Source organism: Nocardioides sp. InS609-2 (assembly GCF_023208195.1).
GTDB lineage: Bacteria > Actinomycetota > Actinomycetes > Propionibacteriales > Nocardioidaceae > Nocardioides.
In genome coordinates this window covers 2237552-2291064 of the sequence record NZ_CP060034.1, presented here as the reverse complement: position 1 = coordinate 2291064, position 53513 = coordinate 2237552, and the positions used below count along the sequence as shown (strand labels likewise).

Here is a 53513-nt window from a genome sequence, read left to right as displayed (position 1 = left end):
GACAACCGCGCCGACAACCGGCCGCGGCGCCGCAACGGCAAGCCCGCGACCGCATGGAACACCCTGCCCGACCGGCTGTCGACCGCGGCGTACGTCGACTCGTTGCGCTCGCGGGCGCAGATGGCGCAGTCGGTCGACCGCACCTTGCGCAAGATCATCAAGGCCGTGGGCGACGACACCTACGTCGTGCTCACCTCCGACAACGGCTTCCACCTCGGTCAGCTCGGCCTCGGTCGCGGCAAGGGCACGGCCTACGACACCGACGTGCGCGTGCCGTTGATCATCTCCGGGCCCGGCGTCGACCCCGGCAAGCGCGATGAGCTGACCAACAACATCGACCTGGCGCCGACGTTCGAGGACCTTGCGGGGGTGAAGTCGCCGCGCTACCGCTCCGGCAGCTCGCTGGTGCCGTCGCTGAAGAACTCGGGCTCCGTCGAGCGCAACTTCGTGTTCTTCGAGCACACCTCGGCCACGAACGGCAGCGACCCCGACCAGGCGTTCACAGGCGACGAGCTGAGCCGCATCCCGTCGTACGTCGCGGTGCGCAGCCGCACCGGCCTGCTGATCAGCTATGACCTCGACCCCAGCGCCGGCGGCATCGAGCGCGGCTTCGAGTTCTACTCCTACAAGAAGCGGTCGTGGGAGAAGAAGAACGACTTCGCCACGCCGCGCTTCCAGCCCGAGGTCGACGTGTTGATGGGCAAGCTGAAGGCGTTCGATCGGTGTGCCACAGCGACCCGGGGTGCGGCTGTCAGCTCGTCCTGCCGCGACCTGACCCGCTGACGTCCGCTGGTCGAGGCTCGTCCCTTCGAGGCTCGCAAGCTCGCACCTCAGGACAAGCGCTGGCGCTCCTCGCACCTCAACCAGCGGCTACGTTGAGCCCGTGCCAGAAGTCGTCGTCGTCGACCACCACGACTCCTACACCTGGAACCTGGTGCACTTGGTCGCCGGCGTCACCGGTCGCCTTCCCGACGTGGTGCAGCACGACGAGACGACGGTCCAGGCGCTGAGCGGGTTCACTCACATCGTGCTCTCGCCTGGCCCGGGCCACCCCGGCACCGCGGCCGACTTCTCGGTCGGCGCCGACCTGCTGCGGCAGGCGAACCGGCCGGTGCTCGGCGTGTGCCTCGGCATGCAGGGACTCGTCACGACGTACGGCGGGAAGGTCGAGCGGGTGGAGCCGGCCCACGGTGAGGTGGCGCGGATCCGGCACGACGGGGCGGGCGTGTTCGCGGGGCTGCCGCAGGACTTCGAGGCGGTGCGCTACCACTCGCTGGCCGCGGTCCACCTGCCCAACGACCTGGTCGCGACCGCGTGGTCCGAGGACGGTGTGGTGATGGGCGTGCGGCACCGCGAGCTGCCACTGGAGGGCGTGCAGTTCCACCCCGAGTCGATCCTGTCTACGTACGGCGCCGAGCTGGTCGCCAACTTCCTGGGGCTGCGATGACGGGCCCGGAGGAGTTCTTCACCGGCATCGCGGCCCGGAATCCGCGCTGCTTCTGGCTCGACGGCGGCGGCGCCCGGGAGTGGTCGGGTCGCCGTTCGATCGTCGGCTGGCTCGACGACGACGACGTCTCGCTGACGTACGACGCCGGCCGCGGCACGGTCTCGCGGCACGCTCGTGGGCAGTCGTTGGTCGTCGGCGACGACGTCTTCGAGGTGCTCGAGCACGAGCTGGCGACCGGGGGCGCCGACGACCAGTGGTTCGGCTACCTCGGCTACGCCGCCCGCCCAGACCTGCCCGCAAGCACCGGGCCGGGGCTGCCCGACGCGGTGTGGATGCGGGCCCGGCACGTGCGCCTCTTCGACCACGACCCCAGCCCGGCCGCCGGCAGCCGGCCGCCGCAGGGCGACGAGCCTCCAGTGCCCGACGAGTACGACGCGGCGTACTCGGTGGTGCAGGAGGCGCTGCACGCCGGCAACTCCTACGAGGTCAACCTGACCTACCGCCGCGAGCGCCGATCGACGGCCGAGCCCGTCGACGTCTACCGCAGGCTCCGCCAGGCCAGCCCCGCGCCGTACGCCGGGTTTCTCCAGCACGACCTGCCCGGCCATCGGGCGTGGCTGCTGAGCTCCTCGCCGGAGAGGTACGCGCTGATCGGCGCCGGCCGGACCATCGAGACCAAGCCGATCAAGGGCACCACGCCGCGTGGTCGCACGCCCGTCGAGGACGAGCAGCAGCGGGACCTGTTGGCGGCGGACCCTAAGTTCCGTGCCGAGAACCTGATGATCGTCGACCTGCTGCGCAACGACCTGTCGATGGTGTGCGAACCCGGCAGCGTGGAGGTGCCGGCGCTGATGCAGGTGGAGTCGTACGCGTCGGTGCACCAGCTCGTCTCGACGGTCCGGGGGCAGCTGCGCGACGACGTGTCGAGCATGGGCGCGCTGCGTGCGCTCTTCCCGGCCGGCTCCATGACCGGGGCGCCGAAGCTGCGCACGATGGAGATCATCCGCGACGTCGAGTCGACTCCCCGCGGTGTCTACGCCGGCGCGTTCGGCTGGGTCAGCGCCGACGGCCGCGCCGACCTCGGTGTGGTGATCCGGTCACTCATGACCGCCGGCGACGGTCGCTGGCTGCTCGGCACGGGTGGAGGCATCACCGTGCGCTCCGACGTACGCGAGGAGTGGGCCGAGTCGTGGTGGAAGGCGCACGCCCTCGAGGCCGCGCTGCGTCTGGATCCTGGGAGGTCAGGCTGAGGCGGCCGGCAGCCACATCGAGACCCGGGCACCACCGGTCGGTGAGGCGTCGGCGCGGACGGCCCCGGAGTGCCGTTCGACCACCTGGCGCACGATCGAGAGCCCCAGGCCGGAGCCGGGCATCGAGCGCGACTCCTCGGAGCGGTAGAACCTTTCGAAGACGTGCGGCAGATCGTTGTCGGAGATGCCCGAGCCCTGGTCGTCGACGGTGAGCACACCGTCGTCGAGCCGCACCGTGATGGTGCCGTCGGGCGGGCTCCACTTGGCGGCGTTGTCGAGCAGGTTGGTCACCGCGCGCTCGAGGGCCGCGGACTCGCCGCGCACCGGCCACGGCTCGAGTACGACGTCGAAGGTGGCCGCCGGCGCGCGGCGTCGCACCCGGGCGACCGCCCGCTCGGTGACCTCAGCGAGGTCGATGCGTTCCACGACGTGGTCGATCGGCTCGTCACGGGCGAGCTCGACCAGGTCGCCGACGAGGGTGGTGAGCTCCTCGGTCTGGGCGCGTACGTCGGACATCAGCTCGGTGCGGGCGGCGGCTGGTAGGCCGTCGCCGGCCTGGGTGAGCAGGTCGATGTTGGTGCGCAGGCTGGTGAGCGGCGTGCGCAGCTCGTGTCCGGCGTCGGCGACCAGCTGTCGCTGCCGATCGCGGGAGGCCGACAGCGCCATCAGCATCTGGTTGAAGCTCGTCGCCAGTCGCGCCACCTCGTCGTCTCCCTCGACCGCCAGGGGAGTGAGCTGCTCGGTGCGGGCGATGTCCTCGACGGCGTCGGTCAGGCGGCGTACGGGACGCAGGCCGTTGCGGGCCACGCCCCAGCCCGCGAACCCGGCGGCGACCACGCCGGCGATCCCGAAGAAGGTGAGGACGAGGCCGAGCTTGCGAAGCACGAGGATCTGCGGCTGGAGGGACTGGGCGACGACGATCGCCTGACCGGGCTCGGTGGGCACGGTCACGACCCGCCACCGGTCACCGGCCGCGCTGATGGTGCGGATCGAGTGGGCCGTCTTGCCGGCCGCGACGTCGACCTCCGACCGGCCCAGGGCCAGGGGCGGCAGGTCGTCGGCCGACCGGAAGTTGCCCTGCTCGTTGATGAAGATGATCCGGATGTCCGCTGCGCCGAGAGCCTCGGACGGGATCGGAACCGTCTGGGTGATCCGCGAGAGAGCCCCGCTCGAGGCCACCGCCTCGGCTCGCCCCAGCAGGGACTCGTCGAGGGTCGACTGCATCTGCATGCGGACGGTGAGGTAGCCGACCAGGGCCACCGCGGCGACCGACAGGCCGACTGCGAGCGTCGTCAGGAGCGCGACGCGGCTGGCGAGGGATCGGCGGTAGTGCCAGCGGCCGTCCTGGAGGCTGTGCAAGGTTCACGCGTCCTTGAGGACGTAGCCCACGCCGCGCACGGTGTGCAGCAGCCGGGGCTCGCCCTCGGCCTCGGTCTTGCGGCGCAGGTAGCCGACGTACACCTCGAGCGAGTTGGCGGTCGTCGGGAAGTCGTAGCCCCACACCTCCTCGAGGATGAACGAGCGCTCCAGCACCCGCCGCGGCCGTCGCAGGAACATCTCCAGCAGGGTGAACTCGGTGCGGGTCAGCTCGATCGAGCGCTCCCCGCGGCGTACGACGCGGGTGGCGACGTCCATGCTGAGGTCTCCGAACTTCAGCGCCTCGTCGGGGTCGTCGTCGTGGGGTACGACGCGGCGTAGCAGCGCCCGCAGCCGCGCGAGCAGCTCGTCGAGGGCGAACGGCTTGGTGAGGTAGTCGTCGGCGCCGGCGTCGAGCCCCTCGACCCGGTCGCCCACGGCGTCGCGGGCGGTCAGCACAAGGATCGGCACGTCGTTGCCGGCGGCCCGCAGCGCACGCGTGGCCTCGAGCCCGTCGAGCCGCGGCATCATCACGTCCATGATCACGACGTCGGGCGCGGCGGCGGCGATGCCGGCCAGCGCCTCGGCCCCGTCGGCGGCCAGCGCCACGGCGTACCCGTTGAACTCCAGGCTGCGGCGCAGGGACTCGCGTACCGCCCGGTCGTCGTCGACGACGAGGACGCGCGGGGCTGGGCTCGTGGGGGTGGCAGGGCTGGGCACGACTCCATGCTGCCAGTCGCGCCTGAACCATGCCTGAGAGATAGTCCAGTCGGAGCTTGTCGCCATCCGGCATCCGAGGCGACAAGTTGCGACTGGACTACCCGGAGGGTCAGCCGAAACGACGGGCGAGATCGGCAGCGCGGGAGCCGTAGGACCCACCGAAGTGGCACGCGTGCACGAGGAGCGGGTGCAGCTGGTGGATCGCGAGGCGGTCCTCCCAGCCTGCGACGAGCGGCGTCGCCTCGTCGTACGCCGCCATCACGCGCGGCAGGTGCGGCAGCCCGAAGAGCGCGAGCATGGCCAGGTCGAGCTCGCGGTGGCCGCCGTACGCCGCGGGGTCGATGACGTGGACGCGCCCGTCGAGGCCCCAGAGGCAGTTGCCGTTCCAGAGGTCGCCGTGCACGCGGGCGGGCGCTTCTTCGGGCAGAAGCGCGGCCAGCTTGCCGATGATCGCCTCGACCGCCGCGGCGTCGACGTCGGTGACGGCGCCCCGGTCGCGGGCGATCTTGAGGTAGGGCAGCACCCGCCGGGTGGCATAGAACTCCGGCCACGACGGCGCCGTGCGGTTGGGCAGCGGCAGCTTGCCGATGAACCCGTCACGTTCGCCGCCGTACGACGAGGCGCCGGCCAGGTGTGTCACCGCCAGCCGCTGCCCGAAGTCGGCGGCCGCGTCGAGCGTGGTCTTGCCGGGCTCTACCCAGCGGAGCACCACGCACTCTTGGTCGACCCCCAGCACCTCGGGCACGGGCACGCCGTCGGGCACGGCGCCGAGCCAGCGCAGGCCGGCGGCCTCGGCCTCGAAGAAGCCGTCGGGGGCGTGCGGCAAGGTCTTCATCAGCGCCGTGGTGCCGTCGTTGAGCCGCAGCCGGGTGGCGGTGGCGATGTCGCCGCCGGCCACCGGGGCGGTGCTGACGACCGAGACGCCGATCAGGTCCTCGGCCCGGCGGGCGACGAGCGGCTGTCGGGTCATGAGCCCGCGCCGATGCGGGCAGCCTGGAGGGCGGCGACGAGCGCCGCACTCGTGCGTTCAACCATGGCCAGCACCTCCCTGAAGCGGTCCTCACCACCGTAGTACGGGTCCGGAACTTCGCTCCCCGGGTCGACCGGGTCGAAGTCGCGGAACAGCCGCACCCGGTCGGCCCCACCGCCCAGCGCGAGCACGTCACGCAGGTTGTCCTCGTCCATCACGAGCAGGAGGTCGTGGTCGAACCAGCTCGCGTCGAAGTGCCGCGCGCGGTGCGCCGATCCGTCGTACCCGCCGCCGATCAGGGCGGCCGCGGCTCGGTCGTCCATCGGCTGGCCGACGTGCCAGTCGCCGGTGCCGGAGCTCGTGACCTCGACGTGACCGGCCAGTCCGGCCGACTCCAGCGTCGCATCGAGCACGACGTGCGCCATCGGTGAGCGGCAGATGTTGCCGAGGCAGACCAGGGCGATCCGGTAGGGACCGGACCCGGTCGGCGGGGGTACGTCGGCCATCTCGAGCCTCAGTCGTCCTCGAGGACGGCGATGTCGATGAAGCCGTTGACGACCGTGATGACGATCGACCCCAGCAGGGCGGCCCAGAACCCCTTGACGTGGAAGCCGATGTCGAGCTGGTCGGCGATCCAGGCGGTCAGCATCAGCATCAGCGCGTTGATGACGAGCAGGAACAGGCCGATGGTCAGCACGATGAACGGCAGCGACAGGAACTTCACCACCGGCTCCACGAACACCGTGACGGCGCCGAGGATCAGCGAGACCAGGAGCAGCGGGACGATCTTCCCCCGGACCTCGTCCATGCCCATGGTGGGCCCGTCGAGCCAGATGTCGTCGAGCAGCCAGGACGCCATCGCGACGGCCGCGGCTGTCGACAGCAGCCAGGTCACGAAGCGCATGCGCGCAACCCTAGTGGGGACCGTCGATCCAGCCGCCTCGGCTTCGAGACAGGCGCTAGCGCGCCTTCCTCAACCAGCGGCTTTCGGCCGTGGCCTTGCTGAGGCTGCCGACCAGGGTCTCCAGCGGCCCGCGATGTCGGGCGAGCGCGTACGCCGCCCCGGTGAGGAGTACGACGACCACCTGGGGCAGGTAGCTCGACGGGATCTCCTTCGGCGGGATCTCGGGGGTGAGCAGCACGATGTGGAGCGAGTAGAGCGTCAGCGTCATCGCGCCGGCCCCGAACAGCACCGACCAGGCCCGGGGGGCCACCCGCGCGGCCAGCACGGCGACGCCCAGCACCGCCATCGAGCAACCGATCGTGTGGAGCAGCGTGAACGACGTGCCGGAGTGCGGGCCGATCGGCACCAGCCACCACCACGAGCCGGTGGGCGTGGTGCCGTAGGACCCCTGGTCGAGCTGCATCCGCAGCTGCGACCATGTGGTGGCCCCGCCCTCGTCGGTGGTCAGCAGCGCGCGGCGTACGGCAGCGTCGCGAGTGAGGTCGGCCGACACCAGCCACGTGACGGCGGCCACCGCGACCCCGACGACCGCCAGCCGCGCGGCGATCGCGAGCCGGCGCAGGTCGAGGCGGCCGATCGCGAGCCCGGCCAGCAGGTAGGCGAACCAGCCCATCGCCGGGTAGTAGCCGGTCAGCAGCAGGCTCTGGGCCAGGTCACCCGGCGCAACCAGGTGCTCGAAGGACGGCACGATCCGGGTGGGTGACTCGATGCCGTCCCGCAGCACGAGGCTGACCGCCGGACCGGCGACGGCCCAGACGAGAGCGAGTACGCCGAGCGGCCGCCACCCCAGCCCGAGGAACGGCAGCGCCATCACGAACAGCACCGCGTAATAGACGAGGATGATCGCGATGTTGGTCGGTAGGGCGCCGAGCAGCAGCCCGATGAAGCCGATCAGCAGGGCGCGTACGACGATGCCGGCGCGCTCGCCCATCAGCCGACGCCCGTGGTGCGGCGTCGAACCGCCGGTCACGAGCGCGAGCGACACCCCGGCGAGCAGCGCGAAGAGGCCGGAGGCCCGCCCCGACGCGATGACGTGGCTGGTGCTCGACTCGCCGCCGGCGGTGACCGTGGCGAGGATGTGGGTCGCCATCATGCCGAGCAGTGCGAGGCAGCGGGCGACGTCGACACCGACGATGCGGCTGGCGGGAGCGGTCACCGGGGCGGCGCTGCGCCCAGTGCCGCGATGATCGCGACCTCCGCGGCGGCGAGGTGGTGCGCCAGGTCGTCGGCTGCGGCGTCGACGTCGCCGCGCTCGAGCATCATCACGAGGTGGGTGTGGGTGCCGGCCTGATCGTGGGCGTTGCGGCGGATCCGGTCGATCTGGGCGAGCGCGAGCCTGAGCTCGGCACTGAGGCTCTCGGCCACGGCGACGAGCCGGGTCGAGCCGAGCAGCCCGACGAACGACGCGTGCACGGCCAGGTGTCGCTCGTTGAGCTGCTGGTACGACGCCCCTGCAGCTACCGCTCCGGTGTAGGCGACCAGCGCCGCGCGCACCCGCTCGCGGGCCTCCTCGCCTGCCTCGTGCCAGTGGCGTACGCCGGCCACCTCGAGCACCGCGCGGGCGCGGCACACGTCGTGCACCGACTCCGGGTCGGGCTCGGCGACGGCCACGCCGCGGTTGGGCTCCCGGGTGGCCAGGCCCTCGGCGACCAGCATGCCCAGCGCCTCCCTGACCGTGGGCCGGGAGACCCCGAGCGACTCCGCGATGGCGACCTCGCGCAGCGGCGTACCGCTCTCGAGCTCGCCGTCGAAGACCGCCCGGCGCAGCTCGTCGGCGACCCGGTCGACGGTCGAGCTCTGCTCGATGCCGAGGGACGCGAACTGGTCTGCCATGCGCACATCATTCCCCAGCGGTGCGAGTTTGCTCCTTCGGCTTGCTTCGTCCCGCGGAGTCGGTCACACTTCACGATGTTGTCAGATTGTCTGACAATCCAACGCCACGAGGAGGCGAATTCAATGACCGAGCTGACGTGGGGCAAGCACTACGCGATGGTGCGTCCCGACCACTTCCGGGTCGACTACCGGATCAACCCGTTCATGGATCTCGCCGACCAGCCCGATCCGTTGCTCGCCCGCGACCAGTGGGATCACCTGGTTGCCGCCATCGAGGACAACGGCGGCGCCGTCGAGGTGCTCGAGCAGCGCGACGACGCCCCCGACATGGTCTACGCGATGAACCTCGGCCTGGCCATGGTCCGCCCCGACGGTGGCCCTTCGATGGTGATGTCGCACATGCGGCACGCCGAGCGCCGCATGGAGACCGGCAGCGCCCAGCCGTTCTTCGCCGACCTCGGCTATGCGACGTCGTACGTCGGCCGCGAAGGCGTCGGCGCGCACTTCGAGGCCGGCGACGCGTTCGCCTGGGGCGACGCGCTGGTCGTGGGCTACGGCCCGCGCAGCGACGAGCTCGCGCTCAAGCACCTCGCGACCGACCTCGACGTCCGGGTGCGCGGATTCCGCATCACCCACCCGGGGATGTACCACCTGGATCTCGCGTTCTGCCCCCTCGACGAGCGCCGCGCGATCGTCTGCCCGGCCGCCTTCGACGAGGCCTCCGCTGCTGCGCTGCTCGAGCTGGTGCCCGAGCCGCTGATCCTCTCGGAGACCGACGCCCTGGAGACGTTCGCCGCCAACTCGATCGTTCTCGGCAAGACGATCCTGATGCCGGCCTGCCCCGACTCCACGCGCGCGCAGCTCGAGGAGTGGGGTTTCGAGATCCTGCTCCTCGAGCTCGGTGAGTTCCACAAGGGCGGCGGCTCCATCCGCTGCCTGACCAACCCGCTCGACGTCACCATCGGCCGCGATCTGCCCGTCGTGGTCGGCGGAGAGGTCGTCATCCCGTAGCGGTCGGCGCCCAGTTGCCGTGGAACCCGGCCGGCACCCGGCCGGGCAGCTCGACGCCGGCCACGTCCTCGAGCGTGGCCGCGTCGAGCACGGTGAGGCTGCTGCGCCCGGTCGCGAGGTCGTGCACGTAGCCCATCAGCACGCCGTCGTCCTCGGCCGCGCTGCCCGGCCGAGGGACGAAGCAGAACTCGCTGGCCTGCCTGCCCGACCCCAGGTTCCGCACCTGGTGGGTGCCCGCGGCGAGGTCGTGTCGGATGACGGCATCGCCGGTGACGCCGTCCTCGAAGCCCACGGCGTAGCCGTAGCGGTGCCGCCGCCCGGTCAGCCGCTCGTCGTGCCGCGGGAACTCCTGCGCTCGCTGGTCGAAGCGCTGCTCGGTGGCCCGCCCGGATGTCAGGTCGAGGACGAATCGGGTCAGGGTCGCCGGGCCCTCGTTGGGCCCGTCGAGCACGGTCGCGAACATCTTGGCGTGCCGGATCACGTCGACGACGACGCTGTCGCCGTCGTCGTACGCGTTGAGGGTGTGGAAGATGTAGCAGGGGTCGATCTCGAACCAGCGCACGTCCGAGCCATCGCCGTCGCGCGACAGCAGCCCGATGCGAGCCGGGTAGTCGGGGTTCCACGAGTACGGCAGCGTGGCCGGACCGCTGCCTCCGCGGGCGACCCGCGCGATGACCGGCTCCGGAAGCGGGTTGCGGCCGATGACCCGGTTCAGCGCCGCCCGGACCACGGGCTGCGCCAGCCGCGGGACGTCGGCGGTCGCGCGTCGTACGTCGAAGGTGACGGGCAGGTCGTAGATCACGACGTGTCGCTCGGTCAGCGCGAAGTCGTGCATCATCGGGCTGCCGTGCACCTCGATCTCGACGCTGCGCCGGATCCGCCCGGAGGTGTCGAGCACCGAGTAGTCCACCCGGTTGCCGCGCGTCCAGCGGTAGGAGACCGCGTGCAGCTCGCCGGTCTCGGGGTCCTCGTGCGGGTGCGCGGTGTAGCCCGAGCCGCCCGCAGTCTGCGGCAGGGTGCCGCCGAAGTCGCACGGCCCGACCGTGTCGAGCTCGGCCGTCAGCTCGTACGGCGGGGAGCCGCCCTCGACGAGCGCGAGCGTGCGTCCGGCGTGCTCGAGGACGTTGGTGTTGGCCGCGAAGTCGCTGGCGCCGGGCGTGCCGCGCACCGGCTCGCCGAGCTCGGTGGCGACGTCGTGGGAGCGCACCCAGCGGTTGCGGTACCAGTCGGCGCGGCCGTCGCGCAGCCGCACGCCGTGCACCATGCCGGCCCCGAGGAACCAGTGGTAGTTCTCTCCCGGGTCGTGCACGGGGTTCGGGCCGATCCGCAGGTAGCGGCCGTCGAGGAAGTCTGGCAGCACCCCGGTCACGGCGAGCGCGGTGGTGGTGTGCTCCTCGTGCACCGGGGCGAAGTCGTCCTGGAGGTAGCGGCTGGTGGTTGTCCGGGTGGTGGTGATGGTCATGACGTCTCCCTATAACGCTGTTATCAATGGACGATAACGATGTTATGGCAGGATGTCGAGGGTGACTTCCACGGACCAGCCCGACGTGCGGCAGCGCCTTATCGAGGAGGCCGCGCGAACCCTGGGCGAGGAAGGCCCGTCTGCTCTCTCGACGCGGCGGCTGGCGGCCGATGCCCACACCTCGACGATGGCGGTCTACACGCACTTCGGCGGGATGGCCGGCCTGGTGGCCGAGGTCTCCGCCGAGGGGTTCCGGAGGCTGATCGACCACGTGGCGGCGGTCGAAGCCACCGACGACCCGGTCGACGACCTGCGCCGGATGGCCGCGGCGTACAGGGCGAACGCGATGGAGAACCGGCACCTGTACGGCGTGATGTTCGGCTCCACCAGTGTGGCCGGCTTCCCGCGTGAGGACTCCGATGTCAGCCACCAGGCGTTCGAGCAGCTGGTGGCAGGGGTGGCCAGGGCGATCGATGCCCGCGCGCTGCGCGCCGATGCGCCGGAGGTGGTGGCCGCCCAGTTCTGGAGTGCGCTGCACGGCTTCGTGATGCTCGAGCTGACCGGCTTCGCCGGGGTGGTGGATCGCCCGGAGGAGCAGGTGCTCTGGCCGATGCTCGCGCACCTGCTGGAGGGGCTCGCTCCCTGACGCTCGGTAGCCTCTGCGCCGTGGCGGAGTTCGAGGGCACCAGCAGCATGGTGGTGGGAGCGTTGGTGTCCGCGCTCGTGCTGGCCCTGATCGCCTTGGTCGCCCAGCGCCGCGTCGGCTGGGTCACCGCCTGGTCGGCCGCTGGGTTCGCGTGGTCGGTCGTCGTGATCGGACTGGTCACCCTGCTGCCCACCGAGGCCGCGATCGGCGTCGTGCCCATCGAGTCCCGGCTGCCCGAGTGCTCGATGGACTACGGCGGCCCGGCGCCCGACGGTTTCTGGATCCTCCAGGGCGGCCAGCGCACCCTCAACACCTTGCTCTTCATACCGGCCGGCGCCTTCCTCGTGCTGGCGGTCTCGCGGTGGCGGGCCGGGCTTGTGCTCGCCCCGCTCGGGCTGGTCTGCCTCGGGGGCTACTCCCTGCTGATCGAGAAGACCCAGTTCGAGCTGGCCCGCATCGACCGGGCCTGCGACATCACCGACGTGGTCGACAACGTCTCCGGTTCGGTGATGGGGTTCGCTGTCGGGCTGGCGCTGATGCTGGTCCTGCGTCCGTGGCGGCACCGCGCGCAGCACTAGGGTGACGCGCATGTCGCAGACGCCCACCTCCCCGTCGCCGCGCCGCAACGTGCTCGAGATCCCGACGTACGTCGCGGGCAAGCCGCCCGCCCCGCGGCCGGGTCTCACGTCGTACAAGCTGTCGTCGAACGAGAACCCGTACCCGCCGCTGCCCGGAGTGATCGAGGCAGCGCTGGCCGCGGTCGAGCAGATGAACCGCTACCCCGACATGGGCAACTCCGCCCTGTACGACGCCCTCGCGGCGAAGCTAGGCGTGCCGGTGAGCGACCTCGCGGCTGCCACCGGGTCGGTGGCGCTGATCTACCAGCTGCTGCAGACGTTCTGCGACCCCGGTGACGAGGTCGTCTACGCCTGGCGGTCGTTCGAGGCCTACCCGATCGCGGTGGCCGCTGCTGCGGCCACCTCGGTGCGGGTGCCGCTCCGCGACGACGGTCACCACGACCTGTCCGCGATGTCGGCGGCGGTCACCGAGCGCACGAGGGTCGTCATCGTCTGCACCCCCAACAACCCGACGGGGCCGTCGGTGACGCAGGGCGAGCTCGACGCCTTCATCGCCACGATTCCCTCGCATGTGGTGGTCGTGCTGGACGAGGCCTACCTCGAGTTCGTGCGCATGGACGACGCGGTAGACGGCGTCGCGACGTACCGGGCTCACGAAAATGTCATCGTGACGAGAACCTTCTCGAAGGCCTACGGGCTGGCCGGCTTCCGGGTCGGCTACGCCATCGCGCCGGCTCCGCTGGCCGGGGCACTGCGCGCCGTGTCGCTGCCCTTCGGCGTCTCCGGTGTCGCGCAGGCGGCCGCCATCGCGTCACTCAAGGCCGAGCCCGAGCTGCTCGCCCGCGTCGACAACCTGGTCGCCCGACGGGCCGAGCTCGTCGGGGGCCTGCGCGACGTCGGTTGGCAGGTGCCTGATGCGCAGGGCAACTTCGTGTGGTTCGCCCTGGGGGAGCGCACGGGTGAGTTCGCCGCGGCTGCCGAGGAGATCGGCATCACCGTGCGCCCGTTCGCCGGTGAAGGCGCCCGCGTCACCATCGGCGAGCCCGAGAGCATCGAGCGCGTCATCGAGCTGGCGAGGCGCTTCGGTCATTGACCGGTTCGGGTCTGCGGTCGAACTCCCGGAAGCTCGGTACGACGAGCGGCGTGAGCGTTGCGAGCAGGTAGGCCACGCCGACGACGAGCAGCGCGGCGTTGAGGCCCACACCGGTGACCAGCAGGCCGCCGAGGAGTCCGCCGAACGGCATCAGCGACCAGCACAGGGCGGTGCCGAGCGACGTGACCCTGCCGACGAGGTGGGGTGGGATGCGCTCGTAGTTCACGGCGCCGAGGATCGGGTTGAGGAAGCCGGAGGCGAACCCGCCCACGGCGAAGATCCCGACCAGCAGCCACAGCGGCGCCCCCAGAGCCAACGCCACGAAGCGCGGCAGCCCGGTCACGAGGAACGCCACGACGTACGTCGCGAAGCGCGGGATCCGGTGCCCCCACTTCGCCGCGGCCAGGGCGCTCAACGCGGAGGCTCCCGACCAGACCGCGAACAGCAGTCCGATCGCAGCGACACCTGCCCCGGTCTCCCTGGCCCACACAGGCATCAGCACGGCGCTCCAGGCGAGGTCGAGCAGGTTCGTCGTCGCGACCATCAGGGCCATCCCGAGCAGCACCGCGTCGTGGCGCAGGTAGTCCCAGCCGGCGCGTAGCTGGACGAGGTAGGGCGCTGGGTCGCGCGCTTCGGGCGTGACCCGCGGCAGCGACGCGGTGCTCACCAGCAGCACGAGCGCGGACACGGCGAACGACGCCGCATCGACGTACAGCGCGTTGGCCGCGCTGACCCAGGCCACCAGGCCGCCGGCGGCTGCGACGCCGAGCATGGACGCCGCGCGCTCGACGGCCCCGTGCAGACCGGTCGCGCGTTCGAGCGGGACGTGCGCCTCCGCCACGATCGCCGGGACCAGCGCGCCCTTCGCGCCGTGGCCCGGACCTCTGAGTCCACCGGCAACAGCCACCAGTGCCAGCAGCAGCGGGAACGTCAGCATCCCGAGGTGGTGCAGCAACGGGATGGCGGCCACGACAGGGAACGACAGGGCGTCACAGCCGACCGCCACGCGGCGGGCGCCGAGCCGGTCGACGACCGGCCCGCCGAGTGCCTTGAACAGCACCAGCGGCGCCACCTCGACCGCGGCGACGAGACCGGTCTGGGCGGCCGAACCCGTGGTGGTCAGGACGAACCACGGGATGGCGATCATGGAGATCCGGGTGCCGGTGAGCGAGATCGCGTCGGCCAGCAGCCAGCCGTGGAGCGGGCGGCGGATCATGTTGTACGGCTCCGGAACGTGCCGGGCTGGACGTAGGCGTTGATGTTGACGGTGAAGGCCTCGGCGCCCTCGGTGTCGCGGTCGACCTCCTCGACCTCGGCCATCACGGCGGCGAGCCGCCGCTTGAGAGCACGCGCCCCCGCCGCCGTGAGGCGCACGTTCCAGTCGCTCATCGTGGAGGCCTCGTCCCACTCCTTGGGCAGCAGCGGGCGCTCCTCGAGTGACTGCTGGAGCTGGTTGGTGTAGATGATCGCGACGGCCTGGAGGAAGCCGTCGACGGTGTCCTGCTCCTCCGGCGTCGTGGCCTCCGCCGGGTTGGTCTGCGTGGACTGGTGCGAAGCACGCCACCAGCGGTCGCGGGCGTTGCCGCGTGTCTCGTCCTCCTCGATGAAGCCGTGCTGCGCGAGCTGCCGCAGGTGGTACGACGTCGCGCCGGTGTTCAGCCCCAGGCGTCCGGCCAGCGTCGTGGCGGTGGCCGGCCCGTCGATGCGGAGCAGCGCGAGCATCCGCAACCGGGTGGGGTGGCTGAGGGCGCGCAGTCCGGCCGGCCCGGGGGTGATCGAGGAGAGGTCCACCCGGCCACGGTACGACGACAAAGGAGTCTTTGCAAACAGTTCTTTGGAAACGTCAGGGGAGAGGCGGGAGCAGGCAGGGTCCCGAACATCATCGGCGGGCTGCTGTCGATCTACGGCGTCATCCTGCTCGCCGTCGGTCTCTTCGGCGATGACGAGACCGACAAGACCGGCGGCGTGAACGCCAACCTGTGGGCCGGGCTCGCCCTGCTGGCCGTCGGCATCGGCTTCCTCGCCTGGGCGCGATTTCGACCGATCGTGGTGCGCTAGACAGGCGCTACCGCATTTGGGGGACGTCGCGCCCGGCGCGGTGACGCCTGCCGATCGCTGGCGCACGCTCGTGGCGTCCGCTGGTTCGGGGCCGGACGTCCGGGGGCACAAGGGGCGCCCCGTGCCATCGTTGTGGGGGTCATCATGCGGAACATCAAGCTACTGCTCATCGGGCGCTCCAAGCGCACCACGTCGCGCCACAGGGCCAGCCGGCAGGCGATCCGGGCCGCGCGGGCAGCGCAGGCCGAGCGTCGCGCCGCCGCACCTTCGCGTCCGCAGCTGCACCGCGCCTGAGTCGCGGCTCCCCGCTGCGCGGCGGATGGTTGAAGCTTCGACCGTCGCCGTTTCGTCTGGGACAGTGGGTGCATGGGCGCCCGCGACGATGACCTGACTCAGACGTACGTCGAGACCGGCGGGTTCGACCGAGACATGAGCTACCTCCCGGACCGGATCACCCGCGACGGCGCCGGCGGCTGGCCCGTCGAGCCCGGCCGCTACCGGCTGGTGGCTGCCCGCGCCTGTCCGTGGGCGAGCCGCGCGATCGTCGTACGCGAGCTGCTCGGCCTCGAGGACGTCATCTCGCTCGGCACACCCGGGCCGACGCACGACAAGAACAGCTGGACCTTCGACCTCGACCCCGGCGGACGCGACCCGGTGCTCGGCATCGAGCGGCTGCAGGAGGCGTACTTCGCCCGGGTGCCCGACTATCCGCGCGGCATCACGGTCCCGGCGATGGTCGACGTACCGACCGGCAAGGTCGTCACCAACGACTTCCCGCAGATCACCGAGGACCTCTTCTTCGAGTGGCGCGAGCACCACAGGCCCGACGCCCCCGACCTCTGGCCCGCCGACCAGCGCGACGAGATGGAGCGGGTGATGCGGCGGATCTTCGACGACGTCAACAACGGCGTCTACCGCTGCGGCTTCGCCGGCTCCCAGGACTCGTACGACGCGGCGTACTCCACCCTCTTCGACGCACTCGACTGGCTCGAGGAGCGCCTGGCCGACCGCCGCTACCTGATGGGTGAGGCGATCACCGAGGCCGACGTGCGGCTGTTCACCACGCTGGTGCGCTTCGACCCCGTCTACCACGGGCACTTCAAGTGCAACCGCAACAAACTCACCGAGATGCCGGTGCTGTGGGCCTACGCGCGCGACCTCTTCCAGACGCCCGGCTTCGGGAGCACCGTCGACTTCGAGCAGATCAAGCAGCACTACTACGTCGTGCACAAGGACGTGAACCCCACCGGCATCGTGCCCGGGGGCCCGGACCTCTCCGGGTGGGAGACCCCGCACGGCCGAGGCTGACTACCGGCGCTCAACTCGGCTTGAGCCAGCCCCTGATCCGGGGGAGGCCGTCGTCCCAGCGCAACCGGGCGGCGTACATCGATCGGACGGCCTTCTGCTTCTCGCGCTTGGACCAGTCGAGGCCGTCCCGGCACGGACGGGGGTTGTTGTGGCAGGTCCAGCCGTGCAGGAATATCCGCTGGTGGCCGCCGGGTCCGTCGGCGACATCGGCACCGCCAGGACCGCAGAGGCGGGTGCCTGCGGTGTCGAGGAGGGTGCCGTACTCGACGACAGTCCAGTCGAGCAGCGAGGGCGATCGATACCACAGCGTGCGGTAGCTGCACCGGGTGTAGTCACCCTCCGACAGCAGCATCACCCAGCCCTGCGGCCGGTGGACGAGCGCCGGGTTCTCGATGACACCTGGCGAGCGCATCAGCTCCTGGCTGACCGCGCCGGTGCGCACGCGGCGCCCGTTGGCGCTGAGCTCGACCATCCGGATCGTCGAGGGGATCCGGTCGGTCTTGTAGACGAGGTACCGCGAGCCCGACGGGTCGGCGTACACCGAAGGGTCGATGGTGCCGGCGCGCGGCAGGGTGGGGTCGCGGGGGAGCAGCTGGTCCTGGGCGGCGGGCACCTTGGCGTACGCCGGACACACCAGCGGGGTGCTGCCCACCGGCACGAAGCCGCGCTGCGGGGAGCGCGACCGGGCCACGCCGGTGCAGCGGCCGTACTCGCCGAGACCGTCCACCGGCGCGGAGAAGTAGAGCAACCACCAGCCGCCCACGCGCTGGATGTCGGCGGCCCAGATGTCACCCGAGCGCGCCCAGCCGGGCAGCCGGCGCAGAGCCGGGCCGGTGCGGGTCCAGGTGCCTTGCGCGGAACGCGTCCAGGCACGCGGTGCGCGTACGCCGGTGGCGATGCCGACGTAGCCCTTGCCGTAGGCCTCGACGGCCGGGTCGGCGAAGTTGCCGCGCAGGATCGGGCGCGGAGCGCCGCGGCCGGCGGCCGACGACGCTGCGGTGGGCAGGACGACGAGGAGAGCCATCAGGACGAGTACGCCGAGTGCGCCGGCCACGAGTCGCTTCGGCGGGTGGTCTCGGTGCTCGGGCATGGCGGTCACCCTAAGGGGACTGGACAGGCGCACCCGGATTGGCGGCACAGGGAGGCTCGCCGGTAGGTTTGTCGCCGGACATGTGGTGGCGGTCACACCCCGACTGGCACCCTGTCCGATGCAGGTGCAAGGTGGCGGAGCGGCGACCCCGCGACGCCCCGGTGACACGAAGGAGCCCCACGTTGAGCCACCACGGATTCGGCCCCGACCTTGCGGAGGTCTTCGGACCTTCCCAGCAAGACGGCGGTCCAGAGCTCGTCCAGCTGCTGACCCCAGAGGGTGAGCGCGTCCACCACCCGGAGTTCGACCGGGACTTCAGCGCCGAGGAGCTGCGCGGCTTCTACCGCGACATGGTCCTCACCCGCCGCATCGACACCGAGGCCACCGCGCTCCAGCGCCACGGCGAGCTCGGCATCTGGGCCCAGCTGCTCGGCCAGGAGGCCGCCCAGATCGGCGCCGGCCGCGCGCTGCGCCCGCAGGACTACGTCTTCCCGACCTACCGCGAGCACGGCGTCGCCTACTGCCGCGGCGTCGACCCGCTCAACCTGCTCGGCCTCTTCCGCGGGGTCGACCACGGTGCGTGGAACCCCAACGACAACAACTTCGGGCTCTACACGATCGTCATCGGCGCGCAGGCCCTGCACGCCACCGGCTACGCGATGGGCATCCAGCGCGACGGCGACGTCGGCACCGGTGACCCCGACCGCGACGCCGCAGTGATCGCGCACTTCGGTGACGGAGCCAGCAGTCAGGGCGACGTCAACGAGGCCTTCATCTTCGCCGCGTCGTACAACGCTCCGGTCGTGTTCTTCTGCCAGAACAACCAGTGGGCCATCTCCGAGCCGATCGAGCGCCAGAGCCGGATCCCGCTCTACCAGCGCGCGCTGGGCTTCGGCTTCCCGGGCGTGCGCGTCGACGGCAACGACGTGCTCGCGACGTACGCCGTCACGCAGGCCGCGCTTCAGCGTGCCCGCGACGGCCAGGGCCCGACGTTCGTGGAGGCCTACACCTACCGGATGGGCGCCCACACCACGACCGACGACCCGACCCGCTACCGGCTCTCCGACGACGTCGAGAACTGGAAGCTCAAGGACCCGATCGCCCGGCTCGCGGCCTACCTGCGGCGCAACGGGCTGGCCGAGGACGCGTTCATCGACGCGCTGAAGGTCGAGGCCGACGAGCTCGGCCACTACCTACGCGAGGGCTGCAAGGCGCTCAAGGACCCGGAGGCGCTGAGCATGTTCGACCACGTGTACGCCGAGGAGACCGACGAGATCGCGGCCCAGCGCGAGGGCTACGCGAAGTACCTCGCCTCGTTCGAGGGGAGCCACGCATGAGCACCACCAAGATCACCCTCGCCAAGGGTCTCAACATGGGCCTGCGCAAGGCGATGGAGGACGACCCGAAGGTCCTCATCATGGGTGAGGACGTCGGCAAGCTCGGCGGCGTCTTCCGCATCACCGACGGCCTCCAGAAGGACTTCGGCGAGGACCGCGTCATCGACTCCCCGCTGGCCGAGTCCGGCATCGTCGGCACCGCGGTCGGCATGGCGCTGCGTGGCTACCGCCCGGTGGTCGAGATCCAGTTCGACGGCTTCGTCTACCCGGCCTACGACCAGATCGTCTGCCAGGTCGCCAAGATGAGCTACCGCTCCAAGGGTCGCTCGAAGATGCCGATGGTCATCCGCATCCCGTTCGGCGGCGGCATCGGCGCGGTCGAGCACCACTCCGAGTCGCCCGAGGCGCAGTTCGCGCACACCCCCGGCCTCAAGGTCGTGGCGTGCTCCAACCCCGTCGACGGCTACTGGATGATCCAGCAGGCCATCGCGAGCGACGACCCCGTGATCTTCCTCGAGCCCAAGCGGCAGTACCACGCCGACAAGGCCGAGCTCGACGAGTCGGCCACCCCCGACCCGCTGTTCACCAGCCGCGTCGTCCGCGCCGGCACCGACGCGACCGTGCTGGCCTACGGCCCGACGGTCAAGACGGCGCTCAAGGCCGCCGAGGCTGCCGCGACCGAGGGCAAGTCGCTCGAGGTCATCGACCTGCGCACGCTCTCGCCGCTCGACATGGGCCCGGTCTTCGAGTCCGTACGCCGCACCGGCCACGCGATCATCACCCACGAGGCGCACGTCAACCTCGGCATGGGCGCCGAGGTCTCGGCCCGGATCGCCGAGGAGTGCTTCTACTCCCTGGAGGCCCCGGTGCTGCGTGTCGGTGGCTTCGACATCCCTTACCCGGCGTCACGGATCGAGGAGGACTACCTCCCCGACCTCGACCGGGTGCTCGACGCCGTCGACCGCTCGCTCGACTTCTGAGGCTTGGGTTGAGGTGCGAAGGCGCCCCGCGCCTGAGCCTCGAAACCCGGTGACCTGAAAGGAAACCGTACGAATGTCTGAGTTCAAGCTCCCCGACGTCGGCGAAGGCCTCACCGAGGCCGAGATCGTCACCTGGAAGATCAAGGTGGGCGACGTGATCGAGATCAACGACGTCATCGTCGAGATCGAGACCGCGAAGTCCCTGGTCGAGCTGCCGTCGCCGTACGCCGGCACGGTGCTCGCGCTGATGGTCGCCGAGGGCGAGATGGTGCCCGTGGGCACCCCGATCATCTCGATCGGCGACCCGTCCGAGGCCACCGCTCCGGTAGCTGCCACCCCGGCGCCGGACATGGTGATCGACCTGTCCAACCCCGCTGCGAGTGGCAGTGGGGAGGGCGAGTCGCTCGTCGGCCGGATGAAGGCCGACCGTGGCCCGCTGCGCCGGCCCCGCAAGGGCTCGGCCTCGCCATCCAGCGAGTCGGCTGCCGCGACTCAGATGCAGGTGCAGGGTGCCTTCGCGCCCGGCGGCGCCCAGAGCGAGCCGGTCATCGAGTCCGACGAGCCGGCGGTCCCCGCGACCTCCGCGCGCCATGCGGCCGCGGAGCCCGCTCCGGCTCTGGTCCCCTCGCGCGTCCAGTCGCCCTCCGAGGTGCGCGCACTGGCCAAGCCGCCCGTGCGCAAGCTCGCCAAGGACCTCGGCATCGACCTCGCCACCCTCGCCGGCTCCGGTGCGGATGGGGTGATCACGCGGGCCGATGTCGAAGGTGCCCAGAGTGGTGGCTCCGCGGATATCGAGGCTCAGGCACCAGAGCGCCTTCGCACCCCAACCAGCGGAGAGCGCGAGACGCGCGAACCGATCAAGGGCGTGCGCAAGATGATGGCGAGCGCGATGGTGGGCTCGGCCTTCACCGCACCCCACGTCACCGAGTGGATCACGGTCGACGTCACGCGCACCATGGAGTTCGTCGACCGGCTGAAGAAGCGCCGCGAGTTCAAGGACGTCAAGGTCAGCCCGCTACTGGTGCTGAGCCGGGCCGTCATGCTCGCCATGCGTCGTACTCCGGAGATCAACTCCTTCTGGGACGAGCAGGCGCAGGAAGTCGTCCTCAAGCGCTACGTCAACCTCGGCATCGCCGCCGCGACGCCGCGTGGCCTCGTCGTACCCAACGTCAAGGACGCCGACACGCTCGACCTGCACGGCCTGGCCAGTGCGCTCAACCAGCTCACCGCGACGGCTCGCGACGGCAAGACGCAGCCGGCCGAGATGAGCGGCGGCACGTTCACGATCACCAATGTCGGCGTCTTCGGCGTCGACGCGGGCACCCCGATCATCAACCCGGGTGAGTCCGCGATCATGTGCTTCGGCGCGGTGCGCAAGCAGCCGTGGGTCGTGGGTGACGACATCGTGGCGCGCCAGATCACCACTCTGGCCCTGTCGTTCGACCACCGGCACATCGACGGCGAGAAGGGCTCGCGCTTCCTCTCCGACGTGGCCGGAATCCTCGAGGACCCCGCCTCGGCCCTACTGTTCTGAGGCAGCTCTTCGGACGCCGTACGGCACCGGGCTCAGGTCGAGCCCGGGCGTCGGCGGCTGCCGTAGGCCGGGTGCGCCTCGGGGTTGAGCCCCTGCTCGGCCGCCACCTTGCCGAGGAGGGTGAGCAGGGTCTTCCGCTCCGCCGCGGTCAGACCCTGCGTGATCTCCGCGTCGTGCTCGCCGACCGCGGCCATGACAGCACCGAGCCGCTCCCGAGCCGAGGTGGCCATGTGCAGCTCGTAGTTGCGACGGTCGGTCGTGCTGCGCCGTCGCTCGACCAGACCTCGGTCCTCGAGCTCGTCGACGAGGCGGACCACGCGCGAGGGCAGTGCGCCGAGCCGCTCGGACAGCGCCTGCTGGCTCAGCCCGGGATTCTGGCCGACGATCCGCAGCACCCCCACATGGGCGGGCATGAGGTCCAGCTCGGCGAGCCGGGCCCCGAAACGGTCGGCGGTGTGCGCGCCGAGCTGAGCGAGCAGGAAGGCGATTCCGGAGGGTCGGGCCACGGTCGGATTGTGCCAGACGTCATGAATGTTTGCTATAACAAATCGTTCGTGCATAGAATCATTGGCATGACGATCAATCGGTCGAGTCTCGCCAGTGAACTGCTGATCGGTGCCACGGCGCCGCCGTGGCCGTGGGCCAGGTCGAGCTCGTGGGGTGTCGCGGTGGTCGCGGTGGTCGGCACCGCACTGCTGGTGTCGCCGTGACTGGCCGCACCGCCCGCGCCTGTCTCGCGGTCAGTGTCGCGCTTGTCGTCGCCGGTCTCTTCCACCTGGGAGTGTTCGCGGTCGACGACCGGCCCTGGGGCGGGCCGGTCTCCTGGCGGAAGCCCTTCACGTTCGGCATCTCGTTCGGGCTGACGCTGGCCACAGTGGTCTGGGTGACGTCGTACCTCCGGTTGGCGCCACGCACGCGAAACATCCTCCTCGGCGTCTTCGCGGCAGACTGCGTCGTCGAGGTCGCGGGGATCAGCCTCCAGGCCTGGCGCGGCGTGCCCTCGCATCTCAACCGGTCCACGCCGTTCGACTCCGTGGTGGCTGTGGTGCTCGCCCTGGGTGGAGCGGTGCTGATCGTGGTGCTCGGGGCGTTTGCGGTCACCGCGACCCGCGGCCGGATCGACGCGCCGCCGAGCATGCGGCTGGCCCTGCGCGCGGGCTTCGCCCTCCTGGTCGCCGGGCTGCTGTCGGGCGCGGCGATGATCGCCGTCGGCACGGTGGCGATGAGAACCGGCACGGCCGCACACGCCTACGAGGTGACCGGGTTCCTCAAGCACTTCCACGGCGTCACCCTGCATGCGGTGCTGGTGCTGCCGGCGCTCTCAAGGTGATTTCGCCGTACCTGGCAGACAACCGCGACTTCCGGGTCCGGTTCGCGCGGGAGGCCCGGGCGATGACGGCTCTCGAGTCGGGCAACGTCGTGCACGTCTACACGTTCGGCGAGGATCGCGGTCGCCTCTACATCGCCAGCCAGCTGATCCCCGACGGCGACCTCGACAGCGTGCTACGCGCCCAGGGCGGTGCGCCGCTCGGCCTGGCCCTCGATCTGATGGCGCAGGTGGCCGCCGGTCTGGCCGACGCGCACCTGTCGGGTCTCGTGCACCGTGACATCAAGCCGGCCAACGTGCTGCTGCGCCAGCGGCCCGACGGTTTCGACGCCTATCTGGGCGGCTTCGGCACCCCGCCGGCTGGCACGGCACTCGGCGCCGCGTCCGACATCTCGACCATGGGCTGGTTGCTGTGGACCACTGCCACCGGCTGGCCGCCGTACGCCGGAGCGTTGCCGCAGCTGGCCGGCGACTCTCCGCAGGTGCAGAACGTCAACCGGATCCTGCGGACGGCCCTGGCTGCGGACCCCATGGCTCGCTACCCCTCGGCTGAGGCGCTGCGCGACGACCTTCGCTTCGCGGTGTCGCTGCCCGGGCCGTCATGGCTCGTGGCGGCCCCGGCCCCCCTTTCGCGGCGTCGCCGTGGTGCCGCGTTGGGCCTCGGTGCCGGCCTGGTGGCCGCGCTCGTGCTGGGGGCAGGCGGGGCTGTGTGGGCGGGCGTCGCCATGCGCAACCACCAGCCCGTCGAGGTGGCACGCGTGTCACTCACCGAACCCCGACCGTCGGCGGCCGACGAGCGCCGGGCCGTCTCCAACATCGCCAACGCGTTCGGCACCCAGCTGTTCGTCGGCCCGGCGAAGGCGCAGTGCATCGCCGAGAGCTGGGTCGACGCTGTCGGCATCGACTCCCTGGCCGCGGCGGGCTTCCTCGACGACGACATGTTCTTCTACGACCAGGACCTCGAGACCGTCGACCCGGAGCTCAAGGCCGCTCTCGGGGATGCCACGGCGAAGTGCCTGGCCGGCTAGCGCGCGTGCCAGGCGGCGAGGACCCTGGCCTCGGCCTCGGGGGAGAGGCCGGTGCGTACGGCGTCGGGGGTCTCCCGCAGCCAGGCCAGCGTGTCGCGGGTGGTGTCGGCGATCGGGCGCACCCTCAGCCCGGCGTCGAACGAGGGCGTGGGGTCGTGCGCCAGCATGCCGTCGTACTCCGGGCGGGGAAGCCACAGCGGCAGCCCGCTGTCGCCGGCCCAGGGCTCGACCTCCTGTGCGGCGAGGAACTCCTGGTCGACCCAGGTGAACGTGCAGTCGGTCCCGGCGCCAATGGCTGCCTGCGCGAGGAGGTCGCCGAGGCGGTGGATGTCGCCGACGCCGTCGTAGGTGCCGGTACGACGCGACTCGGCGCTGTCGACGATCCACCCAGTGAGGTCGCGCACGTCGATGATCTGCACGGTGTCGTCGGGTGACCCCGGCGCCAACACCTCACCACCGAGGTCGAGCCGCCACGGCCAGTAGGTGAACCGGCCGGTGCCGTCGTCCGGACCGGCGATGAGCCCGGGGCGAATCGACATGCTCGACGCCGCACCCACGGCCACGATCTGCTCGCAGGCGACCTTCATGGCGCCGTACGCCTCGGGGCTCGTCTTCGGGTCGATGTCGTCGGTGATCGGCTCGTGCAGCCGCAACGTCGCGGGCGTGCCTGCGATGTCGTTGTCGGGATAGACGTTGATCGTGGAGACGAACACCCAGTGCGCATCGGGCACGGCGGCCACGGCGCGCCGCACGTGGGAGGGCAGCCGGCTGACGTCGACCACGGCATCCCAGGCGGCCTCGGTGATCGCGGCGGGCGGCTCGTCGTCGCGGTCCCACACGAGCAGCTCGGCGCCGTCGGGCACCGTCCCGGAGACGCCGCGACAGGCGCAGGTCACGTCGTGTCCGCGCGCCACCGCCTCGGCTGCCACGGCGCGGGAAAGGAACTGGGTGCCACCGAGCACGAGGAGTCGCATGCCCGCAACCTTCGCCGCCGATGCCTGGAGCAGCAAGGGATTTCGCTACGGGCGGACGGCACTCAGGGGTCGATGATCTCGGGCATCTTCTCGCGCATGATCCAGCTGTCGAAGAACGACGAGAGCTCGAGGCCGGTCGCCTTCTCCCAGTGGTCGTAGAGCTGCTCGCGGCTGGCGGAGGTGCCGGCGTTGTCGTCGAGCCAGCTGCGGGCGATCTTCCAGAACTCGTCGTCGCCGACGCGCTTGCGCAGCTCGTCCCACATCAAGGCCGGGCAGTAGTAGATGTTGCCCGCACCGAAGCTAGCCGCGTCGTAGGCGCCCGCCGGCCCGTCCTCGGCGAGCGAGGAACGGCAGGACTCGGCGTACTGCGCCAGCTGCTCGGCCACCGGGATGCCGTTGGTGTCGGCCTCGTAGCGACCCTGGAGGTACATCGTCATGCCTTCGTTGAGCCAGACGTCGCGCCAGTCGGACGGGCTGACGAGGTCGCCGTACCACTGGTGGGCGATCTCGTGCATGATCACCGGCTCGGACAGCACGTAGTCGCTGGTGCCGAGGGTGACCATCGTCTGGGTCTCCATGGCGCTCTGCGAAGGGGTGACGACCAAGCCGAGCGTCGAGAACGGGTAGGGCCCGAGCTTCTGCTCGAGCCAGTCGATGGCGCGCGGGGCCCTCCGCAGCGACTTCAGGATCTTCGGGGCGCCGCGGGAGTACCAGTAGTCGACGGTCAGTCCGCCGCTGGTGCGCCCGTTCGAGTGCTGGTAGTCGCCGATCGCCAGCGTGGTGAGGTACGACGACGCGGGGGAGTCCAGGTGCCACTGCGTGGTGGTGCGGCCGTCCTTTGTATCGGTGCTGACGAGCTCGCCGTTGGCCACCCCGGTGTACGGCGCGTCGGTGGTGATCGTGAAGTCGTAGAGCGCCTTGTCGGCGGGCTGGTCGTTGACGGGGTACCACGAGAAGGCGCCGTACGGCTCCTGCATCGTCCACAGCCCGCCGCTGTTGGTGACGGTGAGCCCGACGGTCGTGAAGTCGCCGCGACGCGTGGGCGCGGGCACGGGTCCGGGCCGGCCGCGGTAGGTCACGACCAGCTCGTACTCCTGGTCGGCGGTGACCGAGGCGCCGACCACGAGGTTCTTGCCGGGATGCTCGAACGGGACCTCCGCGCCGTCGAGCGTGACGCTGCGCGGCTTCAGGCGCGGGCCCAGGTCGAGTTGGAGATGGTCGGCATCGCCGGTGGCGCGCAGGCTGATGGTGGCGGTGCCGTCGAGGCGGCGCTTCGTGGGCTGCCAGGCCAGGTCGAGGCCGTAGTGCAGGGCGTCGACGCCGGGGTCGCCGATGTCGGGGTAGACGCTGTCCTCGACGGGGGTGCTGACGGGGGAGAGCTCGGCCTTCTCCTCTTCTGACGGTCGAGCGGAGTCGAGACCACCATCGGTTGGTCGAGCGGACGCGACCCCTTCGTCACCGTTACCCGAGCACCCCGTCGCCAGCAGCAGTACGACGGCCAGCGCCGCGGTCCCAGTCTTCATGTCGGCCTTCATGTCGGCTCCCCCGCCAGCTGCGTTGCATGCCCCTCGAACGTAGCCACCAGCCGGTCACCGGCGCGCACCTCGACGTCGTACACGCCGCGGCGGCCCTCGCGCGACCGCTCGACCGCCACCGAGGTCAGCACGTCGCCGAGCCGCACCGGCGCATGGAAGCGGACCGACGCGCTGTGCGCCACCGTGGCCGGGCCGTGGGAGTTGCAGGCGAAGGCGAACGTCGAGTCGGCCAGGGTGAAGGTGAGCCCGCCGTGGCCGATGCCGTGGCCGTTGACCATGTCGTCGCGCACCGGCATCGACATCTCGGCGCGACCGGGGGAGACCGACGTGAGCTTCATGCCGAGAGCCTGGGAGGCGCGGTCCTCGTCCCACATCCGGCGGATGTGGTCAGGTAACGCTCGGTCGTTCAAAGTCATGCGTCGCCCCGCAGCAGCGCCCGCGCGAGCTTGCGGCCGGTGTGGATCTGCGCCTTGACGGTGCCCAGCGGCAGGTCGAGCAACGTCGCGATCTCGTCGTACGCGAGTCCGTAGACGTCGCGCAGCAGCAGCGGCTCGACCAGCTGGGGGCTGGTCCCCTCGATGGTCTCCATCGCGTCGAGCAGGTCGAGGCGGGTGCCGGCGATGACGCTGGTGGTGCGCGGGTCGGGACGCTCGAGCGGCAGCACGTCGGACGGTGTGGCCTGGTTCTTGAGCTTGCGGTACGTCGTCCGGGCGCTGTTGACCGCCACGACGTGCAGCCACGTGGTGAACCGGCCGCGCCGGTGCCACGAGCCGATCTTCGTCGCGACGCTCAGCAGCGCCTCCTGGCAGGCGTCCTCGGCGTCGGAGGAGTAGGGCAGAACACCCCGACAGACGTTGAGCGTGCGGGGCCGGATCGCGCCCAGCAGGGCGTCGAGCGCGTCGCGGTCACCGCCCTGCGCCCGGTGCGCGAGGTCGTCGATCTCGTCAGGCGTTGCCGCCGTTGCCTGCATGCCGCACCACATCCCGTCGTCCCGTGCAAGATAATGCAGAGGTGTCCACTCCCTCGCGTCTCGGTCGCTACCCGGTGCGTCGCCGCATCGGCGCCGGCGGTTTCGCCACGGTGTGGCTCGCCCACGACGAGCAGCTCGACAGCGACGTCGCGATCAAGGTGCTGGCCGACAACTGGGCCGCCGACCACCACGTGCGGCAGCGGTTCATCGACGAGGGGCGCTTCCTGCGCAAGGTCGAGTCGCCGCACGTCGTGTCGGTCTACGACGCCGGCGAGCTCGACGACGGCCGGCCCTACCTGGTGATGACCTACGCCGACCAGGGCACGCTCGCCGACCGGCTCGAGATCGCCCCCCAGAGTCCGGTCGCCGCGCTGGGCGTGGTCCGCCAGGTGGGCGACGGGCTGCACGCGCTGCACGTGCGCGGCATCCTCCACCGCGACGTGAAGCCGGCCAACGTGCTCTTCCGAACCGGCTCCGACGGCGAGGTGCGGGCGATGGTGGCCGACCTGGGCCTCGGCAAGACCCTCGACATGTCGTCGCGACTGACGATGATCGCCGGCACCCCGTCGTACGTCGCGCCCGAACAGGCCCGCGGCGAGGGACTCGATGCCCGCGCCGACCTCTACTCCCTGGCCTCCCTGACCTACCTCCTGCTCACCGGCCGGGCGCCGTACTCCCACGCGACGATCGCCGCCGCCGCCGAGCCCGGGCCGCCGGCGCCGATGGGCGAGGTCGTACCGGCCGACGTCGATGCCGTCGTGCGACGCGCCTTGGCGCCGCAGCGGGACGACCGCTACCCCGACGTGCCGTCGTACACGCGGGCGCTGCGGGAGGCCTACGGCGACGAGCTGTCGACGACGCCGCCCGTCTGGCTGGCCAGCGACCGCGAGCGGACCCAGGTGGTGCCCGTCTCGCTCGAACCCGACTCGCCTCGCCGTCGCCGGGTGCCGGCGTGGGCGGTGGGCGTGCTGGCCGTGGTCATCGGCCTGGGTGGTGGCTACGTGGTGCACCGCGCTGTGAACCGGACCGTGGAGATCACCGACGACGAGGGCACGTTGTCGGTGAGCGTGCCGGGGTCGTGGACCACCGTCGAGGCACGCGACGGCTGGATCCCGCCAGGCACGACGGACGACCAGCCGGCGGTGGCGGCCGGCAGCCGCTCGGCCTGGCGCAGCTCGGGGGAAGGTGTGTTCGTTGGCCTGCTCGAGGGACGCGCCCTGCCCACGACAATGCCTCAGCACCCCGAGTGCGACAAGGCGGGGCAGCCGTACAACGACAGGCAGGGCGGCGACGATCTGCGCACCGTGGTCTACACCGACTGCCCGGGCGTCATCGTCGAACGCGTGGTGCAGGTGAACACCGACCGGCTGCTGTGGGTGCAGGTGCGCAGCGACGACCGGGCCACGGCCAACCGGGTGCTCGACTCGGTCAGCACCAGCGGCCTGTAGACAGGTCCCATGGACCCACGTGTCGCCGGCCGCACCGCGCGCCTGCTCGAGCCCCTCCACTCCCTCGGCTACTTCGCCGACGAGGTCGCATCGGAGCTGACGGCCGTCGGGCTGCGGCCGGGCCGGATGACGTACTTCGCCTCCCGGTCGGCGCCGATGGGCCGGGTCGGGGCGGGCCCGGTCGCGGCGACGTTCTACGTGTTCAACCCCAGCCTGGTCGCCCACTTCGTCCCTGCCTGCTGGGCGGCGGCCAGCCCGGAGCAGGTCACCGAGGCGAGGTACCGGGGCATCAGCGCCGTCTACGAGCGACTCCTCGGCGCCGACACGCTCGGCTCTGCCGAGTTGGCGGAGGCCGCCGACCTGGCGCGTACGGCGGCGGAGGGCTGCACGGTGCCGGGGCGAACGTTGTACGCCGCTCATGCCGACCTTGAGTGGCCCACGGAGCCGCACCTGGTGCTCTTCCACGCCCTCACGCTGTTGCGCGAGCACCGGGGCGACGGGCACGTGGCCACCCTGCTGTCGGAAGGGTTGAGCGGTCTCGAGGCTCAGATCACCCACTGCGCTACGGGTCACGGCTTCACCGTGCCCTCCGCCCAGGCCACCCGCGGCTGGTCACCCGAGCAGTGGGACGACGGCGTGCGCGGCCTCGCGGCCCGAGGGCTGATGACCGAGGGCGGCGAGCTCAGCGACGAGGGTCGTGCGCTGCGTTCGTCGGTGGAACGGGCCACCGAGGCGCTCGCCGTCGGGCCGTGGGACGTGCTGGGCGAGAGCGGCACCGAACGGCTCCGCGAGCTGTGCCAGCCGCTGGTCGAGCGCGCGCTGGCCGCCGGCGCCTTTCCGGCAGGCGTCTTCGCCGACCGTTAGAGCCGGGCCTCGACGCTGTTGCCGACCCGGGTGATCAGGTCGAGGAGACCGGGCTGGTCGCGTTCGCGGCCGTTGGCAGCGATCTCGACGACGGCCTGGTCTGAGTCGGGATCGGGGTCGTCGATCCAGCGCACGTTGCCGTATTTGGTCAGTCCGTTGTCGTCGACGTAGATGATCTGGATGCTCGTTTCGGTCTCCTGCACCAACCGGAAGTTTTTGGTGAGTCGACGCAGGTCTTCGATGCGCTCGGACTTGATGCGCTCGACCGACTGGCGCTGGCTCTCCACCGACTCGACTCGCAGCAAGAAGGTGTTGAGGCGGTTGCCCTGCACCACCCACTTGGCCTCCGCGGCCCCGATGATGACCTTGGTCCAGCCCTCCGGCGAGCGGAGCTTCACCTCGAACCCGTTGGCGCCGATCATGTCGTCGACGTAGGTGAGGCCGGGCTGGAGGGCGGGCGTGTCGGCGTCGGGCCTTGCCAGCGGCGCTGGATCGACCGGCAACGACGGCGACATCGCCGGCACCGGCGCGGCCACGTCGTCCGCGGGCTCGGCCTGCGCCATCGAGAGGAGTACGCCGGCCACTGCCCCGCATGCGAGCGCGGCAACGCTCACGACCCCGACAACCGCACCCCGCATGCGCACACCCTAATTGGCCGCTCGATCTGTGACGGAGTTCAGCCCGTGTTGCGCGCCGCTGTCACACGCGGGAGGCTGGGGGCATGACGTCTGCTGCCGACCTGTTCGCCACCCACCGCCCCCGCCTCGACGAGGCGGTCGAGGCTTGCGCCACGCGGGGCTACTACTCCGCGTTCGACGAGTCCCCGTCACCCCGCGTCTACGGCGACGACGCGGCGGCGCAGGGCAAGGCGGCGTACGACGCGTTGCTCGGCAGCGACTTCCCGATCGAGACGCCGGGCAGTGCTGGCACCGTGGCGACCGAGCGGTCGCCGTACGGCATCGATCTCGACGTGCGCTACCCGCACGCCGCCGACCTCGACGCGCTGATGGCTGCGGCGCAGTCCGGCATGAGGGACTGGCGCGACGCCGGCCCCGACGGCCGCACCGGCGTCTGCCTCGAGATCCTGCATCGGCTGCACGGACGCATCTTCGAACTCGCCAACGCGGTGCAGCACACCAGCGGCCAGGCGTTCGTGATGGCGTTCCAGGCCGGTGGCGCGCACGCGCTCGACCGCGCCCTCGAGGCGGTCGCCTACGCGTGGACCGAGATGACCCGGACCCCCGCCACCGCGCGCTGGGAGAAGCCGGGCAAGCACCCCATCACCATGGAGAAGACGTTCACCGTGGTGCCCCGCGGAGTTGCGCTGGTCATCGGCTGCAACACCTTCCCGACGTGGAACTCCTGGCCCGGCCTCTTCGCCAGCCTGGTCACCGGCAACCCGGTCGTCATCAAGCCGCACCCGGGCGCCGTGCTGCCGCTCGCGATCACCGCACAGGTGTGCCGCGAGGTGCTGGCCGAGGCCGGCTTCGACGCCGACCTCGTCACGCTCGCCGTCGAGGACCCTGCCGACAAGCTGGCCGCCGCGCTCGCCACCCGGCCCGAGGTGCGCCTGGTCGACTTCACCGGTGGCAACACCTTCGGTGACTGGCTCGAGGCCAACGCCCGCCAGGCCGTCGTCTTCGCCGAGAAGGCGGGTGTCAACACCGTCGTCGTCGACTCCACCGACAGCTTCAAGGCGATGTGCCAGAACCTCGCGTTCTCGTTCGCCCTCTACTCCGGTCAGATGTGCACCGCGCCGCAGAACGTCTACCTGCCGGCTGACGGCATCGAGACCGACGAGGGCCGCAAGACGGTCGCCGAGGTCGGCGCCGGGATCGACGCGGCGTTCGGCAAGCTGCTTGGCGACGACGCCCGCGCCGTCGAGCTGCTCGGTGGCATCGTCAACACCGGCGTCCTCGACCGCCTCGCCGACGCGCCCAGCAAGGGCGAGGTGCTGGTGGCGTCCCGCGAGGTCACCCACCCGGCGTACGCCGACGCGACGGTGCGCACGCCCACCTTGATCGCCCTCGACGCGACCAAGGACAGCGACGTCTACGAGGCTGAGTGCTTCGGACCGGTCGCCTACCTCATCGGCACCGACGGCACCGACGCGTCGATCGCGCTCTTCCGCGACACCGTGCAGCGGCACGGCGCGATGACGTCGGCCGTCTACTCCACCGATGCGGGTGTCATCGACCAGATGCGTGAGGCCGCGCTCGACGCCGGCGTGGCGCTGAGCGAGAACCTGCTCGGTGCGGTGTTCGTCAACCAGTCCGCGGCCTTCTCCGACTTCCACGGCACCGGCGCCAACCCGGCCGCCAACGCGTCGTACACGGATGGCGCCTACGTCGCCTCGCGCTTCCGCATCATCCAGTCGCGCCGCCACGTCTGAGCTGACCCTCGGGTCGCGTGCTGCGGTCGACGTACGGCGCGCGGAGGTGCGCACGCGACTGGACAGCAGACGTCCCCGTAACGGTTGATTGTGCATTGGGTGTCATGCATTATGAATGCATGGGTGTCCTGGTGCAGATCCGTGACGTGGACGAGGCCGTGCGCGACGAGCTGAAAGCACGGGCGGCGACCCAGGGACAGTCCCTCAACGCCTACTTGCGTTCGTTGCTCACCGAGTCGGTGCGACGACCTTCTCGTGGCCAGGTGCTTTCGCGCATCGACCGTCGGCTGGAGACCTCCGAGGTCTCCTCGGTCGAGGCGATCAGGGCAGTCCGAGAGTCTCGATGAGGGACGTCGTCCTGGATGCATCAGTGGTCACGGACATGCTGGTCGCGGCCGACGGCGCTCGGCTCCGCTCGACCCTGGCCCAAGACGCCTGGCATGCTCCCGCCCACCTTGAGATCGAAGTCGTCTCGGCCCTGCGGGGTCTGGTGCTGGGCGGTCATCTCGGCCGCACCCGCGCCCAGGAGGCGCTGCTCGACCTGTGCGACCTCGACGTGTCCGTGACGTTTCCGCACGACGACGCGCTTCTCCAGGCGTTCGAGCTGATGGACCGGATGACTGCGTACGACGCGGCCTACGTCGTCCTCGCCGTGGAACTCTCTGCAGTGCTCGTCACCAGGGACGCACGTCTTGCCCGGGCGTGCCTGGGAGTGGTTGACGTCGAGGAGCTGTGAGGTATCGCCCCGCGACTCATGCCGCTGGCCGTGGCGCGTTACATGCTCGGTGCTGGAAGGCGGCGCGGTCAGGCAGTCAGCAGGCCGATCCCAAGGCTCGACAGGCCGACGGCCAGCAGGGCGGCGCCCGCGAACACCATCACGATCAGCCGGTTCGGCGACGTGCGCCCAGCGCCCATGGATGCGAAGAAGAACCCGGCGGGCATGAGCAGCGCGGCGACCGCGACGGCGCTGCGCGAGAGCCAGTCGACGACACCGGTCTGCGTGGTCGCGTCGGCGAACAGCTGGCAGATCAGCGCGAGGAGGAGGAGAACGCCTGCGTGGGCGTGGCCGGCACGGGCGAACTTCTCCTGGAACGGTGTGACCTCGGCCCTGCCGCGCACGATCTTCAGTAGGTAGAGGCCGCCGGTCTCGACGGTCACCAGCGCCAGCATCAAGATGCCGGCCAGGATCCGGCTCTCGTCGGACAACATGTGAACTCCTTTGGATAGTGGGCTTTCCAATATTGGATAGTGAACTGTCCAATATGTCAAGATGGCTCCATGTGGATGTCGGAGCTGTCGCGGCGCAGCGGCGTACCCGTCGCGACAGTCAAGTTCTACCTGCGCGAGGGACTGCTGGCCCCCGGGGAGGCGGCCGGCGCGACCCGGGCGCACTACAACGTCGGGCACGTCGATCGGCTGCGGCTCGTCCGCGCGCTGGTCGAGGTGGCCGGCATGTCGCTCGAGCGGGTCCGGGCCGTCCTCGTGGCGGTCGACGACGACCGGCTGCCCCTAGGTGAGGCGGTCGGAGGGGCACATGTGGCGTTGTCCCCCGAGCCCGCCAATGCGCCCAGTGAGCACTCGACCCGGCGCGTCGCCGATCTCGCGGAGCGCGTCGGCTGGTCGGCAGAAGCACGCCACGCCACTGCGCTCGCGGCGGCACTCGACGCCATGGATGCCGCTGGGCAGCCACTCTCCGACGACCGGCTCGACACCTACGCCCGCGCCGCCGCCACGGTGGCTGGGGCGGACCTCGAGGGCATGGACGTCATGGGCCGCGACAACGCGACGACGTACGCCGTGCTGGGCACGCTGCTGTCCGAGCCGGTGCTGGTCTACCTGCGCCGGATGGCGCAGGCCGACCTGGCGCAGCGGCGCCTCGGTGGATGACCGCTCTCACCAGGGCGGCCGGCGGAGCCCGCGCCGGAGTCAGACGGCCAGCGCGACCGTCAGCGCGAGCACGGTGTCGGGATCGTCGAGCGCGTCGCCGTACGCCTCGCGCAGCTGACCCATGCGATAGCGCACGGTCTGCGGGTGCACGAACAGCACGGCCGCGATCTCCTCGCGCCGACCGTGGTGGAGCAGCCAGGCGCGCAAGGTCTCGGTCAGCTTCTCCCGGGTCGACGGGCGTAGGTCGTCGAGCGGCGCGAGCGCCCGGCGACGCAGGTCGGCCAGCGCGTCGGCGTCGGCGCTGACGACCAGGTCGACCAGCCTGGCCTCGGTGTCGATGGCCTCCAGGCCGGTCGAGCTCAGCTCGAGTGCCCGGACCGCCCGGAGGTACGACGTACGCACGTCCTGCCACGGCCGCTCCGGCCCGGCGACGGCGTGCCGGCCGTTGAGGATCTCGAGCAACCGGGTGCGCGAGGGGCCGCCCAGCTCGGCCACCAGTAGCGCGGCCAGGCCGTCGGGCAGGCCCGGGGCCTCGGAGGGATGCAGGGTGCGGCTGTCGACCAGACCGAGCACCTGGCGCACCTGGGCCTGCGGCAGGAGTACGGCGGTCAGCGTGCGCGGCGGCTTCCAGTCGGCGCGGTCGGCGGACTGGTCGAGGGCTTCGGGCTTGTCGCCGCGCAGCAGCGCCTGGCCGAGCTGGTCGAGCCGCTGGTGCAGCACCCGGCCGGTGGTCTCGAGCTCGTCGGCGTGGCCCGCGACGCTGGCCGCCGAGAGCTCGTCGATGTAGGCGAAGACGAGCTCGGCGAACGACGCCACCACATCGGCCTCGACACCCGACTCCACCGCGATCGCCGACAGCTCGCGCCACGCGACCCGGGCGCCGACCCGATAGGCGGCGAGCAACGCGTCGGCCGAGCGGCCGCTGCGGGCCTCGCCGCGGCCGAGTGCGTAGGCGCCGTCGAGTGCGGGGGTGAGCGGGGTGCCGGGATCGCTGGTCGCGCCCCGGCCGGCCAGCCGGAGGAAGCCGGCCAGCGCCATCTGCACGGCGTTCTCGATGTTGGCGGCGAGCGGGCCGCCGAAGTCGCGCGTGTAGGCCGGCACCTCGTCGCGTACGGCGTCGATGGTGTGAGTGGCCACCTCGGGCAGCTGGGTGCGCAAAACCTCGATCAGGCGGACGTCGAGGCGAGGGGCAGCGTCCATTCTTTGTCCTTTGCGAACAATAATCGGCGACAGGTTCACGCCGGGAGGTCAGGGATTCATCTTAGGAGTCAGACACGATGGATGTCATGAGTCCGAAGCTGCGCGATCGCGTGACCCGCGTCGTCGAGGCTGCCACCACCCCGCTGGTGCCGGCCGACTTCCTCGACCTCTTCGCCCCCCTCCGAGCCGGTGCCGACCTGCGCGGACGCATCGTCTCCGTCGAGCCCGAGACCCCCGATGCGGCCACCATCGTCATCCGTCCGGGTGCCGACTGGGCCGGTCACCTGCCCGGTCAGTACGTCCGGATCGGCATCGACGTCGACGGCGTGCGCCTCTGGCGCGCCTACTCCCTGACCCACGGCCCCCGCGCCGACGGCCTGATCTCGATCACGGTCAAGGCCGTGCCCGACGGCCTGGTCAGCAACCACCTCGTGCACCGCTCCGAGAAGGGCACCCTGGTGCACCTCGAGCAGGCGGCCGGTGAGTTCGTGCTCCCGACCGACGGCGGCAAGCTGCTCTTCGTTACCGCCGGGTCCGGCATCACGCCGGTCATCGGCATGCTGCGCAACCTGTTCCCGTCCACCGACGACGGCGTGCTGCGCCTCCCGCGCAGCGCCGACTACGACATCGTCGTGGTGCACGTAGCGCCGAGCCGCCCCGACTCGATCTTCATCCGCGACCTCGAGGCCCTCGACGCGGCCGGGGCGATCTCGCTCGTCGCGCGCTACGACGACGTGCACGGTGTGCTCGACGTCGAGCGGCTGACCGACCTGTTCCCCGACCTCGGCGCCCGTACGACGTTCGCGTGCGGACCCGGCGGCCTGCTCGACGCACTCGCCGAGCACCACGACCGGGCCGGCCTGGCGCTCTTCACCGAGCAGTTCCGCACGGCCCGCGTCGCCGCCGGCCAGGGCGGCACCGTCTCGTTCCTGCGCGGCGAACAGCAGGTCGAGGCCGACGGCGCGACCCCGATACTCGACGCGGCCGAGGCCGCCGGCGTACTCATGCCGAGCGGTTGCCGGATGGGCATCTGCTTCGGCTGCGTGTTGCCGCTGCGCGAGGGCAGCGTGCGCGATCTGCGCAACGGCGAGATCACCACCGCTGTCCCGGGCGAGAGCAACGACATCAAGATCCAGCCCTGCATCAGCGCCGCCGCCGGCGCCTGCCACATCGACCACTGACCGGTATGGATACACGGCCTCGTTCCTCGGCCGCACTCGACCAACGATCAAGGAGACGCACATGACTGTCATCCAGAAGAAGGCCGACAACCCCATCGCGCACCTGACGCGTGCCGACATCGAGCAGATCGGCGTCGAGCTCGACGCCATCCGCCAGGACGTCATCGACTCGCGCGGCGCTGGCGACGCGGCGTACATCCGCCGGATGATCACGACCCAGCGCTCGCTCGAGCTCGGCTCGCGCGCGGTCCTGCTCTTCAGCATCTTCCCGCCCGCGTGGGTCGTGGGCACCGCCGGCCTCAGTGCGGCCAAGATCCTCGACAACATGGAGATCGGCCACAACATCCTCCACGGCCAGTGGGACTGGATGCGCGACCCGAAGATCCACTCGACCACCTGGGAGTGGGACTCCGCGACCCCGGCCGCGCAGTGGAAGCACAGCCACAACGAGATCCACCACACCTACACGAACGTCGTCGGCAAGGACAACGACCTCGGCTACGGCATCATGCGCGTCGACGAGGACCAGCCGTGGGTGCCGTTCCACCTGGCGCAGCCGCTGTGGAACTTCATCAACGCCATGTTCTTCGAGTACGGCATCGCGGCCTACGACCTCGAGCTCGGCGCGGCCACCAAGAAGGGCACGACCAAGACCCCCGAGTTCAAGAAGAACCTCAAGGGTGTGCTCGCCAAGATCCGCCGCCAGGTCACCAAGGACTACGTCGTCCACCCGGCCCTGTCGGTGGCGACCGGCTCGTTCCTCTCGACGATCGCGGCAAACTTCACGGCCAACACGATCCGCAACCTGTGGAGCCACTCCATCATCATGTGCGGCCACTTCCCCGAGGGTGTCGAGACGTTCGAGCGCCGCTCGATCGAAGGCGAGACCAAGGGTGACTGGTACGTCCGCCAGATGCTCGGCTCGGCCAACATCTCCGGCTCGAAGTTCATGCACATCATGTCGGGCAACCTCTCGCACCAGATCGAGCACCACCTGTTCCCGGACCTGCCGTCCAACCGGTACGGCGAGATCGCGCCCAGGGTGCAGGCGCTCTTCGAGAAGTACGGCCTCAACTACTGCTCGCGCCCGCTGGTGCCGCAGGTCTACTCCGCGTGGCACAAGGTCGTGCGCCTCTCGCTGCCCAACGGCTGGCTGGCCACCACGAAGGTGTCGAACGCCCCGGAGCAGCTGACCAAGCTATACAAGATGTCGACCGGCACCCCGAAGGTACGTCGCGCCATCCAGGCCCGGCTCACCCAGGAGGCCCGCCGCGCCCAGGAATCTGCCGCTGCCTGAGCCCCGTCCGTACCACCCGAGACGCCGCCCCTTCGCTCGAAGGGGCGGCGTTCTCGCGTTCCGCGCGGCGGACTCATGACGTTGTGGGACCGCGCTGCTCGTGCTGCTGGCGCCGACGCCTGATCTCGGGCCGGGCCACCGCGTAGGCCACGATCACCGGGACGACGTACTTCGCGTGGTCGAGCACCCATCGCACCCACCCGGGCAGCTGCCAGCCGGGCAGGTCGACGTCGGGCCAGAGGATCGACGGTAGGTCGAGCCGGGGGATCAGGCCGAGCAGCGGGATCAGGATGGCTGCCCCGACCAGGGGTAACGACGACCACCGCCACACCGCCCAGCGTGGCGAGCAGCGTGTGCCGTCGAGGGTGGTCGTCGTACAGGCTGGCGCGGCGCGGTGACCCCAGCCCCGAGTGGCGGACGGTGACCAGTCCTCCATGGACTTCTTCTCGACGGCCAGGTCGTCGTCGACGTACCAGCGCAGCGTGCGGCCGACGTCACTCGTCACCTCGACGCGGTGGTGCACTCCCGCGTCGGTGAGCTCCCAGATCTGCCGCTTCATGGCCCGACCGTAGGTCGCGCGGCGCGCGGCGCATCGAGCAAAGGTCGACGCCGGTGCGACTTTGGTAGGGCCGCGGGCTTGACCTACTCGCCTCACGCTGCGCAATATATTGCATGCCCATTCCGCAGGACGCTCCCTCTATCAGCCGTTCGCTGCTGCGCGATGACGTCCACCGCCGCCTTCAGGACGCCATCGTCGAGGGCACGCTCGCGCCCGGTGAGCAGCTGCGCGACCTCGAGCTCGCCGACTGGCTCGGTGTCAGCCGGACCCCGGTGCGCGAGGCGCTCCAGCGTCTCGGCGAGGCCGGGCTCGTCGTCGCAAGCCCCGGCCGGTCGACCGTCGTGACCACCCTCGACGTGCGCGCCGTGCGCGAGGCCCGCGACGTCGTGGCCGCCATGCACGAGGTGGCGGTGCGCGAGTCCGTCGCCGCCCTGACCGCGAAGGACATCAAGGCGATGCGTGCCGCCAATCGCAGGTTCCGCGCTGCCCTGCGCAGTGGCGACATCGCCGCGGCGCTGGAGGCCGACGACGAGCTCCACGGTGTGCCGGTCGGGGTGGCCGACAACCGCGCCATCGTCGCCGTACTCGCGCAGTTCACTCCCGTCGTACGACGCGCGGAGCTGCTGCGCTTCGCGGGCCTGACCGGCCGCGACTCGGTCGCGCTGCATGAGCAGCTCATCTCCCACTGCGAGGCCGGCGACGCCGAGGCAGCCGCACGGGTCGCCTTCGACACCTGGCACTCCCTCGAGACCGAAGACTGACGAAAGAAGGCACGACATGTCCATCCACGACTTCCCCCGCCAGCCGCTGACCTTCGGGCCGAGTCCGGTGCACCGGCTCGAACGGCTGACCGCGCACCTCGGCGGCCCGCAGGTCTGGGCCAAGCGCGAGGACTGCAATTCCGGTCTCGCGTACGGCGGCAACAAGACGCGCAAACTGGAGTACCTCGTGCCCGACGCGATCGCGCAGGGCGCCGACACGCTGGTGAGCATCGGCGGCTACCAGTCCAACCACACGCGGCAGGTGGCCGCGGTCGCTGCCAGGACCGGCATGAAGGCCGTGCTGGTGCAGGAGAACTGGGTCGACTGGCCCGACTGCGTCAACGACCGCGTCGGCAACATCATGCTGAGCCGGATCATGGGCGCGGAGGTGCGCCTTGACCCAGCCGGCTTCGGCATCGGCTTCAAGGACTCGTGGAGCCAGGCGATCGAGGACGTCCAGCGCCGCGGCGGGACGCCGTACGCGATCCCGGCCGGCGCGTCCGACCACCGGCTCGGCGGGCTCGGCTTCGTCAACTGGGCCTACGAGGTCGAGGAGCAGGAGCGGGAGCTGGGCGTCTTCTTCGACACCATCGTGGTCTGCTCGGTCACCGGCTCGACGCATGCCGGGATGATCGCCGGGTTCGCTGCGCTCGAGGAGGCCGGCGGCCGGCCGCGCCGCGTCATCGGCATCGACGCCAGCGCCAAGCTGAGGGAGACCCATGACCAGGTCGAGCGGATCGCCCGCAACACGGCCGAGCTGATCGGGCTCGGCCGCGACCTGCGTGACGACGAGATCACCGTGCTGGGCGGCTGGGCAGGCGACCTGTACGGCATCCCCGTGCAGTCGACCCTCGATGCGATCCGGCTGACCGGCCAGCTCGAGGGCATGATCATCGACCCGGTTTACGAGGGGAAGTCGATGGCCGGCCTGATCGACCTCGTCGGCCGCGGCGACATCGACCAGGACTCGCACGTCCTCTACGCGCACCTCGGCGGCCAGCCGGCGCTCAACGCCTACAGCGGGCTGTTCACCCACACCCAGGCTCTGGAAGTCTGACCCCATGCCTCACGCACCCGATCACGCCCTTCTCGACGAGATCGCCCAGCGGGTGCTGTGGCTGTCGACCCGCATCGTCGACGCCGCCAACCGCGAACGCGACACCGGCGACGGCGTGAAGGTCGGCGGACACCAGGCATCCAGCGCCTCGCTGGTGACCACGATGACGGCGCTCTACTTCGCCCACCTCGAGGCGCCGGACCGGGTCAGCGTGAAGCCGCACGCGAGCCCGGTCTTCCATGCGATCCAGTACCTGCTGGGCAACCTCGACCGGTCCTACCTCACGCGCCTGCGCGAGTACGGCGGCCTGCAGTCGTACCCCAGCCGCACCAAGGACCCCGACCCCGTGGACTTCTCCACCGGCTCGGTGGGTCTCGGGCCGGCCGCGCCGCTGTTCGCCGCCGCCGCCCGCCGCTACGTCGACGCGCACTTCGGACCGCGTCCGGCCAGCCGTTTCGTCGCGATGCTCGGCGACGCCGAGCTCGACGAGGGCAACATCTGGGAGGCGCTCGCCGACGACGCCACCACCGGCCTCGGCAACGTGATGTGGATCGTGGACTTCAACCGTCAGTCGCTCGACCGCGTGATCCCGGGCATCCGCATCGAGCAGTGGCGCTCCCAGTTCCAGGCAGCCGGCTGGCACGTCGTCGAGGTGAAGTACGGCCCGCGCCTCCAGAAGGCGTACGTCGCGTGCCCGGAGCTCGAGACCTGGATCGACGTGATGCCCAACGAGCGCTACCAGGCGCTCTTCGGCCTCCCGCCCGCCGAGATCCGCACCCGTTTCGTCAACGGTGCGCCCGCGGCCGTGGCCGACTTCCTCGCCGACGTGCCCGACGACGAGCTCGCCCTGCTGGTCACCGACCTCGGCGGCCACGACATGGGCGCGATGCTCGAGGCGTTCGCCCAGTGCGACGCCGAGACCTCCCGGCCGAGCGTCGTCTTCGCCTACACGGTGAAGGGCTGGGGCCTTCCGATCGCGGGCAACCCGCGCAACCACAGCGCCCTGCTCTCCGGCGACCAGATCGACGCGCTGCGCGCCGAGACCGGGCTCACCACGCCTGACGAGTGGGACCGGCTCGACCCGACCACACCCGCGGGTCAGTGGGCCGGGGTGCGTGCCGAGGCCCTGCAGAAGCCGGTGCGCACGTCGCGCCCGGCGGTCGTCGTACCGTCCTCGACGGACTTCCGCTCCGGAAAGCCGATCTCGACGCAGGAGGCGTTCGGCCGGATCTTGGTCGGGCTCTCGCGCGACGAGTCGGTCGGCAAGCACCTAGTGACGACCGCGCCCGACGTCGCGACGAGCACCAACCTGGCGGGATTCATCAACCGTGCCGGGGTGTTCGCGCCGACCGACCGGCCGCGCTGGTCCGAGGATCCGATGGTCAAGTGGCACGAAGGCCCCACCGGGCAGCACATCGAGCTCGGCATCTCAGAGATGAACCTGTTCCTCCTGCTCGGCCAGCTCGGCCTCACGTGGGACCTCTCCGACCAGGTGCTGCTGCCGGTCGGCACGCTCTACGACCCGTTCGTGCTCCGCGGGCTCGATGCGTTCATCTACTCGGTCTACTCCGGCGCGCGGTTCGTCGTCGCCGGCACGCCGAGCGGCGTCACGCTCGCGCCCGAGGGTGGCGCGCACCAGTCGACGATCACCGCCAGCGTCGGCATGGAGCTGCCCAACGTCACCCTGCTCGAGCCGGCGTACGGCGTCGCGCTCGACTGGCTGCTCTGCGCGGCCCTCGGCGACATTGCCGCCGCCGCGGCGCCGGGTGGCGCGAAGGCCGACGCGGTCGGCAAGGTCGAGGACGGCTCCTACTACTTCCGGCTGACCACGCGCCCGCTCGACCAGGCGCCGTTCGAGGCGGCCCGGTCGCGGATCGGCGACGCGACCCTGCGCCGTCAGGTGCTGTCGGGCGCCTACCGCCTCGTCGAGTCCCCGCGCGGCGACAGCGACGGGCCCGTCGTACAGATTGCTGCTTGCGGCGCGACCGTGCCCGAAGCCCTGCTCGCCGCCGCCGAGCTCGAAAGTGAAGGCGTGCGTGCCCACGTCGTCGACGTCACCTCCGTCGACCGCCTGTACGCCGCGTGGCAGCGCACCCTGCGACAGGGCATCCGCACCGCCACCACGCCCTCGATTGCGGGCGCCGTGCGGCAGGCGTTCGACATGAACGCACCCGTGGTGACCGTGCACGACGCCTCGTCCCACACCATGTCGTGGCTCGGCAGTGCGCTTGCTGCCCCGTGCGTCTCGCTGGGTGTCGACAGCTTCGGGCAGTCGGGCACGGTGGCTGATCTGTATCGCGCCCACGACCTGGACTCTGGGTCGGTCGTCAACGCCGCGCTGGCGGCGCTGGCGCTGCGCTGATGTGTGAAGGAATCCCCGGTCGACCGGGTATTCCTGAACTTGGCGGGGTTTGCACGGCCTGACAAGTTCAGCTGTCCCCGGTCGACCGGGGATCCCGAACGCGACAAGTTACCGACGAGTCACATACGATGAGCCAATGTCTTCCGTGACCTGCACCATCAACGACGGCGTCGCCGATGTGCTGCTCGACCGTCCCGACAAGCTCAACGCGCTGACCCTCCAGACCCTGCGCGACCTGGTCTCGACGGCGCACATGCTGCGCCGCGACAAGCACCTGCGTGCGGTGGTGATCTCCGGCGCGGGCGACTCGTTCTGCACCGGGCTCGATTTCGGCACAGTCATGAAGGACCCGAAGGGCATCGCGGCGGCGTTCGTGCCGCGGCCGTGGCGGGGCACCAACACCTTCCAGGAGGCCTGCTGGGCGTGGCGCCGGTTGCCGGTGCCGGTGATCGCTGCGGTGCACGGGCACTGCCTCGGCGGCGGTCTGCAGATCGCGCTCGCGGCCGACTTCCGCTTCGCCACCCCCGACTCGACGTGGTCGGTGCTCGAGGGCAAGTGGGGGATCATCCCCGACATGTCGGGCGTTCGGAGCCTCGGCGAGCTCGTCGGCATCGACACCGCCAAGCGGCTCACCATGACCGCCGAGACGATCGACGGCGCCGAGGCGTTCGAGCTCGGCCTGGTCACCGGCGTCTCCGACGATCCGTACGCCGCGGCGTACGACCTCGTCACACGACTGCGCACCCGGTCACCCGACCAGCTGTCCGCCACCAAGCGGCTCTTCGAGGACACCTGGCACAGCAGCAAGCGCCACACCTTCAGCCGCGAGCGGATCGAGCAGCTGCGTCTATTGGCCGCGCGCAACACGAAGATCGCCCGCGAGGCGGCGTACAAGAAGGTCGTCCCGCAGTTCGGTCCCCGACAGAAGTAGGTTCAGGGCCAGCGCAGCCCGACCGCTTCCTCGCTGATCTCCCACAGCCGCCGCTGCTGCTCGACGTCGCGCGCCAGCGAGCTGCAGCCGACCAGCTGCGGCCGGCCGCGGGTCTCGCGGATGCCACCGGGACCGCAGTACGTCGAGCCGGGAAGGTCCGCGGTCGCCGCCATCAGCGACGGCCACGCTCCGGCGGCCGCCGACTGCGAGACGGCCTTCACGCCGGCGTCGAGGATCGTCGCGACGCCGCCACGCGACCGGCCGAACTGGCCGTTGGCCGCGAGGTGCGTGCCCGCCAGGCCGGGGTGCGCCGCCAACGCCTTGACCGGGAGCCCAGCCGCGGCCAGCCGCCGGTCTGCCTCGAACGTGAAGAGCAGGTTGGCCAGCTTCGTCTGGCCGTACGCCGGCCAGCGCCGGTAGCGACCCTGCGAGCTGCGCGGGTCCTCGACCGGCGCCGTCCGCGCCATCCGGTGCGCCATCGACGACACCGTCACGATCCGGGCGTCGCCGGAGTCGACGAGCTGCGGCAGCAGCAGCCCGGTGAAGAGGAACGGCCCGAAGTGGTTGGTCGCCATCTGCGACTCGAAGCCGTCGAGAGTGCGGTGATAGGGCGGCGCCATCACGCCGACGTTGTTGACGAGTACGTCGATCGCACCGATCGCCGAGGCGCGACCCGCCGCCGAACGGACCGAGTCGAGGCTGGACAGGTCGACGACGAGCTGCTCGAGCTGCGCGTCGGGTACCTCCTCGCGGATGGTCGCCACGGTCTCGTCGAGCTTCCCCTGGCCGCGCCCGGCAAGCACGACGCGAGCGCCACGCCGGGCGAGCTCGAGGGCCGTGTGGTGGCCGAGCCCGCCGCGCGTCGTACCGGTCACGAGCACCGTGCGCCCATCCTGGTCAGGGATCTGCGCCGGCGACCACGAGCCACTCACGGCGTCACCGCCATCATGTCGAGCACGCGCCGGCCGAGGTCGGCGTCGCCGGTGACAGTGACCCGCCCCGCCTCAGGTGTACGACGACCGCCTGCGAGCACGATGAACGACTCGCGGTCGGTGCTGATCGACACGGTCGGGTCGCTGGGCGCCTCGGCGAGCTGCTCCCCACGGCCCGCGTCGTTGACCGTCACCGCCGTCGTCGGTTGGCCCGTGACGTCGAGGACGACCGTGGTGCCCGGCTCGGCGCCGACCCGCTTGGCGACGACGATGCCGAGGCTCTCGGCCAGGTAGACGGCGGTGTGCTCAGCCGGCCTGGAGTCGAGGTTGCCGGGCTGGCCGACGGCGCGACGGATGTCCTGCTCGTGCATCCAGATATCGAGCGGGCGGTTGCGGAGCAGGGTCGCCCAGCTCCAGCCCAGCGCGCCGAAGACGTTGTCGGGCTTGCCGGTGCCGTCGCTCGGCGGGCTCTCGAGCAGGGCAGTGTGCCGTTTGGTGGCCGACTCGCGGATCTCGTTGATGAGGTCGTCGGGCGCCGCGTCGGCCCGGGCCACCACGCCCTGCTCGGTGTAGGCGCCGATGAGGCCATTGACGTGGTCGCGCTCGCCGACGTCGACGGTCTCGTCGGGAGCGCCGGCCAGGATCGCCTCGAGGTGCGCCGTGTGGGCGGCGATGGCCCGCACATCCCAACCGGGCAGGTCGGTCTCGCGATCCCAGTCGTCGGGCGCGAGTCCTTCGAGCAGGTGGGTGAAGTCGTCGACGGCCTGCCACCACACGTCGACGTAGCCACGCAGAGTGTCCTCATCGGTCATGGGGCGAAGCCTATGCACCCCGCGCGAGCGTGGCCGCGATGGCCAGCATGGTGATCGCGATGAGCACGTCGAGCACCTGCCAGGCGCGCGGCCGCGCAAACAGCCGTGAGGCCGCCCGGGCGCCGTACCCCAGCCCGGTGAACCACGTCACGCTCGCCACCGACGCCCCGAGGGCGAACCACCAGCGCCCGGTGCTGCCCTGGTGGGCGGCGATGGAGCCGAGCAGCAGCACGGTGTCGAGATAGACGTGCGGGTTGAGCAGGGTCAGCGCCAGGGTGCGTACGGCGATGCGTGAGCGCGACGTCGTGGCGGCCGTGGCAGCGTGCAGCGACTCGGTCCGGCGGGCCCGCAGCAGCGCGCTCACGCCGTACCAGATCAGGAACGCGACGCCGACCCAGCGCACCACGGTCACCGCCCAGCCGGCGTTCTCGATGATCGCGCCGATGCCGGCGACCCCGCCGGCGATCAGGACGATGTCGGCGACCGCGCAGATCGCGACGACCAGGCCGACGTGCTCGCGGGCCAGGCCCTGGCGCAGCACGAAAGCGTTCTGCACGCCGATCGCGATGATCAGAGTGAGCCCGGTGAGCAGGCCGGCGGTGGTGGAGGAGAGCACGGTACGAACCTAGGCATGCAGGATGGATCAGACCAGCGAATGTTTCTGCGCAGTCATTAGCATTGCTTCATGCGTCCCAACCCGCAGCATCTGGAAGCACTTGTCGCTGTGGTCGAACACGGCACCTTCGACGCCGCGGCCGCCAGCCTCCACGTCACGCCGAGTGCGGTGAGCCAGCGGATCCGGGCGCTCGAGTCCGAGGTCGGTCAGGTGCTGGTGCGCCGTGCCAGCCCGTGCACGGCCACCGCCGTGGCCGAGCCGCTGCTGCGGCTGGCCCGCCAGACCAGGCTGCTGCAGGACGAGGCGACGAGTGCTCTCGGGGCCGTCACCGGCACCACGCTTGCCGTCGCGGTCAACGCGGACTCGCTGGCCACCTGGTTTCGCGACGTCCTCGACACCGTGGCCGGCTGGGACGGTGTCGCGCTCCGCCTGTACGTCGAGGACCAGGCGTGGTCGGCCGACCTGCTGCGCCGCGGCGAGGCGCTGGCCGCGGTGACCTCCGACCCGGCGCCGGTGCAGGGCTGCTCGGTGACCCGGCTGGGCACGCTGCGCTACATCGCGGCCGCCACCCCTGCACTGGTCGAGCGACACCGGCGCGGCGGCCGCATCGACTGGGCGACGTTGCCGATGGTCGACTTCAACGAGAAGGACAGCCTTCAACTGGCCACGCTGCGCCGTCGCGGCCGCGCGCTTCCGAGGGTGGTGCACCGGGTGCCGACCTCGGCTGACTTCCTTGAGGCAGTACGTCGCGGGCTGGGCTGGGGGATGCTGCCTGAGCCGCAGTACGCCGACGTCGCGCGCGACGTCGTACCCCTGACCTCGCTCGGCACGCTCGACGTACACCTGCACTGGCAGCGGTGGCGACTGGAGTCAGCGCTGCTCGACGAGCTCAGCGACGCGGTGCGCGCCGCCGCTGACGTGCTGCGGCCCTGAGCGGGCCGCTCAGAGGCCGTCGGTGCGGCGTTCCTCGACGTGCGTGGTGCGGGAGCGCTGCTGGTTCATGACCAGCGCCAGCACGATGGCCAGCCCGCCCACGATCACGAGGATCCAGCCGAGAGTGGTGGAGGCGACGACGTCGTCGACGCTGGCCGGCAGGTCGACGGCGCCCGTCACGAGCACGAGGCCGAGGACGAGGAGGATGATGCCGAGACCGATACCCATGATGACTCCCGGGGGGTGAGTGATGGATGTTGCTCGAACGCTGCAACGATACGTGTCCCTCGCCCGAAAACCGGACAACAGCGCCCGATCTGCGGGGTAGGGGTTTCATGGCAGGCTGGGCGGCACGACACCGGTTTCGACGCAGGGGGACTGCACCATGAATCGACTAGCCACCACCACGGTTGCCGCGCTCGCGGTCTTCGCGCTCGCCGCTCCGGCCCGCGCCGACACCAGCGTCATCGTCGACGGCCCCGACGAGGGGCTGACGCCGAACCTCGACATCAGGCTGCTCAAGATCAACAACGGCGAGAGCAGCGTCAGCCTGCGCCTCGAGTTCGAGGAGCTCGACCCCGAGAAGCGCGCCCGCGCGAAGATCCTGATCGACCCTGCGCCGAAGGACGCCACCCAGTACATCGTCGAGTCGGTCAAGCGGCCCGGCGCGGCAGGGGACACTTGGTTGCTGCTGGCCCTCGGCATGGAGTTCGACGGCACGCCCATCGAGTGCGATGGCATCCATGGAGCTTGGGACTACGACCGCGCGCTGGTCAAGGTGCGCGTCCCGCAGTCGTGCATGCCCGAGAACGGCCGGTTCGCCAAGTTCAAGGCGACCACCACCTACGGCAACCGTCTCGGCGACTGGACCGACTTCGCCCGGATCCGCAAGGGATCGTCCCTTCCCGCCTGATGTGTCGATTGCCGGCTGGTCCATCCGTCACTGAGATGGGGCCGCGTCCGTGAACCCCGACGACACCGAGGAGAAGTCGATGAGCCGCTACCTGGTCCTGCTGCCCGCACCTGAGGCCGAGTGGGCGAAGCTGCCCGCGTCCGAGCACGAGAAGGGCATGGCGTCGCACGGGCAGTTCCACGAGGACCTCGCGCGGGCCAGCCACCGGATGGTGGTCGGCAGCCCGCTCGAGCCCTCGGCCGACGCGACGTCCATGCGCCCGGACGGCTCCGGCGGGTCGCTGGTCACCGCCGGGCCGTTCTCCGAGTCCGTCGAGCAGATCGTCGGCTTCTACCTGATCGAGACAGAGGACGAGGCCGACCTGCGCGCCGCCTGTGAGCGGTTCGCTGCGCGCGGCGAGCACATCGAGCTTCGCAAGCTGGCCGAGTAGGTATGACGAAGGGCCGCCCCATCGGGAGCGGCCCTTCGGCGTGGTCAGCGGATCAGAAGGACGCCTCGTCGAGGTCCATCAGGGCCAGGTCGGTCGACTCGGCGATGGCGCGCTCGGCGGTGAGGCGGGGCAGATTGGTCTGCGCGAAGAACTGCGCGGCCGCGATCTTGCCCTCGTAGAACGCCTTGTCCTTGGTGCTCACATCGCCCGACAGCTTGTCCAGTGCGACCTCGGCCTGACGCAGCAGCAGCCACGCGCAGACCACGTCGCCGAGTCCCATCAGCAGGCGGGTGGTGTTGAGGCCCACCTTGTAGATGTTGCGCAGGTCGCCTCCCTCTGCCGACGCGTCGGCCGACATCAGGTCGTTGATCATGTGGCCGACGATTGCGTTGGCGTCCTCCAGGCCGGTGGCGAGGAGGCCGCGCTCGACCTTGAGGCGACCGTTGCCGGCCTCGGAGGCGATGAAGCCCTCGATCTCCTTCGCCAGGTGACCCAGCGCGCGGCCCTGGTCCTTGACGATCTTGCGGAAGAAGAAGTCCTGGCCCTGGATCGCGGTCGTGCCCTCATAGAGGGTGTCGATCTTGGCGTCACGGACGTACTGCTCGAGCGGGTACTCCTGGAGGAAGCCCGATCCGCCGAACGTCTGCAGCGACTCGGTGCCGAGCAGCACCCACGAGCGCTCCGAGCCGTAGCCCTTCACGATCGGCAGCAGCAGGTCGTTGACTGCAGCAGCGAGGTCGTCCTTGTCGCCCCCCTGGTTGTCAGAGTGCTCGGCCATTTGAATCTGGTCCTGCCACGTGGCGGTGTAGAGCACCAGCGCCCGCATGGCTTCCGCGAACGACTTCTGCGTCATCAGCGAACGGCGTACGTCGGGGTGGTGGGTGATCGTGACGCGCGGCGCCGTCTTGTCGGCGGCCTGGGTCAGGTCGGCACCCTGGACGCGCTCCTTGGCGTAGTCGAGCGCGTTGAGGTAGCCCGTCGAGAGGGTGGCGATGGCCTTCGTGCCCACCATCATCCGGGCGTTCTCGATGACCTGGAACATCTGCGCGATGCCCTCGTGGACCTCGCCCAGCAGCCAGCCCCTGGCGGGCTCGCCGCCACCGACGGAGGTGTCGCCGAAGGTGAGCTCGCAGGTGTTGGACACCTTGATGCCCATCTTGTGCTCGACATTGGTGACGTAGACGCCGTTGCGCTCACCAGTCAGCTCGCCTGTCTCCTGGTCGAAGTGATACTTCGGCACGAGGAAGAGGCTCAGACCCTTGGTGCCCGGGCCGCCGACGCCGTCGACGCCCTCGGGGCGAGCCAGCACCATGTGCAGGACGTTGTCGGAGATGTCGGCCTCGGCCGAGGTGATGAAGCGCTTGACGCCGGTGATGTTCCACGAGCCGTCTTCGTTGGCGACGGCTTTGGTGCGGCCGGCCCCGACGTCGGAGCCCGCGTCGGGCTCGGTGAGCACCATCGAGGTGAGCCACCGGTGGTCGACGACGTGCTGCGCGATCCGCTTGTCGCGGTCGTTGCCGTTGCGGTGGATGACGGCGGCGAACGCCGGTCCGGCGCCGTACATCCAGATCGGCGCGTTGGCGCCGAGCACCAGCTCACCGATGGCCCAGTTGAGGCTGGAGGGAGCGGGGGTGCCACCGAGCTCGGTGGGCATCGAGAGGCGCCAGTATTCGGAGTCCATCCAGGCCTGGTAGCTCTTCTTGAACGACTCCGGCAGCGGAGCGGTGTTGGTCTTCGGGTCGAAGACCGGCGGGTTGCGGTCGCTGTCGACGTACGACTCGGCGAGGTCCTCACGCGCGAGCCGGTCGACCTCCGCGAGGATCTCGCGGGCGGTCTCTCCGTCCACCTCGGCGAAGGGGCCCTGGCCCAGGACGCCGTCCAGGCCGAGCACCTCGAAGAGGTTGAACTCGATGTCGCGAAGGTTGCTCTTGTAGTGGCTCACTGACCCACCCATTCCGTCTCGGTTTCACGTGTTGGCGCGGTCGACAGCAGGTGCGCTACTGACCGGTAACAAAATCATGCCTCGGGATCCGCGACGACGCAACACGAACGCGGGAACTGTGACTGACGAGACGTCGAATGGGCGAGATTTCGTCGTAGGGCAAAGAATGGTTACTTAGTAAAGTTAAGAAGATAATGCAGCTCGCACGGGAATCTCGAGTTATCTGACAAACTGGCTGCATGCGAGTCTCCGCCAAGTCCGATTACGCGCTGCGAGCCCTCATCGAGATGGCCGGGCGCACCGACGGGCACCCCGTGAGCGCCGAGGAGCTCGGTCGCCAGCAGAACATCCCGCACGGCTTTCTGCAGTCGATCCTGGCCGATCTGCGTCGCGCCAGCGTCGTGGTCTCCCAGCGCGGGCAGTCGGGTGGCTGGCGGATGGCCCGCCCGGCCTCCGACGTTTCGGTGGCCGACGTGATCCGCGCCGTGGACGGGCCCTTGGTCTCGGTCTACGGCGTACGTCCCGAGGCGGTCGAGTACAACGACTCCGCCGAGGTGCTCCAGCACGTCTGGATCGCCGCGCGGCGCTCGCTGCGCGACGTCTTCGAGAACGTGTCCATCCAGCAGCTGGCCGATGGCAAGCTGCCCGCGGCCGTCACGTCGCGGACTGCTGATGAGGATGCCTGGCAGCCGCACTGACCCTCAGCTGGTCTCGTCCGGGTAGGGCTGCAGGAACGCCGTGTAGAGATACGTACGACGCGCGTCGTCGCGCCCTCGGGTGCGCTGCTGCCACGCCTGCATGACCTTCTCGAGGTCGGCGGAGAGCTCGACCGCCTCGGCCCGGGTCAGCCGCATCGCCTGGTGGGTGATCGAGCGCAGGGTCTCGGGGTCCTTCTCCGCGGAGTAGGCCACGTCAACGACGTGGTGCGCCCACGCGCTCGCGCTCTTGCGGAACACTGCGACGGCCGCCTTGCCGCCCGGTGCCTTCTCTAGCTCCCCGGTGTCGATGGTGAGCCCGTCCTCGTTGACCAGCCGCCACACCCGGTCGCGCCGGTCACGAGCCTCGCCGGGCGCCTCCTCGATCAGGCCGTACTTCGCGAGCTGGCGTAGGTGGAAGCTCGCAGTGTTGGCCGGGATGCCGAGGTCGCGGGCCAGGTCGGCCGCCCTGCTGGGCCCAACCGCGGCGATCTCGCTGAGAATCCGGTTGCGGATCGGGTGCGCGATCGCGCGCAGCGCGGTGGCGTCGTGGACGGCGCGGGACTCGTCGGTCATGGGGGCAGCATATCCGCACGAACCATTGCGCAACACTTATTGCGCAAGTTATGGTGCGCATGTGACCGGCTATCGCACCCTTGTCCGCAACCGCGACTTCACGATCCTCTGGACCGGCGAGGTCGTCAGCCAGCTCGGCACTGCCACGAGCATGTTCGTCTTCCCGCTGATCGCCTTCGCGCTCACCGGGTCGGCGGTCCAGGCCGGCCTTCCCGACGCCGCACTGATGCTCGGCATGACCGCGGCGCTGCTCGGCGGCGGCGTACTCGCCGATCGCTGCGACCGCCGCCGGGTGATGCGCGCCGCCAGTGCGTGCGGCGCCCTGCTCTACGGATCGCTCGCCGCCGCGGCGGTGCTCGACTCACTCACGCTGACCCATCTGATCGCGGTCGCGTTCGGCACCGGCGTGGCCACGGGGGTCTTCGGGCCGGCCGAGGCCTCGGCAGTGCGCAGCGTTGTCACTCGTGAGGAGCTGCCCACCGCGATCAGCCAGAACCAGGCTCGCCACCACATCGCGTCACTGCTCGGGGGCCCGCTCGGTGGCCTCCTGTACGGCGCCTCCAGGGCGCTGCCATTCGTCTTCGACACCGTCACCTTCGCCGTGTCGTACGTGATGCTCGGTCGGCTCCGCACCGACCTCTCGCCCGTCGTACGCACCGATCGCGTCGGGTGGACGGGGCTCGGGCGTGAGCTCCGCAGCGACCTGACCGAAGGCATGCGCTACGTGTTCGCCCGGCCCTACTTCCGGACCATGGTCGCCTTCAGCGCCTGCTCGAACCTCGTGGTCAACGCGGTCTTCTTCGTAGCGATCCTGCGGCTCGTGCAACAGGGCGTTCATCCCGCCGCGATCGGCGTCATCAGCGCGCTGGCCGGAGTGGGCGGGATCCTCGGCGCTCTCTCCGCGCCGTACATCATCGACCGGATGCGCACCGGCCACCTGACCGTGCTCGTCGCCTGGAGCTGGGTGCCGCTGATCGTGCCGCTGGTCTTCTGGGGCTCGCCCGTGCTGATCGGCGCGATGCTCTTCGTCGGCGTCTTCTTCAACCCGGCCGGCAACGCCGGCGCGCAGTCCTACCGGGTTGCCATCACGCCCGCGCGGCTACAGGGCCGCATCTCGTCGGCCACCCAGTTCGTCGGCCTGACCACGATGCCGCTGGCGCCGATCCTGGGCGGCTTCCTGCTGGAACAGTACGGCGCCCGCACGGGCACTGCCGTCCTGCTCGTCGCCACCGTACTCGCCGCTCTCATCCCGACGCTGAGCCGCACTGTCCGCAGGGTTCCTCGCCCGCGGGACTGGCCGGTGCTCGACGAGGAGCTGGTGAATCAGCGGGTGGCCGTCTGAGTCGAATCAGGCGCTGATGGGGGATCGGACGTCGACGAGCGGGAGTGGGTCGGCGCCGAGGCCGACCGCCGCGACGTACTCCTGCCAGGCTTGCCGCCAGTCACCCGGTGCGACGGGGACGGTCGTCACCCGGCCCCTGGCCAGTTGGGACCGCCAGTGGGCAAGCGTGTGGTCGACCGTCTCGGCCGCCTCGGGGCTGGCCACGCTGGGCACCGTCGCGACGAGGTGCACGCGCAGTCCGGCCAGGCTGTCGAGGAGCAGGTCGACCTGGGTCGGCGTGCAGGTGCCGAAGCCGGGCACGCTCACCAACGGCGTCTTGCGACCTTGGTGCGCGCGCCGGCAGATCTCGGCCCAGGCGCCCTCGACCTGGCTGCGTTTGAGGTCGTGTGTCTTGTGGTCGCGCCGCATCTCGATCGCCGCCAGGAAGGGCTGATCGCTCTCCTTTACCGGCACCTTGAAGCCGCATCCCTTGAGGTGTTCTCGATGGGCCATCAGTGAGTCGGTGATGACGTCACCGTCGAGGCTGGAGAAGTCGACGTGGAGGTGGATCGTTCGTCGTGCCATGCCTCCACCGTGTCGTGCCCAGGCATCCGAACCGTGAATCCGGTGCGACCATCCTGTGACGGGACGGGTGGCGGATGCGTCGTACGGGTGAGACCGTTCCGCACCGACAAGGGGTGTCATGTCAACCGAAGCCGAATTCGAGGAGTTCGCCCGGGCGAGGGCCCGGCACCTCCATCGATCCGCGTGGCTGATGTGTGGCGACGTCCACCAGTCCGAGGACCTCATGCAGGAGAACTGGCGCGCGTCTACGTGCGGTGGACGCGCCGGTTCGGTGCGCGCATCGAGAACCCCGCGGCATACGCCCAGACCACTTTGACGCGGGTGTTCATCGACAGCCGGCGCCGGCGC

General features: G+C 70.6%; 60 protein-coding genes (2 of these 60 running past the window's edge). 33 read left to right on the top strand and 27 right to left on the bottom strand.

Annotated elements, in window-relative coordinates; genetic code table 11:
* From H4Q84_RS11965 to H4Q84_RS11955, 3 genes are all read left to right on the top strand, one after another.
* Positions 1-783: the 3' end of a sulfatase-like hydrolase/transferase gene (locus H4Q84_RS11965; RefSeq protein WP_248579323.1), read on the top strand. 960 nt of this gene lie to the left of the window's left edge; only the last 783 of its 1743 coding nucleotides appear in the window; its start codon lies off the left edge, out of view; it ends in the stop codon at positions 781-783.
* 100 nt (positions 784-883) lie between these two features.
* Positions 884-1447 (top strand): aminodeoxychorismate/anthranilate synthase component II, encoded by a 564-nt coding sequence (locus H4Q84_RS11960; protein WP_248579322.1) that lies wholly within the window; start codon positions 884-886, stop codon positions 1445-1447.
* On the top strand, positions 1444-2697 hold the full coding sequence (locus tag H4Q84_RS11955; RefSeq protein WP_248579321.1) for an anthranilate synthase component I family protein: 1254 nt from the start codon (positions 1444-1446) through the stop codon (positions 2695-2697). Before H4Q84_RS11960 ends, H4Q84_RS11955 begins: the two co-directional genes overlap by 4 nt.
* Here the strand turns inward: H4Q84_RS11955 and H4Q84_RS11950 are convergent.
* From H4Q84_RS11950 to H4Q84_RS11920, 7 genes are all read right to left on the bottom strand, one after another.
* Positions 2689-4056 carry a sensor histidine kinase gene (locus H4Q84_RS11950; RefSeq protein WP_248579320.1) on the bottom strand — a complete coding sequence of 456 codons (1368 nt, stop codon included), beginning with the start codon at positions 4054-4056 and terminating at the stop codon, positions 2689-2691. The genes H4Q84_RS11955 and H4Q84_RS11950 overlap by 9 nt on opposite strands.
* A 3-nt stretch (positions 4057-4059) precedes the next feature.
* Positions 4060-4773 carry a response regulator transcription factor gene (locus tag H4Q84_RS11945; RefSeq protein WP_248579319.1) on the bottom strand — a complete coding sequence of 238 codons (714 nt, stop codon included), beginning with the start codon at positions 4771-4773 and terminating at the stop codon, positions 4060-4062.
* Between the two features lie 109 nt (positions 4774-4882).
* Entirely contained in the window at positions 4883-5743 is an 861-nt protein-coding gene (locus H4Q84_RS11940; RefSeq protein WP_248579318.1) for a fructosamine kinase family protein, read from the bottom strand.
* On the bottom strand, positions 5740-6249 hold the full coding sequence (locus H4Q84_RS11935) for a low molecular weight protein-tyrosine-phosphatase (RefSeq protein ID WP_248579317.1): 510 nt from the start codon (positions 6247-6249) through the stop codon (positions 5740-5742). The genes H4Q84_RS11940 and H4Q84_RS11935 overlap by 4 nt, the downstream gene beginning before the upstream one ends.
* An 8-nt stretch (positions 6250-6257) precedes the next feature.
* A complete protein-coding gene (locus H4Q84_RS11930; RefSeq protein ID WP_248579316.1) occupies positions 6258-6647 on the bottom strand; it encodes a phage holin family protein in 390 nt (129 codons plus the stop codon).
* A 55-nt stretch (positions 6648-6702) separates the two neighbouring features.
* The gene (locus tag H4Q84_RS11925; RefSeq protein ID WP_248579315.1) at positions 6703-7863 is read right to left on the bottom strand and encodes a heparan-alpha-glucosaminide N-acetyltransferase domain-containing protein; all 1161 of its coding nucleotides are present in this window, start codon (positions 7861-7863) and stop codon (positions 6703-6705) included.
* Entirely contained in the window at positions 7860-8540 is a 681-nt protein-coding gene (locus H4Q84_RS11920; protein WP_248579314.1) for a GntR family transcriptional regulator, read from the bottom strand. The genes H4Q84_RS11925 and H4Q84_RS11920 overlap by 4 nt, the downstream gene beginning before the upstream one ends.
* Before the next feature lie 123 nt (positions 8541-8663).
* Between H4Q84_RS11920 and H4Q84_RS11915 the strand changes: the two genes are divergently transcribed.
* Complete coding sequence (locus H4Q84_RS11915; RefSeq protein WP_248579313.1) at positions 8664-9551, top strand: arginine deiminase-related protein; 888 nt, start codon at positions 8664-8666, stop codon at positions 9549-9551.
* Here the strand turns inward: H4Q84_RS11915 and H4Q84_RS11910 are convergent.
* The gene (locus tag H4Q84_RS11910; protein WP_248579312.1) at positions 9541-11013 is read right to left on the bottom strand and encodes a carotenoid oxygenase family protein; all 1473 of its coding nucleotides are present in this window, start codon (positions 11011-11013) and stop codon (positions 9541-9543) included. The two genes, H4Q84_RS11915 and H4Q84_RS11910, sit on opposite strands and share 11 nt — an antisense overlap.
* A 61-nt stretch (positions 11014-11074) precedes the next feature.
* On the opposite strand from H4Q84_RS11910, the gene H4Q84_RS11905 reads away from it, so the two are divergent.
* From H4Q84_RS11905 to hisC, 3 genes are read left to right on the top strand one after another with little or no spacing between them, the layout of a single operon-like run.
* Positions 11075-11659, top strand: coding sequence for a TetR/AcrR family transcriptional regulator (locus H4Q84_RS11905; RefSeq protein ID WP_248579311.1), 585 nt, complete (start codon positions 11075-11077; stop codon positions 11657-11659).
* Between the two features lie 20 nt (positions 11660-11679).
* Positions 11680-12237, top strand: coding sequence for a VanZ family protein (locus H4Q84_RS11900; protein ID WP_248579310.1), 558 nt, complete (start codon positions 11680-11682; stop codon positions 12235-12237).
* 10 nt (positions 12238-12247) lie between these two features.
* Positions 12248-13330, top strand: coding sequence for a histidinol-phosphate transaminase (gene hisC, locus H4Q84_RS11895; protein WP_248579309.1), 1083 nt, complete (start codon positions 12248-12250; stop codon positions 13328-13330).
* Here hisC and H4Q84_RS11890 read toward each other — a convergent pair.
* Together H4Q84_RS11890 and H4Q84_RS11885 are read right to left on the bottom strand one after the other, a co-directional pair.
* On the bottom strand, positions 13299-14546 hold the full coding sequence (locus tag H4Q84_RS11890) for an MFS transporter (protein WP_248579308.1): 1248 nt from the start codon (positions 14544-14546) through the stop codon (positions 13299-13301). The genes hisC and H4Q84_RS11890 overlap by 32 nt on opposite strands.
* Positions 14543-15121, bottom strand: coding sequence for a helix-turn-helix domain-containing protein (locus tag H4Q84_RS11885; RefSeq protein WP_248579307.1), 579 nt, complete (start codon positions 15119-15121; stop codon positions 14543-14545). The genes H4Q84_RS11890 and H4Q84_RS11885 overlap by 4 nt, the downstream gene beginning before the upstream one ends.
* Positions 15122-15532: 411 nt before the next feature.
* Here H4Q84_RS11885 and H4Q84_RS11875 point away from each other — a divergent pair, with 411 nt between their 5' ends.
* Positions 15533-15682, top strand: a complete 150-nt coding sequence (locus tag H4Q84_RS11875) for a hypothetical protein (RefSeq protein ID WP_248579305.1) — start codon at positions 15533-15535, stop codon at positions 15680-15682.
* Positions 15683-15754: 72 nt separating this feature from the next.
* Positions 15755-16696, top strand: coding sequence for a glutathione S-transferase C-terminal domain-containing protein (locus H4Q84_RS11870; protein ID WP_248579304.1), 942 nt, complete (start codon positions 15755-15757; stop codon positions 16694-16696).
* A 10-nt stretch (positions 16697-16706) separates the two neighbouring features.
* Here H4Q84_RS11870 and H4Q84_RS11865 read toward each other — a convergent pair whose 3' ends face one another.
* Positions 16707-17786: a family 43 glycosylhydrolase gene (locus tag H4Q84_RS11865; protein WP_248579303.1), complete on the bottom strand. Its 1080-nt coding sequence runs from the start codon at positions 17784-17786 to the stop codon at positions 16707-16709.
* Between the two features lie 182 nt (positions 17787-17968).
* Between H4Q84_RS11865 and pdhA the strand changes: the two genes are divergently transcribed.
* The 3 genes from pdhA to H4Q84_RS11850 all read left to right on the top strand — a co-directional run bounded on the left by pdhA (position 17969) and on the right by H4Q84_RS11850 (position 21637).
* The gene (gene pdhA / locus H4Q84_RS11860; RefSeq protein WP_349238355.1) at positions 17969-19123 is read left to right on the top strand and encodes a pyruvate dehydrogenase (acetyl-transferring) E1 component subunit alpha; all 1155 of its coding nucleotides are present in this window, start codon (positions 17969-17971) and stop codon (positions 19121-19123) included.
* Entirely contained in the window at positions 19120-20103 is a 984-nt protein-coding gene (locus H4Q84_RS11855) for an alpha-ketoacid dehydrogenase subunit beta (RefSeq protein WP_248579302.1), read from the top strand. The genes pdhA and H4Q84_RS11855 overlap by 4 nt, the downstream gene beginning before the upstream one ends.
* Before the next feature lie 73 nt (positions 20104-20176).
* On the top strand, positions 20177-21637 hold the full coding sequence (locus H4Q84_RS11850) for a dihydrolipoamide acetyltransferase family protein (protein WP_248579301.1): 1461 nt from the start codon (positions 20177-20179) through the stop codon (positions 21635-21637).
* A 32-nt stretch (positions 21638-21669) separates the two neighbouring features.
* Here the strand turns inward: H4Q84_RS11850 and H4Q84_RS11845 are convergent, their stop codons facing one another.
* Positions 21670-22143 carry a MarR family transcriptional regulator gene (locus H4Q84_RS11845; RefSeq protein WP_248579300.1) on the bottom strand — a complete coding sequence of 158 codons (474 nt, stop codon included), beginning with the start codon at positions 22141-22143 and terminating at the stop codon, positions 21670-21672.
* Between the two features lie 66 nt (positions 22144-22209).
* On the opposite strand from H4Q84_RS11845, the gene H4Q84_RS11840 reads away from it, so the two are divergent.
* From H4Q84_RS11840 to H4Q84_RS11830, 3 genes are read left to right on the top strand one after another with little or no spacing between them, the layout of a single operon-like run.
* On the top strand, positions 22210-22347 hold the full coding sequence (locus tag H4Q84_RS11840) for a hypothetical protein (protein ID WP_248579299.1): 138 nt from the start codon (positions 22210-22212) through the stop codon (positions 22345-22347).
* Positions 22344-22967, top strand: a complete 624-nt coding sequence (locus H4Q84_RS11835; RefSeq protein ID WP_248579298.1) for a hypothetical protein — start codon at positions 22344-22346, stop codon at positions 22965-22967. Before H4Q84_RS11840 ends, H4Q84_RS11835 begins: the two co-directional genes overlap by 4 nt.
* Positions 22964-23992: a protein kinase gene (locus H4Q84_RS11830; protein ID WP_248579297.1), complete on the top strand. Its 1029-nt coding sequence runs from the start codon at positions 22964-22966 to the stop codon at positions 23990-23992. Before H4Q84_RS11835 ends, H4Q84_RS11830 begins: the two co-directional genes overlap by 4 nt.
* Here H4Q84_RS11830 and H4Q84_RS11825 read toward each other — a convergent pair.
* The 4 genes from H4Q84_RS11825 to H4Q84_RS11810 form a co-directional block, all read right to left on the bottom strand.
* Entirely contained in the window at positions 23989-24966 is a 978-nt protein-coding gene (locus tag H4Q84_RS11825; RefSeq protein WP_248579296.1) for an epimerase, read from the bottom strand. The genes H4Q84_RS11830 and H4Q84_RS11825 overlap by 4 nt on opposite strands.
* 62 nt (positions 24967-25028) lie before the next feature.
* Positions 25029-26489, bottom strand: a complete 1461-nt coding sequence (locus tag H4Q84_RS11820; RefSeq protein ID WP_248579295.1) for a M1 family metallopeptidase — start codon at positions 26487-26489, stop codon at positions 25029-25031.
* A gap of 8 nt (positions 26490-26497) precedes the next feature.
* Positions 26498-26917 (bottom strand): hydroxyphenylacetyl-CoA thioesterase PaaI, encoded by a 420-nt coding sequence (paaI, locus tag H4Q84_RS11815; protein WP_248579294.1) that lies wholly within the window; start codon positions 26915-26917, stop codon positions 26498-26500.
* Positions 26914-27471: an RNA polymerase sigma factor gene (locus tag H4Q84_RS11810; RefSeq protein WP_248579293.1), complete on the bottom strand. Its 558-nt coding sequence runs from the start codon at positions 27469-27471 to the stop codon at positions 26914-26916. The genes paaI and H4Q84_RS11810 overlap by 4 nt, the downstream gene beginning before the upstream one ends.
* A gap of 41 nt (positions 27472-27512) precedes the next feature.
* Here H4Q84_RS11810 and H4Q84_RS11805 point away from each other — a divergent pair, with 41 nt between their 5' ends.
* Together H4Q84_RS11805 and H4Q84_RS11800 are read left to right on the top strand one after the other, a co-directional pair.
* The gene (locus H4Q84_RS11805; protein WP_248579292.1) at positions 27513-28919 is read left to right on the top strand and encodes a serine/threonine-protein kinase; all 1407 of its coding nucleotides are present in this window, start codon (positions 27513-27515) and stop codon (positions 28917-28919) included.
* Positions 28920-28928: 9 nt separating this feature from the next.
* Complete coding sequence (locus H4Q84_RS11800) at positions 28929-29783, top strand: hypothetical protein (protein ID WP_248583578.1); 855 nt, start codon at positions 28929-28931, stop codon at positions 29781-29783.
* Here the strand turns inward: H4Q84_RS11800 and H4Q84_RS11795 are convergent.
* Complete coding sequence (locus tag H4Q84_RS11795; protein WP_248583577.1) at positions 29780-30421, bottom strand: hypothetical protein; 642 nt, start codon at positions 30419-30421, stop codon at positions 29780-29782. The genes H4Q84_RS11800 and H4Q84_RS11795 overlap by 4 nt on opposite strands.
* Positions 30422-30504: 83 nt before the next feature.
* Between H4Q84_RS11795 and paaN the strand changes: the two genes are divergently transcribed.
* From paaN to H4Q84_RS11780, 3 genes are all read left to right on the top strand, one after another.
* Positions 30505-32175, top strand: coding sequence for a phenylacetic acid degradation protein PaaN (gene paaN / locus H4Q84_RS11790; protein ID WP_248583576.1), 1671 nt, complete (start codon positions 30505-30507; stop codon positions 32173-32175).
* Between the two features lie 119 nt (positions 32176-32294).
* A complete protein-coding gene (locus H4Q84_RS11785) occupies positions 32295-32522 on the top strand; it encodes a hypothetical protein (RefSeq protein ID WP_248583575.1) in 228 nt (75 codons plus the stop codon).
* Complete coding sequence (locus H4Q84_RS11780; protein WP_349238412.1) at positions 32519-32911, top strand: type II toxin-antitoxin system VapC family toxin; 393 nt, start codon at positions 32519-32521, stop codon at positions 32909-32911. Before H4Q84_RS11785 ends, H4Q84_RS11780 begins: the two co-directional genes overlap by 4 nt.
* Before the next feature lie 68 nt (positions 32912-32979).
* Here H4Q84_RS11780 and H4Q84_RS11775 read toward each other — a convergent pair whose 3' ends face one another.
* On the bottom strand, positions 32980-33384 hold the full coding sequence (locus H4Q84_RS11775; RefSeq protein ID WP_248583573.1) for a hypothetical protein: 405 nt from the start codon (positions 33382-33384) through the stop codon (positions 32980-32982).
* Between the two features lie 69 nt (positions 33385-33453).
* Between H4Q84_RS11775 and H4Q84_RS11770 the strand changes: the two genes are divergently transcribed.
* The gene (locus H4Q84_RS11770) at positions 33454-34062 is read left to right on the top strand and encodes a MerR family transcriptional regulator (RefSeq protein ID WP_248583572.1); all 609 of its coding nucleotides are present in this window, start codon (positions 33454-33456) and stop codon (positions 34060-34062) included.
* A 39-nt stretch (positions 34063-34101) separates the two neighbouring features.
* On the opposite strand, the gene H4Q84_RS11765 is transcribed toward H4Q84_RS11770, so the two are convergent.
* A complete protein-coding gene (locus H4Q84_RS11765; protein WP_248583571.1) occupies positions 34102-35262 on the bottom strand; it encodes a PucR family transcriptional regulator in 1161 nt (386 codons plus the stop codon).
* A gap of 86 nt (positions 35263-35348) precedes the next feature.
* Between H4Q84_RS11765 and H4Q84_RS11760 the strand changes: the two genes are divergently transcribed.
* Both H4Q84_RS11760 and H4Q84_RS11755 read left to right on the top strand, forming a co-directional pair.
* Entirely contained in the window at positions 35349-36443 is a 1095-nt protein-coding gene (locus H4Q84_RS11760; RefSeq protein WP_248583570.1) for an FAD-binding oxidoreductase, read from the top strand.
* 61 nt (positions 36444-36504) lie between these two features.
* Positions 36505-37740: an acyl-CoA desaturase gene (locus H4Q84_RS11755; protein WP_248583569.1), complete on the top strand. Its 1236-nt coding sequence runs from the start codon at positions 36505-36507 to the stop codon at positions 37738-37740.
* A gap of 73 nt (positions 37741-37813) precedes the next feature.
* On the opposite strand, the gene H4Q84_RS11750 is transcribed toward H4Q84_RS11755, so the two are convergent.
* On the bottom strand, positions 37814-38299 hold the full coding sequence (locus H4Q84_RS11750) for a hypothetical protein (protein WP_248583568.1): 486 nt from the start codon (positions 38297-38299) through the stop codon (positions 37814-37816).
* Between the two features lie 113 nt (positions 38300-38412).
* Here H4Q84_RS11750 and H4Q84_RS11745 point away from each other — a divergent pair, with 113 nt between their 5' ends.
* The 4 genes from H4Q84_RS11745 to H4Q84_RS11730 all read left to right on the top strand — a co-directional run bounded on the left by H4Q84_RS11745 (position 38413) and on the right by H4Q84_RS11730 (position 43410).
* Positions 38413-39060 carry a GntR family transcriptional regulator gene (locus H4Q84_RS11745; RefSeq protein ID WP_248583567.1) on the top strand — a complete coding sequence of 216 codons (648 nt, stop codon included), beginning with the start codon at positions 38413-38415 and terminating at the stop codon, positions 39058-39060.
* Between the two features lie 16 nt (positions 39061-39076).
* Positions 39077-40117, top strand: a complete 1041-nt coding sequence (locus H4Q84_RS11740) for a 1-aminocyclopropane-1-carboxylate deaminase (RefSeq protein WP_248583566.1) — start codon at positions 39077-39079, stop codon at positions 40115-40117.
* A gap of 4 nt (positions 40118-40121) precedes the next feature.
* The gene (locus tag H4Q84_RS11735) at positions 40122-42479 is read left to right on the top strand and encodes a transketolase C-terminal domain-containing protein (protein ID WP_248583565.1); all 2358 of its coding nucleotides are present in this window, start codon (positions 40122-40124) and stop codon (positions 42477-42479) included.
* 136 nt (positions 42480-42615) lie between these two features.
* On the top strand, positions 42616-43410 hold the full coding sequence (locus H4Q84_RS11730; RefSeq protein WP_248583564.1) for a crotonase/enoyl-CoA hydratase family protein: 795 nt from the start codon (positions 42616-42618) through the stop codon (positions 43408-43410).
* Positions 43411-43412: 2 nt separating this feature from the next.
* Here H4Q84_RS11730 and H4Q84_RS11725 read toward each other — a convergent pair whose 3' ends face one another.
* From H4Q84_RS11725 to H4Q84_RS11715, 3 genes are read right to left on the bottom strand one after another with little or no spacing between them, the layout of a single operon-like run.
* Positions 43413-44342, bottom strand: a complete 930-nt coding sequence (locus tag H4Q84_RS11725) for an oxidoreductase (RefSeq protein WP_248583563.1) — start codon at positions 44340-44342, stop codon at positions 43413-43415.
* Entirely contained in the window at positions 44339-45154 is an 816-nt protein-coding gene (locus H4Q84_RS11720) for a maleylpyruvate isomerase family mycothiol-dependent enzyme (RefSeq protein WP_248583562.1), read from the bottom strand. The genes H4Q84_RS11725 and H4Q84_RS11720 overlap by 4 nt, the downstream gene beginning before the upstream one ends.
* 10 nt (positions 45155-45164) lie before the next feature.
* Entirely contained in the window at positions 45165-45770 is a 606-nt protein-coding gene (locus H4Q84_RS11715) for a LysE/ArgO family amino acid transporter (protein ID WP_248583561.1), read from the bottom strand.
* 69 nt (positions 45771-45839) lie between these two features.
* On the opposite strand from H4Q84_RS11715, the gene H4Q84_RS11710 reads away from it, so the two are divergent.
* Complete coding sequence (locus H4Q84_RS11710; RefSeq protein ID WP_248583560.1) at positions 45840-46703, top strand: LysR family transcriptional regulator ArgP; 864 nt, start codon at positions 45840-45842, stop codon at positions 46701-46703.
* Positions 46704-46712: 9 nt separating this feature from the next.
* Here H4Q84_RS11710 and H4Q84_RS11705 read toward each other — a convergent pair whose 3' ends face one another.
* Complete coding sequence (locus H4Q84_RS11705; protein WP_248583559.1) at positions 46713-46931, bottom strand: DUF6458 family protein; 219 nt, start codon at positions 46929-46931, stop codon at positions 46713-46715.
* Between the two features lie 157 nt (positions 46932-47088).
* Between H4Q84_RS11705 and H4Q84_RS11700 the strand changes: the two genes are divergently transcribed.
* Positions 47089-47616, top strand: coding sequence for a hypothetical protein (locus H4Q84_RS11700; protein WP_248583558.1), 528 nt, complete (start codon positions 47089-47091; stop codon positions 47614-47616).
* A gap of 49 nt (positions 47617-47665) precedes the next feature.
* Positions 47666-48046 (top strand): YciI family protein, encoded by a 381-nt coding sequence (locus tag H4Q84_RS11695; protein WP_248583557.1) that lies wholly within the window; start codon positions 47666-47668, stop codon positions 48044-48046.
* A 52-nt stretch (positions 48047-48098) separates the two neighbouring features.
* Here the strand turns inward: H4Q84_RS11695 and H4Q84_RS11690 are convergent, their stop codons facing one another.
* Positions 48099-49988, bottom strand: a complete 1890-nt coding sequence (locus tag H4Q84_RS11690; RefSeq protein WP_248583556.1) for an acyl-CoA dehydrogenase — start codon at positions 49986-49988, stop codon at positions 48099-48101.
* Positions 49989-50227: 239 nt separating this feature from the next.
* Here H4Q84_RS11690 and H4Q84_RS11685 point away from each other — a divergent pair, with 239 nt between their 5' ends.
* A complete protein-coding gene (locus H4Q84_RS11685; RefSeq protein WP_248583555.1) occupies positions 50228-50686 on the top strand; it encodes an Rrf2 family transcriptional regulator in 459 nt (152 codons plus the stop codon).
* Positions 50687-50689: 3 nt separating this feature from the next.
* Here the strand turns inward: H4Q84_RS11685 and H4Q84_RS11680 are convergent, their stop codons facing one another.
* A complete protein-coding gene (locus H4Q84_RS11680) occupies positions 50690-51259 on the bottom strand; it encodes a helix-turn-helix domain-containing protein (RefSeq protein ID WP_248583554.1) in 570 nt (189 codons plus the stop codon).
* Between the two features lie 61 nt (positions 51260-51320).
* Between H4Q84_RS11680 and H4Q84_RS11675 the strand changes: the two genes are divergently transcribed.
* Positions 51321-52601 (top strand): MFS transporter, encoded by a 1281-nt coding sequence (locus tag H4Q84_RS11675; RefSeq protein WP_248583553.1) that lies wholly within the window; start codon positions 51321-51323, stop codon positions 52599-52601.
* Positions 52602-52607: 6 nt separating this feature from the next.
* Here the strand turns inward: H4Q84_RS11675 and H4Q84_RS11670 are convergent, their stop codons facing one another.
* Positions 52608-53165 (bottom strand): hypothetical protein, encoded by a 558-nt coding sequence (locus tag H4Q84_RS11670; protein ID WP_248583552.1) that lies wholly within the window; start codon positions 53163-53165, stop codon positions 52608-52610.
* Between the two features lie 321 nt (positions 53166-53486).
* Here H4Q84_RS11670 and H4Q84_RS11665 point away from each other — a divergent pair, with 321 nt between their 5' ends.
* Positions 53487-53513, top strand: partial view of a sigma factor-like helix-turn-helix DNA-binding protein gene (locus H4Q84_RS11665; RefSeq protein ID WP_248583551.1) — the 5' portion only. It continues 270 nt past the right edge of the window; 27 of the gene's 297 nt are visible here — the first part of the coding sequence; the start codon lies at positions 53487-53489; the stop codon falls past the right edge of the window.

Excerpts from the sequence above, each read along its gene's own strand:
- H4Q84_RS11850 (WP_248579301.1), top strand. The coding sequence starts at position 20,177 with ATGTCTGAGTTCAAGCTCCCCGACGTCGGCGAAGGCCTCACCGAGGCC.
- H4Q84_RS11940 (WP_248579318.1), bottom strand. The coding sequence starts at position 5,743 with ATGACCCGACAGCCGCTCGTCGCCCGCCGGGCCGAGGACCTGATCGGC.
- H4Q84_RS11820 (WP_248579295.1), bottom strand. The coding sequence starts at position 26,489 with ATGAAGACTGGGACCGCGGCGCTGGCCGTCGTACTGCTGCTGGCGACG.
- H4Q84_RS11825 (WP_248579296.1), bottom strand. The coding sequence starts at position 24,966 with ATGCGACTCCTCGTGCTCGGTGGCACCCAGTTCCTTTCCCGCGCCGTG.
- H4Q84_RS11840 (WP_248579299.1), top strand. The coding sequence starts at position 22,210 with ATGACGATCAATCGGTCGAGTCTCGCCAGTGAACTGCTGATCGGTGCC.
- H4Q84_RS11780 (WP_349238412.1), top strand. The coding sequence starts at position 32,519 with ATGAGGGACGTCGTCCTGGATGCATCAGTGGTCACGGACATGCTGGTC.
- H4Q84_RS11775 (WP_248583573.1), bottom strand. The coding sequence starts at position 33,384 with ATGTTGTCCGACGAGAGCCGGATCCTGGCCGGCATCTTGATGCTGGCG.
- H4Q84_RS11670 (WP_248583552.1), bottom strand. The coding sequence starts at position 53,165 with ATGGCACGACGAACGATCCACCTCCACGTCGACTTCTCCAGCCTCGAC.
- H4Q84_RS11745 (WP_248583567.1), top strand. The coding sequence starts at position 38,413 with ATGCCCATTCCGCAGGACGCTCCCTCTATCAGCCGTTCGCTGCTGCGC.
- H4Q84_RS11685 (WP_248583555.1), top strand. The coding sequence starts at position 50,228 with ATGCGAGTCTCCGCCAAGTCCGATTACGCGCTGCGAGCCCTCATCGAG.
- H4Q84_RS11855 (WP_248579302.1), top strand. The coding sequence starts at position 19,120 with ATGAGCACCACCAAGATCACCCTCGCCAAGGGTCTCAACATGGGCCTG.
- H4Q84_RS11935 (WP_248579317.1), bottom strand. The coding sequence starts at position 6,249 with ATGGCCGACGTACCCCCGCCGACCGGGTCCGGTCCCTACCGGATCGCC.
- H4Q84_RS11890 (WP_248579308.1), bottom strand. The coding sequence starts at position 14,546 with ATGATCCGCCGCCCGCTCCACGGCTGGCTGCTGGCCGACGCGATCTCG.
- H4Q84_RS11680 (WP_248583554.1), bottom strand. The coding sequence starts at position 51,259 with ATGACCGACGAGTCCCGCGCCGTCCACGACGCCACCGCGCTGCGCGCG.
- H4Q84_RS11740 (WP_248583566.1), top strand. The coding sequence starts at position 39,077 with ATGTCCATCCACGACTTCCCCCGCCAGCCGCTGACCTTCGGGCCGAGT.
- H4Q84_RS11710 (WP_248583560.1), top strand. The coding sequence starts at position 45,840 with ATGCGTCCCAACCCGCAGCATCTGGAAGCACTTGTCGCTGTGGTCGAA.
- H4Q84_RS11765 (WP_248583571.1), bottom strand. The coding sequence starts at position 35,262 with ATGGACGCTGCCCCTCGCCTCGACGTCCGCCTGATCGAGGTTTTGCGC.
- H4Q84_RS11700 (WP_248583558.1), top strand. The coding sequence starts at position 47,089 with ATGAATCGACTAGCCACCACCACGGTTGCCGCGCTCGCGGTCTTCGCG.
- paaN (WP_248583576.1), top strand. The coding sequence starts at position 30,505 with ATGACGTCTGCTGCCGACCTGTTCGCCACCCACCGCCCCCGCCTCGAC.
- H4Q84_RS11735 (WP_248583565.1), top strand. The coding sequence starts at position 40,122 with ATGCCTCACGCACCCGATCACGCCCTTCTCGACGAGATCGCCCAGCGG.
- H4Q84_RS11930 (WP_248579316.1), bottom strand. The coding sequence starts at position 6,647 with ATGCGCTTCGTGACCTGGCTGCTGTCGACAGCCGCGGCCGTCGCGATG.
- H4Q84_RS11755 (WP_248583569.1), top strand. The coding sequence starts at position 36,505 with ATGACTGTCATCCAGAAGAAGGCCGACAACCCCATCGCGCACCTGACG.
- H4Q84_RS11865 (WP_248579303.1), bottom strand. The coding sequence starts at position 17,786 with ATGCCCGAGCACCGAGACCACCCGCCGAAGCGACTCGTGGCCGGCGCA.
- H4Q84_RS11915 (WP_248579313.1), top strand. The coding sequence starts at position 8,664 with ATGACCGAGCTGACGTGGGGCAAGCACTACGCGATGGTGCGTCCCGAC.
- H4Q84_RS11750 (WP_248583568.1), bottom strand. The coding sequence starts at position 38,299 with ATGAAGCGGCAGATCTGGGAGCTCACCGACGCGGGAGTGCACCACCGC.
- H4Q84_RS11870 (WP_248579304.1), top strand. The coding sequence starts at position 15,755 with ATGGGCGCCCGCGACGATGACCTGACTCAGACGTACGTCGAGACCGGC.
- H4Q84_RS11910 (WP_248579312.1), bottom strand. The coding sequence starts at position 11,013 with ATGACCATCACCACCACCCGGACAACCACCAGCCGCTACCTCCAGGAC.
- hisC (WP_248579309.1), top strand. The coding sequence starts at position 12,248 with ATGTCGCAGACGCCCACCTCCCCGTCGCCGCGCCGCAACGTGCTCGAG.
- H4Q84_RS11795 (WP_248583577.1), bottom strand. The coding sequence starts at position 30,421 with ATGCGGGGTGCGGTTGTCGGGGTCGTGAGCGTTGCCGCGCTCGCATGC.
- H4Q84_RS11760 (WP_248583570.1), top strand. The coding sequence starts at position 35,349 with ATGAGTCCGAAGCTGCGCGATCGCGTGACCCGCGTCGTCGAGGCTGCC.
- H4Q84_RS11730 (WP_248583564.1), top strand. The coding sequence starts at position 42,616 with ATGTCTTCCGTGACCTGCACCATCAACGACGGCGTCGCCGATGTGCTG.
- H4Q84_RS11705 (WP_248583559.1), bottom strand. The coding sequence starts at position 46,931 with ATGGGTATCGGTCTCGGCATCATCCTCCTCGTCCTCGGCCTCGTGCTC.
- H4Q84_RS11810 (WP_248579293.1), bottom strand. The coding sequence starts at position 27,471 with ATGCAGGCAACGGCGGCAACGCCTGACGAGATCGACGACCTCGCGCAC.
- H4Q84_RS11785 (WP_248583575.1), top strand. The coding sequence starts at position 32,295 with ATGGGTGTCCTGGTGCAGATCCGTGACGTGGACGAGGCCGTGCGCGAC.
- H4Q84_RS11770 (WP_248583572.1), top strand. The coding sequence starts at position 33,454 with ATGTGGATGTCGGAGCTGTCGCGGCGCAGCGGCGTACCCGTCGCGACA.
- H4Q84_RS11720 (WP_248583562.1), bottom strand. The coding sequence starts at position 45,154 with ATGACCGATGAGGACACTCTGCGTGGCTACGTCGACGTGTGGTGGCAG.
- paaI (WP_248579294.1), bottom strand. The coding sequence starts at position 26,917 with ATGACTTTGAACGACCGAGCGTTACCTGACCACATCCGCCGGATGTGG.
- H4Q84_RS11955 (WP_248579321.1), top strand. The coding sequence starts at position 1,444 with ATGACGGGCCCGGAGGAGTTCTTCACCGGCATCGCGGCCCGGAATCCG.
- H4Q84_RS11920 (WP_248579314.1), bottom strand. The coding sequence starts at position 8,540 with ATGGCAGACCAGTTCGCGTCCCTCGGCATCGAGCAGAGCTCGACCGTC.
- H4Q84_RS11800 (WP_248583578.1), top strand. The coding sequence starts at position 28,929 with ATGGACCCACGTGTCGCCGGCCGCACCGCGCGCCTGCTCGAGCCCCTC.
- H4Q84_RS11875 (WP_248579305.1), top strand. The coding sequence starts at position 15,533 with ATGCGGAACATCAAGCTACTGCTCATCGGGCGCTCCAAGCGCACCACG.